Below are 55900 nucleotides of genomic sequence, written 5' to 3'. Positions count from 1 at the left end.
CCGTGAGCCGGCTCGCCCGGTTGACCGTCGTGCCGAAGACGTCCCCGAGCCGGCTGATGACCTTGCCGAACGCCATCCCCACGCGCACGTCGGGCAGCAGCGGGTCCTCACCCATGGCGTCGACGAGGTCGAGACCGATGGCGGCGGCGGCGTCGGCGTCCACGTGGACGAAGAGCACCTCGTCGCCCACCGTCTTGATGACGCGGCCTCCGTGAGTGGTGACGACGTCGCTCGCCAGCTCCTCGAACCGCTGCACGAGCGTCGCGAGCTGCCTCTCGGTCATGCGCCGCACGAGGGAGGTGAAGTTCACGAGGTCGGCGAACCCGACGACCCGCAGCGGCGCGCTGGGGTCGTGGTCGGTGTCGCGGGCGTCGGCGAGCATGCGGGTGATCGCGGCCGTGAGGTGGCGTCGCCACACATAGACCATGAGGGGCTCGAGCTGGTCGACGATCTCGACGAGCACGGTCGCCGCCGCCTCGGCCACCCCGCGGTCGGGCACCGACCGCGCGTCCTTCTCGCCGATCTCGGCCTCCTGCTCGGGCGGCGTGAGGTACTCGGCCACGAGCTGCGTCTGCCACACGGCGAGCCGGTCGGAGGTGCGGGCGAAGGCCCGCGTCATCGACAGGGCGAGGTCCTCCTCGAGGTCGTTGTCGCGGATGAGGTCGGCGACCCGGCGCAGCGCGTCGAGGTCGGCCTCGGTGAACATCAGCTCTTCGTCGTCGACGATCTGGAAGCCCAGGGCGTGCCAGAGCTTGCGTGCCGACATCACCGACACCGCCGCCTCGCGGCTGATCTCGCGGCGACCCATCGTCGCGGGACGACCGAGCAGCCGTTCCTCGACCTCGGCCTCGAGGTCGCGCGGGATGTCGGTCACCTGAGCCCTCCCCTCATCGGACGTGGACGACGTCACCCGCCGCCACGGCATACGGACCGTTGTCCGTCCTCAGGCACAGTCTGCCGTCTGCGTCGACCTCGGTCGCGACTCCCTGCACCTCACCGTTCGGCAGGTGCGCGACGACGGTGCGTCCGAGCGTGCCGCAGGCGGCGGCGTAGGCGGAGCGGACGGCATACGGATCGTCGTCCAGTCTGCGCAGCAGCGTTGCGAGAGAGACGAGGTATGCCGTGAGCACCCGTTCGCGGCTCACTCCCGGTGCGCCGGCGAGACGCAACGACGTGGCGGTGTCGACGGGCAGGTCGACGCGCTCCTGGTCGATGTTGATCCCGGTGCCGACGACGACGCCGACCGGGGTGACCTCGGCGAGGATGCCCGCGAGCTTGCGGTCTCCGTCGGCGGGGACGAGCAGGTCGTTGGGCCACTTGAGGCTGACCGTGACGCCACCGACCTCCGTGAGTGCGTCACGCAGCGCGAGGCCGACGACGAGCGGGACCCAGCCGAGCGGAACGCTGTCCGGGCGGGGCACGAGGACGCTCGCGGCGATGCTCGTGCCGGGTGTCGTGGTCCACGCGCGATCGAGGCGGCCGCGACCGGCGCGCTGCTCCTCGGCGGTGACGACACGCCACGGTCGGGGGTCGCGGGCGAGCTCGGCGTTGGTGGAGTCGACGGACGCGTGCACCTCGACCGGGAGCCACGGTGGACCGGGTGTGATGAGGGACGCATCCATCGGGCGGGAGGCAGCAGGAAGGGTCACGTGACCAAGGCTAGAGTCGCCACCATGGCTCAGACGGACACCCAGCCCACGGGCGGAACCGACCTCCCCCCTGCGGATGCGGGCATCGACATCCACACCACTGCCGGCAAGCTCGCCGACCTCAAGCGAAGGGTCGGGGAGGTCGCCCACGCGGGGTCCGAGCGGGCCGTCGAGAAGCAGCACGCCCGCGGCAAGAAGACCGCCCGCGAGCGCCTCGCGATGCTGCTGGACGAGGGGTCGTTCGTCGAGATGGACAAGTACGCCCGACACCGTTCCGTCGCCTTCGGCCAGGATGCGAACCGGCCCTACGGCGACGGCGTCGTCACGGGCTACGGCACGGTCGATGGCCGGACCGTCGCCGTCTTCGCCCAGGACTTCACGGTCTTCGGCGGGTCACTGGGTGAGGTCTTCGGCGAGAAGATCACCAAGGTCATGGACTTCGCGATGAAGGTCGGGTGCCCGGTGGTGGGTCTGAACGACTCCGGGGGTGCGCGCATTCAGGAGGGTGTGGCCTCGCTCGGTCTCTACGGCGAGATCTTCCGCCGCAACGTCCACGCGTCCGGCGTGATCCCGCAGATCTCGCTCATCATGGGCCCGTGTGCCGGTGGCGCCGTCTACTCGCCGGCCGTCACAGACTTCACCGTCATGGTCGACCAGACCTCGCACATGTTCATCACCGGACCCGACGTCATCAAGACCGTCACCGGTGAGGACGTCGGCTTCGAGGAGCTGGGTGGCGCGAGGACGCACAGCTCCAGGTCCGGTGTCGCGCACTACATGGGCACCGACGAGGAGGACGCCGTCGAGTACGTCAAGGCCCTCCTGTCCTACCTGCCGTCCAACAACATGGAGGAGCCGCCGTCGTTCGAGGACGGCGAGCTCTCCCTCGAGGTGACCGACGGGGACCGCTTCCTCGACACGATCATCCCGGACAGCCCCAACCAGCCCTATGACATGCACCAGGTCATCGAGTCCGTGGTCGATGACGGCGACTTCCTCGAGGTGTCGCCGCTCTTCGCGCCCAACATCGTCATCGGGTTCGCCCGCATCGAGGGTCGTTCCGTCGGCGTCGTCGCCAACAACCCGATGCAGTTCGCCGGAACCCTCGACATCGACGCGTCCGAGAAGGCTGCCCGGTTCGTCAGGACGTGCGACGCGTTCAACGTGCCGATCCTGACGCTGGTCGACGTGCCGGGCTTCCTGCCGGGGACGGACCAGGAGTGGGACGGCATCATCCGGCGCGGTGCCAAGCTCATCTATGCCTATGCCGAGGCGACGGTGCCGCTCGTCACGGTCATCACGCGCAAGGCCTACGGCGGTGCCTATGACGTCATGGGGTCCAAGCACCTCGGCGCCGACATCAACCTCGCCTGGCCGACGGCGCAGATCGCGGTCATGGGCGCCCAGGGCGCCGTCAACATCCTCTACCGCAAGCAGCTCGCCGCGGCCGCCGAGCGGGGCGAGGACGTGGACGCGGCTCGGCAGAAGTTCATCGCCGAGTACGAGGACACGCTCGCCAACCCCTACGTCGCGGCCGAGCGGGGCTACATCGACACGGTCATCACGCCGTCGAACACCCGGATGAACGTCACCAAGGCGCTGCGGGCGCTGCGGACCAAGCGCGAGACCCTCCCGCCCAAGAAGCACGGAAACATTCCCCTATGACCTCTTCGCAGGCTCAGAGCCCAGGGGGACCCGGCCCTGTGACCTCCGAACCGGATCCGGTTGCCGCACAGGCGATCGAGGTTATCGGCGACGCGACGCCAGAGCAGGTCGCGGCCCTCGTGGCGGTCCTGTCGGCAGCGTCAGGTGGGGCGGGCGATGAGGTGCCCGTGCGGCATACGTCGCGCTGGTCGGCACCAGCAGGACTCGTTCGTCGCCCCGTGACCCCGGGCAGCCGAGCCCAGGGCACCTGGCAGCACTCCCTCCGCTGAGGCCCGTCCCGAACCCACCCACATTGGACGGTTGGGGACGGACACCGAACACCAGCACGACCGCACGCCGGTATGCCGTCCGCTCGCCTACTGCTCCCAGCGCGCCAGCTTCCTGGCCAGTTTTGCGTGCTCCTTGTCCGGCATGACGCGCTCGGCCAGGACCTTGCGGGCGAGCTCGCGGTCACCCATGAAGGCCCGGAACACCTCGGGTGGGGTGAGGCCGTGGGCCGGGCGGGACAGCACCTCGATGCCGTCTCCCGGCCGGATCGTCCCGGACTGCGTCACGGCCAGGTAGGCACCGGTCCGGCCCCGCGCCGCGAACGCCTTCACCCAGCCACGCACACCCATGTGCGCCGCAAAGGTCGCGCACGGCTCGCGAGGTCCGGTCACCGTCAGGACGACCGACGATCCGACCCGCCACTGCTCCCCGACGACTGCGGCGTCGACGTCGAGCCCCTCGGTGGTGAGGTTCTCGCCGAAGGTGCCCGGCGCGAGCTCCCGACCGAGATCAGCGGACCACCAGTCCAGCTCCTCCCGCGCGACGGCATACACGGCTTGGTCCGTGCCCCCGTGGTGCCTGAGGTTGACGACGGTGTCGTCCTGCACCCCGCTCGCACCGACACCCTTGGGTCCGGGGTCGAAGACGGCGATCTCGTCGGTGGGGTGCTTGTCGATCCCCGTGAGCCTGTTGATGATCCCGGCGACGGGGCGGCCGGTGTTGACGGAGAGCACGCGGGCGGTCATGGCCGCAGCCTAGGTGTCACTGTGGATGACTCAGAACCGGATTTTCGTCGGAGCCGCCAGAGTGTGGCGATGTCTCATCGTCATCCGGGCGGAGCACCTCTACGACGAGCCGGACGTGAGCTCGGGACGGAAATGGTGCGGAACCAGCGAGCGCCTGTGGGTAGCGTCGCCCTCGTGACTGACTCCTCTGCCTCTGCCCCGGCCCCCTCGGCGCCCACCACCCGCACCCCCACCGCTGTCGACGCCATCGCCGAGCAGCACTTCGACGCCGTCCTGCGGAACAGCCCGATCGACGCGACCTATCTCGGCGTCGAGGTGCGCCAGGACGAGCTCGACGACTTCTCACCCGGGGGCTACCGCGCTCGCGCCGACCTCGCCAGCGCCACCCTCGCGCAGCTCGCCACCGCCGAGCCGGTCGACGACATCGACCGCGTCACCATCGCAGCGATGCGTGAGCGGCTCCAGCTCGAGGTCGACCTCCACGAGGCCGGTCTCGACCAGTGCGACCTCAACGTCATCGCCTCCCCCATGCAGTCGGTGCGCGACGTCTTCGACCTCATGCCGACCGACACACAGGAGCAGTGGGCGACGATCACGCGCCGACTGGGCAACCTCCCCCGAGCGCTGGACCAGTGGCGCGAGTCGCTCCTGGCATCCGTCGACGCCGACCCCAGGCGCATCTCGGCCCGGCGCCAGGTGCAGTCCTGCATGAAGCAGTGCGACGACCTCGTCGGCGACGACGGCTTCTTCGCGACCTTCGCCGCCGACGCCCGCACCGACGGTGACACGCCGCTCCCCGAACCGCAGCAGGCCGAGCTGGCCGCGGCAGCCCGACGGTGCGCCGACGCCTACGCCGACCTCAAGGCCTTCCTCGGGGAGCAGCTCCTCCCCCGCGCCCGCGAGGAGGACGCCGTGGGGCGCGAGCACTACCAGCTCGCCAGCCGCCACTTCCTCGGCGCGACCGTCGACCTCGAGGAGACCTACGCGTGGGGCCAGGAGGAGACGGCCCGCCTCGACGCCGAGATGCGCAGGACCGCGGACCGCATCGTCCCCGGCGGCACGATCCAGGACGCCATCGCCGCGCTCGGTGACGACCCGGCATACCAGCTCGACGGCACCGACGCTCTCCGCCAGTGGATGCAGACCAAGGCCGACGAGGTCATGGACCTGCTCGACGGCACGCACTTCGACATCCCCGGCCCCGTGCGCAGCATCGAGTGCATGATCGCGCCGACCCACACCGGCGGCATCTACTACACCGGCCCGAGCGAGGACTTCACCCGCCCCGGCCGCATGTGGTGGTCGGTGCCCAAGGGGGTCGAGACGTTCGGGACGTGGGCCGAGCTGAGCACCGTCTACCACGAGGGCGTCCCGGGCCATCACCTCCAGATCGCCCAGACGACCTACCGCGCGGAGCTCCTCAACCGGTGGCGCCGCATGCTCTGCTGGGTGAGCGGGCACGGCGAGGGCTGGGCGCTCTACGCCGAGCGGCTCATGGTCGAGCTCGGTCACATGGAGGACCCGGGCAACTACCTGGGCTTCCTCAACGCGCAGTCCTTGCGCGCTGCCCGGGTCGTCCTCGACATCGGCATCCACTGCGGCTTCGAGGCGCCCGCCGAGGTCGGCGGTGGCGACTGGACCTATGACAAGGCCTGGGCCTACCTCACCGCGCACAACACCGACGCGGAGGCATCCCTGCGCTTCGAGCTCGACCGCTACCTCGGCTGGCCGGGCCAGGCTCCGAGCTACAAGATCGGCGAGCGCATCTGGATGCAGCTGCGTGACGAGACCGCTGCGCGAGAGGGTGACTCGTTCGACCCGAAGGCCTTCCACCGTCGTGCCCTCGACGTCGGTTCGGTCGGTCTCGACGTCCTCGTGGAGGCCATCCGTCCCTGACCGTCCAGTGGGGTGGCTTCGGGACAGGCCGAGAACGCAAAGGTATGCCGTCCGCTCTCGTGAGCGGACGGCATACCTTGCGTCGTGGTTCAGTCCGTCCGGGTCACCGGATCGCCCAGCAGCCGTTGGCCTGCGGGAGTGCCGCGAAGCGCGCCTCGAAGAACGCGTAGCTCTCGGCCGAGGAGGGCAGAGCGCCACCGAGGTGGGTGGGCCCCACGTTGCTCGACAGCCGCACGTTGGCGCCGCGCGCACACCAGTCCTTGCCGAGCTGCCTGCCCACGGCGTAGGGGATCACGTCGTCGAGCAGCGAGTGTGAGAGCAGCACAGGGGCCGACGGCTTGCGGTTGCCGATGCGGTTCTCGGCGACGACCGAGGCGAACGGCTCCTCGGCGAGGTAGGCCGTGAGCGGCCGCCCGTCCCGGGTCAGGGTCGCCGAGTCCTGGAAGGCCGACTGCGCGAGGTCGAAGACGCAGCTGCCCTCGGTGCGCTGCGCTACCGCTCTGCCCCTGTCGTTGAGGTAGCTGGTGACGTCGACCCCGTGGCCGGCGGACAGTCCGAGCAGGGCGTAGTTGAGGAACTCCGCATAGAGGCTCTTGTCGAGGTTGGCGGCGACCTTGACGAGGTCGGCCGGGACGGCTCCGGCGACGGTGCCCCTGACCTTGAGCTCGGGGGCATAGGTCCCCGCCAGCTCGGCCGCCGAGGCGGCGGCACCGCCACCTTGTGAGTAGCCGTAGAAGCCGACGGGTGTGGTGCTCCGCAGCGTCGTCCCGGGGCGGGTGAGGGCGGCACGCGCCATGTCGAGGACGGCCTGACCCTGTGCGACCCGGTTGACGTAGGTGTGGGTGCCCGGTGTGCCGAGCCCCTGGTAGTCCGTGAGCGCGACGGCATACCCACGGGCGAGCAGGCCCTGGAGGAAGTAGTGCTCATACATGGTGAGGCTCTCGGCCAGCTGACGGGACGGGGCGCACCGGTCGCCGAGACCCATCGTCCCCACCGCATAGCTGATGAGCGGCCGCGAGCTCAGCCCGAGCCAGGGCTTCCTGGGCTCGAAGATCGTTCCCGTCACGGCGATCGGTCGTGCGAGGCGGTCCTTGGACGCGTACATCACCCGGGTGGCGGAGACGTTGAGGTCGGACAGCCCGAGCGGGTCGATGAACTGCGTCGCCGGCTCGGTGCGCAGGATTGCTCCCGGCGTGGCGGGGATCGATGCCGGGGGCTCGTAGAAGGCCGGTCGCGGCGGCTCGGGGGTGTCGGTGACCGTCGTCGCGCCGGCCGTGCCGGGGACGGAGTCGGGGCCGGCCGAGGCGGGCGCCGCCACCGCGGCGAGCAGCCCCAGGGCAGCGAGCGGGACGAGGGCCCGGCGAATCGTGCGTGACGTCATTGTCAGCCTTTGGTTCGAGTGGAGGCGAGGGCGAGCACTGCGCGGTGCGCCGAACCTACCGTCGGGTAACCGGGGCCGCAAGACGGACGGTCACGTCGGTTGCATCACACCTTCGGCCATCCACGACAATGAGCCGGTGACTCTCGCTCTCACGCTCGCCGCCATCGCCGTGACCGTCATCCTCGTCGCTCGCCTCAGCGCTCCTCTCGGTCTGCCCGCCCCGATCGCCCTGCTGGTCGTCGGTCTCATCGCGTCCGTCCTGCCGTTCATCCCCGACGTCTCGCTCGACCCGGACGTCGTCCTCCTCGGCCTGCTCCCCCCGTTGCTGTATGCCGCCGCCCTCAACACCTCGCTCGTCGACATCCGTGCCAACCGCCTCCCGATCCTTGGGCTGTCGGTCGGCCTGGTGCTCTTCACGACGTTCGGCGTCGCGCTGCTCGCCTGGTGGCTGCTGCCGAGCGTCCCGTTCACCGTGGCGGTGGCCCTCGGCGCGATCGTCGCCCCGCCGGACGCCGTGGCCGCGACGGCGGTGGCTCGTGGGATCGGGCTGCCGCGCCGGATCACGACCATCCTCGAGGGTGAGTCCCTCCTCAACGACGCGACCGCTCTCGTGACCCTGCGGACGGCCATCGCCGCCGCGGGGCTCGCCCCGTCGCACCACGGATTCGCCTCGCACGGGGCGGTCTCGGTGGGTTCTGTCGCGCGCGACTTCGGTCTCGCCGTCGTCGGTGGCGTCGGTGTGGGCTGGGTCGTGTTCATGCTCATCGGCCTCATCCGCAAGAACCTCACCGAGGCCAGCTCCGACACGGCGCTCTCCTTCGCGGCGCCGTTCCTGTCCTACCTGCCGGCCGAGCAGCTCGGCGCCAGCGGCGTCCTCGCCGTCGTCACCACTGGCCTCCTCCTGGCCCACAAGTCCCTCGTCCTCCAGTCCGCGGCCTCGCGTCTCAGCGAGCGGGTCAACTGGGCCAGCATCACCTTCCTCCTCGAGAACACGGTCTTCCTCCTCATCGGGCTGCAGCTGGCGAGCACCGTCGGCGACGTCCAGGCGAGCGAGATCTCGCTCGGCAGGGCCGTCGTGGTCGGGTTGGCCGTCCTGCTCGCCGTCCTGCTGCTGCGGCCGGTGTGGATGTTCCCGTTCAGCTACCTCTCGGGCGTTCTGGGGAAGGCGGAGCGTATGCCGGGCAAGGCCGCCAGCGTCGCCGTCACCTCGTGGGCCGGGATGCGCGGGGTGGTCACCCTCGCCGCCGCCCTCACCCTCCCGCCGGAGACTCCGGAGCGCCCGACGCTCATCCTCATCGCCCTCATCGTCACCGTCGGGACGCTTGCCCTCCAGTCGTCGACGCTGCCGTGGCTCGCGCGCGCCCTCGACGTGCGTGGCCCGGACCCGCGTGAGGACGCCCTGCAGGAGGCGACCGTCGTGCAGGCCGCAACCGGTGCCGGGCTGCGTTCGCTCGACGACGAGCCCGGAGTCGACCCCGTCGTGGCACAGGAGCTGAGGGACAACGCCGAGATCCGGGTCAACCGCATCTGGGAGCGGCTCGGCACGCTGGGGCCCGGCGACGCCGAGCCACCCACCGAGACCCGCAGGCGGCTGCGCATGGTCATGCTCGACGCCGAGCGCCGTGAGCTCGTCCGCATCCGCGACGAGGACGACGTCGACCACGAGATCCTCTCCAGCGTCATGAACCAGCTCGACGCCGAGGAGGCCGCGCTGACGTGGAGCATGGCCCGGGCCGCCCGGCTGCGGGATGCCCCGCTCCTCGCTCCCGACCAGGTCTCACCGGGCTGCGAGCACCTCACGTCCCTGCCCGACTGTGCGGTCCCCTCGAACGTCGAGGGCTGTGAGGAGTGCCTGCGTGAGGGTCTGACGTGGGTGCACCTGCGGATCTGTGTGTCGTGCGGCCACGTCGGCTGTTGCGACTCGTCGCAGGGGCAGCACGCCGGGAAGCACTTCGCCGCAGAACGTCACGCCGTGATGCGATCGCTCGAGCCCGGCGAGGCGTGGCGCTGGTGCTTCGTCGACGAGGTGCTCGGATGACGGCGCCGACCATCGCGCTGGTCCTGGCATCTGCCTCGCCAGCACGACTCGCGACCCTGCGCGCAGCCGGTGTCGAGCCGCTCGTCCAGGTGAGCCGGGTCGACGAGCACGCGACCCTCGCCGCCGCCGAGGCGGTCCACGGAAGCCTGCCGCCCGCCGACGTCGCGCTGCTCCTCGCCCGCGCGAAGGCCGAGGACGTCGTTCACGCCCGCACCGACGCCGACGAGCCCGGTTCCCTCGTCCTGGGCTGCGACTCGGTCCTCGAGCTCGACGGCGAGGTCCACGGCAAGCCCGCCGACGCGGCTGAGGCGACATCGCGGTGGCAGCAGATGCGCGGACGTTCTGGGGTGCTCCACACCGGACACTGGCTCGTCGACGACCGGGACACCGACGACGGTGGCACGCAGGGCGTCGTCGGCGTCACCGCGTCGACGACGGTGCACTTCGCCGACCTCGACGACGCCGAGATCGAGGCGTATGTCGCCACCGGCGAGCCGCTGCACGTCGCAGGTGCCTTCACCCTCGACGGGCTTGGTGCGCCCTACGTCCGCGCCATCGAGGGCGACCCGTCCAACGTCGTCGGAGTGTCCCTGCCCGTCCTGCGCGAGCTGCTGGCCGAGCTGCACCTCCCCTGGCGCGCCCTCCGAGCGTCCGCCCATCCCGCGAAGACAGACTGACGTCGTGGAAAGTGTTCAGACCGCCGGGAGCTGACCCCACCGAGCCAGACGCAGGTATGCCGTGACGCGGGACTCGCGTCACGGCATACCTGTGTTCGTGGTTCAGCGAGCGGACGCGACCGCTGCCTGTGCGTCGACGATGCCGTAGCCGTAGAGCGGGGTGAACGCGCCCCTGAGGCCGAGCACGGGGGTGCGTGCGGTGGTGAGCAGCGCCTTCTCGGTCTGGTCGACCGAGCGACCCTGCGCGAGGAGCAGCGCGGCGACACCCGCGACGTGCGGCGTCGCCATGGAGGTGCCGGCGAACGAGTCGTAGCCCGCGACACCGCAGGCACTCGTAGCCTCGGTCGGCACGGTCGACCACACGTCGTCGTCGCACGCACCGAAGGCGAAGCCACCCGGCGCCGAGACGACCTTGAGGTCCGGCTTGATCGGCAGCTCGGAGAACGCCGAGTGCAGCTCGTCCTTGTCGGTCGAGCCGACGCAGATGCCGTTGCTGGAGAAGCCGGGGCTGGTGCAGGCGATGGTGGAGGTGTTGCCCGCAGCGATCACCGAGACGGCGCCCTTGGTGCGTGCGTAGGCGATGGCCTGCTCGACGGCCGTGTCGAGGCCGATGATCGACAGCACCTGCGTGCCCGGCAGTGAGCCGAGCGAGAGGTTGATGACGTCGGCGCCGTGGTCGGCGGCCCAACGGACGCCGCGGGCGATGTCGTCGGTCGAGCCGGAGCCGTCCTCGAGGACCTTGATCGGCATGATGCTCGCGTCCGGAGCGACGCCTGCCACCCCGGTGCCGTTGCCGGTGATGGCCGCGGCGATGCCGGCCACGTGGGTGCCGTGCGAGTCGACGTCCTGGCCGACCCCGTCCACGCCCTTCCAGTTCCCGTCGCTGCAGACCGTGGCTCCGCCGGCACAGCCGACGAAGGTCGCTCCCGGCACGAGCTGGGCAGCGAGGTCGGGGTGGGTGAGGTCGACGCCCGTGTCGACGACGGCGATCGTCGCGCCGGCGCCGCGCGAGGTCGGCCAGGCCTGCTCGGCGCGGACCTGGGTCAGGCCCCACTGCTTGTTGCGCAGCGGGTCGTTGGTGGCGGCGCTGGCAGGCGACGCAGTGGCCACGAGGGCGGTGAGTCCGAGCACGCCGGCGAGGGCGGCGGTGCGGCGTAGTGCACGCATCAGGAGCAACCTTTCGGTGGGATCAGCCTCGACGGTGAGGCCTGACTCCATCGAGGCTACCCAGAGAAACCATCGGATGGCGACCCGAGTGAGGCGCCCGTCACGTCTCAGACCGGAGGTATGCCGCGCCGCTTGGTCGCGAACGCACGGTCCCGATGGGCCGCGTAGCGCAGCCTGCGGAGCAGCTCGTCGCGCAGGTCCTCGGGCTCGGTGACCTGGTCGATCACGAGGTCGGCGGCGAGGCGTTCCAGGTCGACATCCTCCTCGTACTCGCGACGCTTCTCCGCGACGAACGCGTCCCGCGCCTGCGCGCCCTCGGCGGCCTCGACCTCGGCGATCTTGTTGGCGTAGACGGCGTTCACGGCGGCCTCGGGTCCCATGACGGCGATGCGTGCCGTGGGCAGCGCGATCGTCGCGTCGGGGCCGAAGCCCGGGCCGCCCATGGCGTAGAGCCCGGCGCCGTATGCCTTGCGCACGACGACGCAGAACTGCGGCACGGTGGCGCTCGACACGGCGGAGACCATCTTGGCGCCGTGCCGGATGATGCCACCACGCTCCACCTCGGAGCCGATCATGAAGCCGGGGACGTCGGCGAGGTAGATGAGCGGGATCGAGTAGGCGTCACAGAGCCAGATGAAGCGGGCGGCCTTGTCGGCGCTGTCGGTGAAGAGCACCCCGCCCTTGACCATCGAGTTGTTGGCGACGATGCCGACGGTCTCGCCGCCCATGCGACCGAGTCCGATGACGAGCTCGGGGGCGAAGAGCGCCTTGACCTCGAAGAAGCTGTCGTCGTCGACGAGCCCGTCGATGACGTCGTGGACGTCGAACGGCTGGCTCTCGCGCTCGGGCACGGAGTCGCGGGTGAGCGGGGTCTCGGGCGCTTCGGTCTCGTAGGACGGTGTCGGCGACCGCCAGTTCTGCGGCACGTAGGAGAAGTAGAGCTTGGCCATCTCGATGGCCTCGGCGTCGTCCTGGACGAGGAGGTCGCCGACTCCGGACACGGTGCAGTGCATGCGCGCCCCGCCCATGTCCTCGAGGGAGACCTTCTCCCCCACGACCATCTCGGCCATGCGCGGACTGCCGAGATACATGGACGCGTTGCCCTCGACCATGATGAGCAGGTCGGTGAAGCTGGGGATGTAGGCACCACCCGCGGCCGACGGGCCGAAGAGGCAGCAGATCTGTGGGACCTTGCCCGAGAGCGCCACCTGGTTGTGGAAGATGCGACCCGCACCCCGTCGCCCGGGGAACATCTCGACCTGGTCGGTGATGCGAGCGCCGGCCGAGTCGACGAACCAGAAGATGGGCAGCTCCTCGCGCAGCGCCATCTCGGTGGCGCGCACGATCTTCTCGACGGTGCGCGCGCCCCACGACCCGGCCTTCACGGTGGGGTCGTTGGCGATGACGATGACGGGGCGGTCATCGACCGTGCCGCGCCCGGTGACGACACCGTCGGCGGGCAGCCCCTGGGCCAGGGCGTTGGCATAGCGGCCGTCCTCGACGAAGCTGCCCTCGTCGACGAGCAGGGCGATGCGGTCACGGACATAGAGCTTGCCCTGCGCGGCGAGCTTGGCCGCCGCCTTCTCCGGCGCGCTCGCGGAGGCCGCGTGCGCGGCCTCGAGCCGGCGACGGACGTCGGCGACCCGGGGGTCACGGGAGGTGGACGCGGAGTCGCTCACCGGCATACCTTCCATCTTCTCGTCGGTCGGGAGTCGTGGGTCAGCCGAGGCCGAGGTGGCGGGCGATGAGCATGCGCTGGACCTCGCTCGTGCCCTCGCCGATCTCGAGGATCTTGCCGTCGCGATAGAAGCGGGCGACGGGGTACTCCTCCATGAAGCCGTTGCCGCCGAAGATCTGGACGGCGATGCGGGTGGCCGTGACGGCGGCCTCGCTCGAGTAGAGCTTGGCGATCGAGGCGGCCTGCTTGACCTCCTTGACGGACCGGCGACCAGCCTCCAGCTCGTCCTTGAGCCACGCCGCCTTGTAGGTCAGGAGGCGGGCGGCCTCCACCGACACGGCGAGGTCGGCGACCTGGAAGGAGACGCCCTGGTTGGAGCCGATCGGGCGACCGAAGGCGGTGCGGGTCTTCGCGTAGTCGGTGGACAGGTCGAGCATCGCCTGGGCCATCCCGAGGGCGAGCGCCGAGATCGCGATGCGTCCGTCGTCGAGGGTCTTGAGGAACTGCCTGAACCCCTGGCCCTCCTCGCCTAGCAGGTTCGCCTCCGGCACCCGGCAGCCCTGGAAGGTGAGCCCGTGCGTGTCCGAGATGTGCCAGCCGAGCTTGTCGTAGGCCGGCTCGACGGTGAATCCCGGTGTGCCGGAGGGGATCATGATCGCGCTGATCCGGGCCTTGCCGTCCGGGTCAGTGCCGGTGCGGGCGGTCACGGTGACGAGCGAGGTGATGTCGGTGCCGGAGTTGGTGATGAACGCCTTGGCGCCGTCGACGACCCACTCGTCGCCGTCACGCACAGCCTTGGTGCGGGTGGCGCCGGCGTCGGACCCGGCATCGGGCTCGGTGAGTCCGAAGCCGGCGAGGGCGCGGCCGGCGACGAGGTCGGGCAGCCAACGCTGCTTCTGCTCGTCCGTGCCGTAGGTGAGGATCGGGTTGATGCCGAGGCCGACGCCGGCCGACAAGGTGATGCCGATGGACTGGTCGACGCGTCCGAGCTCCTCGATGGCGACGCAGAGGCTCGTGAACGCCCCGTCCTCCTCGGTGTCGAGGCTGCCGCCGAACTCCTCGGGCACGACGAGGCCGAACAGCCCGAGGTCGCCCATCTTGGGGACGAGGTCAGCCGGGAAGTGGTGGTCCCGGTCCCACTGCGCGACGTGAGGAGCGACCTCGCGCTCGGCGAAGTCACGCACGACCCTGCGGAAGTCCTCATGGTCCTGGCTGAGCTCGAACATCGATGTCCTCTCGCACTTCTTCTTGACGTTGACGTTAACGTAAAGCAATACTGGCGCGCGTGGCAAGCCGATCCGAGGACAAGCAGACCTGGACGATCCGCGAGATCGCCGACGAGTTCGACGTGACCCATCGGACCGTGCGGCACTACGAGGAGCTGGGCCTCATCACCCCCGAGCGCCTCGGCACGACCCGCGTCTACCACCGCCGCGACCGGACCCGCCTCGGACTCATCCTGCGGGGCAAGCGCCTCGGCTTCCCGCTCGAGGAGATCCGCACGATCATCGACCTCTACGACGCGCCTCGCGGTCGCAGGAGCCAGCTCGAGTATGTCCTGGCCCAGATCGACGAGCGTCGTGCCGACCTGGAGCAGCGCCGTCGCGACCTCGACGCCGCGATCGACGAGCTGGGACGGTTCGAGGAGTCCTGCCGCGCCGACCTCGAGCGGCGGGCCTGACCGAACGGCTGTATGCCGGTCCAGCCCTGCGGCGACCGTGTCGCTTAGCGTGGGTGGAAGCATCCGCCCGCAAAGCAAGGAGCCCTGTCATGGACCGCTCGGACGAACGATCGGCGCTGGCCTGGATCATGTCGGGGACGGTCGGAGCCGTCGTCGCCGCAGGCCTGGGCAAGGTCCTCCTGGACCGGCACCGCGCCCGTGCGCTGGAGCAGGCGCGCGAGGCGGTCGAGGACGTGGAGCAGGCCGAGGCAGAGGGACACCCGAGCTGACAAGGGCGGCTGGTGACCGCGTGGTGGCGACACCGGCGCGAGGTGTCAGGTGTGCTCGTCGAGGAACGTGTCGATCTCGGCAGCGGTCGGAGCCGTCGCGGGACCGCGACGGGTCACCTTGATCGCCCCACCGGCGTTGGCGCGACGGGCAGCCTCGACCCAGCTGGCGCCGGCTGCGCGGCAGGCGACGAGGACACCCGTGTGGGTGTCGCCGGCGCCGTTGGTGTCGACCGGCTGCTGCGGATAGCCGTCGAGGTCGGTGGTCTCGCCGTCGGCGTGGACCGCGCACCCCTCCGGTCCGTCACGGACGACGGCCACGGCTCCCTCCGGCAGGTGGTCGAGGCACTTCCCGGCGGCCACGACGATGTCAGCCTCGCCGGTGAGGGCCTCGCTCTCCTCGGCGTTGCCGGTCCACACCGTCGTCATCTCGAGCATCCGGGTGCGGATCTCGTCATCCAGCTCGGCGAAGATCGCGCCCGGGTCGAGCACGACCTCGACTTCGCCCGGCAGCCCAGCAAGCCACTGCAACAACGGATCTCGTGTGGTGCCCGTGAGGCTGTAGCCACTGACGCAGACGAGATCGCCCGCCTGCGGGTCGGAGGTCTGGAGCGACTCGACGGTGATGACGCGCTCAGCGGCCTGAGTGGTGACGAACGTGCGCTCCGCCGTGGGTTCGAGCATGACGACGCAGATCCCCGTGTCCAGATCGGGCACGACAGGGCTGGAGACGCTCACGCCCTCGGCCGCGAGCGCCTCACGGACGAGGTCGCCGTGAGGGCCCGTGCCCGTCGCGCCCGCGTGGACGCACTGCGCGCCCTGCCGCGCGGCGGCGAGGAGGATGTTGACCGCTCCCCCGGCATACTCCTTCGGCGGCGGTGCCATGACGTTGCCACCTCGACGCGGCAGCGCCGGCACCTCGACCACGACGTCGACGAGCGCCTGTGCGGTGTGGATCACCCGGGGAGCCATGGACGGCAGCGTATGCCGTGCCTCACCGGCTGCGAGGATGTCACGGTGAGCACCTCGGCAGCCTCCCCGTCAGTCGCGCCCCGGTTCGACTCGATCGACGAGGTGCGAGAGCGCCTGTCCGAGACCGGCTACCTCGCCTCAGACGCGATCGCCACGACGACGTTCCTCGCCGACCACCTCGGCAAGCCACTGCTCGTCGAGGGGCCGGCCGGTGTCGGCAAGACCGAGCTGGCCAAGGCCGTGGCCGAGGCGACGGGGGCCAGACTCATCCGGCTCCAGTGCTACGAAGGCGTCGACGAGGCCCGCGCCCTCTATGAGTGGAACCACGCCAAACAGCTCCTGCGCATCACTGCCGAGCGCGACTCCGCCGACGGCTGGGATGCGCTGCGGGACAACATCTTCAGTGACGAGTTCCTTCTTCCCCGGCCGCTGCTTGCCGCCATCCGCAGCGACGAGCCGGTCGTGCTGCTCATCGACGAGCTCGACAAGGCGGATGTCGAGATCGAGGGGCTGCTCCTCGAGATCCTCGGCGACTTCCAGGTGACCGTGCCGGAGCTCGGCACCATCACGGCGACCCACCGCCCGTTCGTCGTGCTGACCTCCAACGCGACTCGTGAGCTGTCCGAGGCCCTGCGTCGACGCTGCCTCTTCCTCCACATCGACTACCCGGACGCCGAGCTCGAGCAGCGGATCGTCACCCTCCGGGCGCCCGGGCTCGACGACGCCCTCGTCGCCTCCGTCGTGCGGCTCGTCCAGCGGCTGCGCGAGCTCCGCCTGCGCAAGGCGCCGTCCGTCTCGGAGACCGTCGACTGGGCTCGCACCCTCATCGCCCTCGGCGCCACCCGAGACGCCGACCTCACGGCCGAGCTCGTCCGCGACAACCTCGGCGTCCTGCTCAAGCACCAGGACGACATCGAGCGCGCCGCCGTCGCCCTCGACCTGCCCGCCCCCGCCTGACCGTCCGCACCATGTCCACCGCACTCGACTCCCGGCTCGTCGGCTTCGCGCGTGCCCTGCGTGGCCACGGGGTCATCCTCGGAACGAGCGAGATCGTCGATGCCGGGGCCGCCGTCCGGGTCCTGGGGCTGGATGACCGCGGGCGCCTCCGCGAGGGCCTCGCTGCCGCGCTGCTCCGTCGCTCCGGCCAGCGTCAGGTCTTCGACGACCTCTACGACGTGTGGTTCCCCGCTGCCCTCGGCGAACGCTCCGGGGTGAGCGCGGATGCACCGCCCGGCACCCTGGAGGACCGCCGCTCGCGAGCCGCCGAGCTGCGTGACGACCTCGCTCGCGCGCTGGCCGCCGGTGACGAGCAGGCCCTCGACGAGCTCGCAGCCCGGGTCGTCGCCGAGCTCGGGGCCCTGGCCAACGCCGCAACCACAGGGTCGTTCTCGGCGCAGCAGGCCCTCGACACCCTTGCCCCACAGACCGCCATCGTCGGAGCCCTCCAACGCCTGCAGGACGCAGCCGAGGACGCGCCCGGTGGTTCCGGCGACGGCAGCGGTGGCTCGGGCGGCTCCGGATCGGGGGTGGGCGGCCCGGCCTCCGGCAACACCTTCGCCTCTCGGTTCACCCGGGACGAGGTCCGCGCGGGTGTCGCCGCCTTCCGTCGTCGCGTCGAGGCCGAGACGCGTCGTCGCAACGCCGAGGTCCGCGGCCCCGAACGGATCAGCCGGTATGCCGTCCGCCCACCTGCCGAGCAGACGCCCTTCCTCCTCGCCGGACCGGCCGAGCTCGAGGAGCTGAGGGGCGCGATCCAGCCCCTCGCACGCAAGCTCGCGACGCGGCTCGCAGCCCGCCAGCGGCGCGCGTCGCGGGGTCGGATCGACGTGCGACGCACGCTTCGACGGTCACTGTCCACGGGCGGCATACCAATCCGTCCTGCACTGGAGCACGCGAGCCCGCACCGTCCCGACCTCGTCATCCTCTGCGACCTGTCGACCTCGGTCGCGGGCTTCTCGCGCTTCACGATCCTGCTCGTGCAGGCCCTGGCGACGCAGTTCCGCCGGGTGCGCATCCTCGGCTTCGTCAACCGCGTCGACGACCTCACCGAGCAGGTCATCGGCGCCCCACCCGGCAGCGACCTGGGTGACGCCTTCGACGACCTCTCCCGGATGACCCGGTGGCACCGCAACAGCGACTACGGCGCGGTCCTCACCGACGTCGTCGAGCACCACCTCGACGTGATCGGCCACCGCACGGCGGTCCTCATCCTCGGCGACGCCCGCTCCAACCACACGGACCCGCAGTTCGACGCCCTCCGTGAGATCGCCGCCCATGCCCGACACGTCTCCTGGCTCAACCCCGAACCCGTCCGCATGTGGGGCAGCAGCGACTCGGTCGCCCTGCGCTACAGCGAGATCGTCGACATGCACGAGTGCCGCAACGTCGCCCAGCTGAGAGAGTTCGTCAGCCGCCTCCTCCCCGTCTGAGGCCGGTCGCCCGATCGAGTGTCGGCCATCGGGGCCCTCCTCGTCCTCGATGACCCCGGATCCCCGACTCTGGGCGGTCGTCCACAGGCGCACGAGAGCCACTCTGCGGTCCACAGATCCTGGTCCGGAGGGAGGCGTCTCGCTCCGACCCGGCGAGGCTCATCGCATGTCCCGCCCTCCCGCACCGCTGCCATCCGGCCTAGGCCGGGTCTTCTCCACGTCACGGGCGATGAGCGCCGGGGCCACTGCCGACCGCCTCAGGGCGAGCGACCTGCACGCGCCCACCTCGGGGGTGCGTTCGACGAGGTCGGACAGCCAGAGCGTCGAGGCGATGGCTCGGGCCTACGCCCTGGTCCTGCCCCAGCCCTTCGTCTTCTCACATCACACGGCTGCGCGGATCCACGGCCTGCCCGTGCCTCACCCGTGGGACCCGAGCGAGCGTCTGCACGTCACGCGCCCCTCCGGCACACCGCTCGTGGTGCGTGCCGGGGTCAGGAGCCACCGCGGCCTCGAGCGGCGTGACACCGAGCTCGTCGACAGTCTGGCGGTGACCGACCCTCTCGAGACGTGGGCCGATCTCGGACCCGAGCTCGCCGAGGACGATCTCCTCGCCATCGCCGACGCCCTGCTCGCTCGCGACCTGGCACGGCCCAAGGACCTGGAGCGAGCGGCGGCGGATCGGCGGACCCGCGGCGCTGTGGCACTGCGTCGGTGCGCCATGTTGGCCCGACCAGGTTCGGCGTCGCCGTGGGAGAGCAAGGCGCGCTACGCGTTCCTCACGTGGGGGCTCCCTGAACCTGAGCTCAACATGGACGTGCTTGGGCCGGACGGCCGCTGGCTCGCCAGGCCCGACTTCTTGTGGCGCGAGCGCAGGGTCGTGGGCGAGTACGACGGCGACCAGCACCGCACCGACCGCAGCCAGTGGCAGTACGAACGGGAGCGGCGGGCGCGGCTCGAGGACGCCGGCTACACCTACGTCGAGATGACCTCGCTCAGCCTGGTCTCACAACGGCACCGCCACGCCTTGCGCGCGCGACTGGTCCGCCTGCTGCGTGAGTGAGTGCCTGGGCCAGTGTCGGGGATCTGGGCCATCACGTCCGTGTGAGCCCCCGAATCCCCGACACTCCAATCGTCGTCAGCCGTTGAACGTGTCCGGGTCGGGGCCGGTTCGGAAGCCGCGGTCGAGGGTCGCGATCTGCGCCATGTCGTCCTCGGTCAGCGAGACCGAGGTGGACTCGAAGTTCTCGGCGATGCGGCTCGGGGTGACGGACTTCGGCAGGACGACGAAACCGCGGGCGAGGTGCCACGCGATGATCACCTGGGCGGGGGTGGCGTCGAGGCGCTCCGCGATGGCGCCGATCACCGGGTCGTCGAGGACCTCCTTGCCCGAAGCGAGCGGGCTCCACGACTCGGTGACGATCCCGTGCTCGGCATTGAACTCGGCGACCTCGCTCTGCTGCAGATAGGGGTGGAGCTCGATCTGGTTGATGGCGGGCCACTCACCGGTCTCGTCGAAGAGGCGCTGCAGGTGGTCGACGTGGAAGTTGCAGACACCGATGGCCCGCACGCGGCCGGAGTCGCGCAGGGCCTGCAGCGCCTTCCAGGCGTCGACGTAGCGGTCCTGCTCGGGGAAGGGCCAGTGCAGGAGCAGCAGGTCGAGGGTCTCGAGGCCGAGGCGGTCCATCGAGCCGGTGAACGACTCCACCGTCTCCTGCGCGCCGAACTCGCTCGGCCACACCTTGGTCGTCACGAAGATGTCGTCGCGCGGGACGTCGGTCGCGGCCAGGGCGCGGCCGACACCGGCCTCGTTGTTGTAGAGCTTGGCGGTGTCGATGTGGCGGTAGCCGGTCTCGAGCGCCGACAGGACGGCAGCGTCGACCTCGGCGTCAGGAACCTGCCACACGCCGAAGCCGAGCTGGGGGATGTCGACCTGCGTCGATCCGGACTTCAGGACGATGTCGTTGATGGGCATGCATCCACCGTATGCCGGGTGCCCACCCAGCGCTGACCGGTCCACCCTCGAAGGCTCGAGCGAAGCTGTGGCTGAGCCAGCAGCACGCTGCCGAGGACGAGCCCCATGCCGAGGAGGTGGACCGTCCCGAAGGGTTCACCGAGGAGGACGACGCCGAGCAGGGTGCCTGCCACGGGGTTGAGCAGCCCTATGACGGCGACGGCACCGGCGCTCATCGACGCGAGCCCGCGGAACCAGGCGACGTAGGCGACACCAGAGCCGATGAGGCCGAGGTAGGCCAGGGCCAGCCAGCCAGTGACCGGCAGCTGCGGGGGCGCGCCCTCGACGACGAGCGCCACGGGCGTGAGCAGCAGCCCACCGGCGACGAGCTGCCACGAGGTCACGACGATGACGTCCTCCTGCGCACTCCAGCGTTTCGTGAGGACGAAGCCGGCGCTGGCCGACGTCACGGCACCCAGCGAGGCGAGGACTCCGATGACGTCGACGGTGCCCTGACGGTCGTTCTGGAGGATGAGCAGGAGGACCCCGAGGGCCCCGACGACCGATGCGGTCAGCGTGGCCCTGGCTGCTCGCTCACGCAGGAAGAGCCAGGCGAGCGCCATGGTGACCATCGGGCTGATGGCGGTAAGGGTGGCGCCGAGCCCGCTGGGCAGGCGCACGGCCGCGACGTAGAGGAGCCCGAAGAACAGACCCATCGTCAGCGTTCCCAGGACGAGAGAGCGCCACCACCACGACCCGCGGGGCAGTCGCCTGTGCCACGCGAGCATGAGCAGCCCGACGGGCAGCACGCGCATGGCTCCGGCGAACAGCGGTCGGTCGGCCGGGAGGAACAGGTGCGTCACGGCATACGTCGATCCCCAGACGACCGGAGCGATCGCGGTGACGGCGACGAGTGCCAAACCACCACGCTTCCTGTCCAAAATAGTTTCCACGGAAGGTACAATACCTTCCAAGGAAGGTATATTCCACTTCATGCCCCAGAAGCACGACAGGACGCCCTCCGACGACAGGGACATGGCCGACCACGTCGTGGAGCAGTGGCGTGCCGAGCGACCAGACCTCGACCCGAGCCCGTTCCTCGTCATCGGGCGGATGCACCGGGTGGCCAACGCGCTCACCGCCGAGCTGGTGAGCATCTATGCCGAGTTCGGTCTGGGTGAGGGGGAGTTCGACGTCCTTGCCACCCTGCGCCGGCAAGGGAGCGACTTCGCCCTCACCCCCTCCGACCTCTCGGAGCAGACCGTGGTGACGTCGGGCGCCGTGACCAAACGGGTCGACCGCCTCGTGGCCAGGGGCTACGTCGAGCGGCGCCCGAGCGGCACCGACGGCCGCTCTCGGCTCGTCGCCCTGACACCCGCCGGCAGGAAGCTCATCGACCGAGCCTTCACCGCCCACATGGCCAACGAAGCCCGGCTGCTGGAGGCCCTCTCCCCCACGGAGCGCGCCGGTCTCGAGCGCGGGCTGCGGGTCCTCGCCCAGTCCCTTGGTGTGTGACCCAACCCGCTCCACCACACCCCGCACGCGCTGGAGCGACCTACTACAGTCCGGGTCATGGCCATCAGCAAAGTCCTCATCGCCAACCGTGGCGAGATCGCCGTCCGCATCGCTCGCGCCTGCAAGGACGCCGGCATCGGCTCCGTCGCCGTCTATGCCGAGCCCGACCGTGACGCCCTGCACGTCAAGGTCGCGGACGAGGCGTTCGCGCTCGGTGGCACCACTCCGGCGGACTCCTACCTCCTCCAGGACAAGCTGATCGAGGTCGCCAAGGAGGCCGGCGCCGACGCTGTGCACCCCGGCTACGGCTTCCTCGCCGAGAACGCCGAGTTCGCGCAGAGGGTCATCGACGCAGGCCTCGTCTGGATCGGACCGGGCCCCGCCGCGATCGACTCGCTCGGCGACAAGGCCAAGGCCAAGCACATCGCCGTCAAGGCGGACGCGCCCCTGGCCCCGGGCACCAAGGACCCGGTCAAGGACGCTGACGAGGTCGTCGCCCTGGCGAAGGAGTTCGGGCTCCCCATCGCGATCAAGGCGGTCTACGGCGGCGGCGGTCGCGGCCTCAAGGTCGCCCGCACCCTCGAGGAGATCCCCGAGCTGTTCGAGTCCGCCGTGCGCGAGGCGGTCACCGCCTTCGGTCGCGGCGAGTGCCTCGTCGAGAAGTTCCTCGGCAAGCCGCGCCACGTCGAGACGCAGTGCCTCGCCGACCAGCACGGCAACGTCGTCGTCGTCTCCACCCGCGACTGCTCCCTCCAGCGCCGCAACCAGAAGCTCGTCGAGGAGGCACCCGCGCCCTTCCTCACCGACGAGCAGAACGCCGAGCTCGTGCGCGCCTCCAAGGCGATCCTGCGCGAGGCCGGCTACGTCGGCGCCGGCACGTGCGAGTACCTCGTGGCGCAGGACGGCACCATCAGCTTCCTCGAGGTCAACACCCGCCTCCAGGTCGAGCACCCCGTGACCGAGGAGGTCACCGGCATCGACCTGGTCCGCGAGCAGTTCCGCATCGCCGACGGCGAGGAGCTCGGCTACGACGACCCGACACCGGTCGCGCACTCCTTCGAGTTCCGGATCAACGGCGAGGACGCCGGCCGCAACTTCATGCCCGCGCCGGGCACCGTCTCGCGCATGGTCGTCCCGCAGGGCCCGGGGGTGCGCTGGGACGCCGGCATCGTCGAAGGCGACACGGTCGCAGGCGCGTTCGACTCGATGATCGCCAAGCTCATCGTCACCGGCCGAACCCGCGAGCAGGCCCTGGAGCGCTCACGCCGGGCCCTGGCCGAGCTCGAGGTGGACGGTATGCCGACCGTCCTGCCGTTCCACCGCGCCATCGTGTCCGATCCGGCGTTCGCGCCGGAGGGTGACGCCGCGTTCACGATCCACACGCGCTGGATCGAGACCGAGTTCGACAACCAGATCGCACCGTTCGCGGGTGAGGCCGCCTCCGCCGACGGCGCGCAGGAGCAGGGCGAACGTCAGCGCGTCACCGTCGAGGTCGGCGGACGGCGGCTCGAGGTCGTGCTCCCCGCCGGGCTCTCTCTCGGCGGCGGTGGTGGTGGCGCCGCGAAGAAGAAGGCGCCCAAGCGCTCCGGCGGCAGCAAGGCCGGGGCCGCGGCATCCGGTGACTCCCTCACCGCGCCCATGCAGGGCACCATCGTCAAGGTCGGCGTCGAGGACGGCCAGGAGGTCGCAGCCGGTGACCTTGTCGTCGTGCTCGAGGCCATGAAGATGGAGCAGCCGATCACCGCCCACAAGGCGGGCACCATCAGCGGCCTCACAGCCGAGGTGGGCGCCACGGTGACCAACGGCGCAGTCCTCTGCGAGATCAAGGACGCCTGAGAACCCCTGTCGACCGGTCGTCCCGGCCCTGCCCCCTCCAAGACGACCAGCGCGGCCCACCGCTCCCTGTGAGGTGAGCCGCGCTGTGGGTCCTCGTCGAGCCCAACCACACGCTAGGACCGTTGTCGGCACCCTCGCAAGCAGATGGGCCGAGGCCGACATGAACGTTCGTGAAGGCGATGAAGAAGGACGAATGCTCAGCGGGTGCGGGTGTCGTCCTGACCGAGGTCGATGGTCTCGCCACCGTCCGCGGGCTGGCTGCCGCCGGGAGTGTGTGCCGAGCCCGGGTCGCCCTGCTGGGTGGTGCCGCCCTGGGGCAGCCCACCGGCCTCCCCCTGACTCGGGGAGCCCGGGGTCTGCGGCTCGCTGCCCGGAGGCGGGAAGGAGGGGTCGCCGGGCGCGTCGGCACCCTCGCCCGGGATGGTCGAGGGTGCGCCGGGGTCCAGGGGAGCGTTCGGGTCCTCCTGCGGCTGCGGGTCACCGGTGCCCGGCGACGGGTTCGGGACGGGCACCTCGCCCGGCTGCTCCGGGGTCGACGGCGAAGTGGGGGTGGCGCCCGGGTCGGCCGGGACCGGGGTCGTCGGCTCGGACTCGGCCGTTCCGCCGTGGTTCGAGGGCAGGCCGAGCTTGTCCTCGATGAAGTCGCCACCCTTGTCGATGGCCGCCGAGAACTTGCCGCCCGTCCTCTGGTCGAGCACGTCCTCGACCCTGTCGATGGCGCTGCGCGCGGAGTCGGGGTTGTCCTGGGCGTAGTCCTTGGCCCGGTTGAAGGCCTCGTCGCCACTGATCGGCTGCTTCTGGTCACTCATCGTCGATCTCTCCCACGGTGTCGGGGTTCGGATGAGTCCCAAACTAGCCACGTGCAGGACCGGTGTGTGGTTTGGCCCCGGCCGAGCACCCGACCCCCAGCGCCCCCGGACGCCTCGGTCAGCTCGTGGTCGTGTGGAGCCGTCGCGCGGCCTCGGCGATCGAGCCGGACAGGGACGGATAGACCGTGAAGGTGCTGGCCACCTGGTCGACGTTGAGCCGGTGATGCACCGCCAGGGTGACCGGGAAGATCAGCTCAGAGGCGCGCGGCGCCACGACGACACCACCGATCACGGCGCCAGAACCCTTCTGCGCAAACAGCTTCACGAAGCCGTCGGTGATGCCCGACATCTTCGCGCGCGGGTTGCGGGCCAGAGGGAGCGTGACGACGTCGGCGTCGGCGCTGCCGTCGTCGATCGCCTTCTGCGAGATGCCGACGGTCGCGATCTCGGGGTCGGTGAAGATGTTGGCCGAGACGACACCGAGGTTGAGGGGGGCCACGGCGTCACCGAGGGCGTGCGACATCGCGATGCGGCCCTGCATGGCGGCCACCGACGCGAGCGGAAGGACCCCTGTGCAGTCGCCCGCGGCATACACACCTCTGACCGACGTCCGCGAGACGCGGTCGACCACGATGTGGCCCGACTCCGAGAGGTCGACCCCGACCTCCTCGAGACCCATGCCGGAGGTCTGGGGGACGGAGCCGACGGCCAGCAGTGCGTGCGACCCCTCGACCTCACGCCCGTCCTCGAGCCTGACGACCACTCCGTCGCCACGGGTCTCGACGGCGGCCATGCGGGAGCGCCCCAGGACCTCCATGCCGCGACGCCTGAAGACGTCCTCGATGACGGTGGCCGCGTCCGGGTCCTCACCGGGAAGGACCCGGTCACGCGAGGACACGAGGACGACGTCCGAACCCAGGCCGAGGTAGGCCTGTGCCAGCTCGGCGCCGGTGACGCCAGAACCCACGACGATGAGTCGCTCGGGCAGGGCGTCGAGCTCGTAGATCTGCTGCCAGGTGAGGATCCGCTCGCCGTCGGGCTGGGCCGTGGGCACGGTGCGGGGGGTGGCACCCGTCGCAAGGAGGACGACGTCGGCCTCGACCAGCTCGGTGCCTCCGTCAAGGAGGGTCGCCTCGACCTGGGTGGCCGACCGCAACCGGCCGGTGCCACGGAGCACGCGCACCCCGACCTCTGCCACTCGCTCGGCGATGTCACGGCTCTGCGCGGCGGCGAGGTCCTTGACGCGCGAGTTGACCTCGGCGAGCTCGGCCTTGGCGTCGCTGACCGCGTCGCCCTCTCCGTCCTCGAGGTGGACCCCGAGGTGGGCCGCCGTCTCGAACTCGGACATGTAGTCGGCCGTCGAGATGAGGGTCTTGGACGGCACGCAGTCGGTAAGGACGGCCGCACCGCCGAGGCCGTCACGGTCGACGATGGTGACCTCTCCCCCGAGGTGTGCCGCGACGAGCGCCGCCTCGTAGCCTCCCGGCCCGCCACCGACAATGACGACCCGAGTCGTTCGCGCATTCACGCGGTCCATCCAACCACGCGGCGGCTACCCTGCTCGCGTGACCGACAACGCCCCGATCTCGCCGTCCCTCCTCGACCTCGCCGACCCCGCGACCGACCCCTTCGCCGTCGCCGACGCGGCCGCCGCGATGATCCGCGAGCGCACCGGCGTCGAGAGGCACGACGTCGCGCTCGTCCTCGGCTCCGGCTGGGGACAGACCGGGGACCTCATCGGCGAGACGCTCACCGAGATCGACAACACCGACGTGCCGGGCTTCGGCAAGGCAGCCGTCGCCGGTCACTCGGGCACGATGCGCTCCGTGGCCATCGGCGACACGGGTCGCCGCGCCCTCGTCTTCGGCACTCGCACCCACTTCTACGAGGGCCGGGGAGTGCGCGCCGTCGTCCACGGCGTCCGCACCGCTGCCGCCCTCGGGTGCGGCACCATCGTCCTCACCAACGGGTGCGGCGGCCTGCGCGAGGAGTGGCCTCCCGGAACACCAGTCCTCATCCGCGACCACATCAACCTCACGGCGCACTCCCCCATCGAGGGTGCGAACTTCGTCGATCTCACCGACGTCTACACCCCGCGGCTGCGTGACCTGGCTCGCGAGGTCGACGGCGGGCTCGACGAGGGCGTCTACGTCCAGTTCAGAGGACCCCACTACGAGACCCCGGCCGAGGTGCAGATGGCCAAGGTCCTCGGTGGTGACCTCGTCGGCATGTCCACCTCGCTCGAGGCCATCGCTGCCCGCCAGAGCGGCATGGACGTCCTCGGCATCTCCCTCGTGACCAACCCGGCGGCCGGCATCTCCAAGACGCCGCTCAACCACGAGGAGGTCCTCGAGGCCGGCGCGGCAGCGGCCGGGCGTTGCGGCCAGCTCCTCGCCGCCGTCGTCTCGAAGATCTGAGGAACCGATGTCGTATGCCGCCCGCCACGAGTCCGCGCCCACCGTCCCGTCCGAGGCCGGGACGGAGAACGACGAGCTGATCGCGGCCGCGCGCGCCTGGGCTGCGGACGACCCGGACCCGCAGACGAGGGCGGAGCTCGAGGCCGTCATCGACGAGGCCGAGTCCGGTGACGCCGCTGCCGCCGCCGACCTCCTCGACCGCATGTCCGGCCTGCTCCAGTTCGGCACGGCCGGCCTGCGCGGCGCCCTCGGCGCCGGCCCGAACCGGATGAACCGCTCGGTGGTCATCCGAGCGGCAGCCGGCCTCACGGCATACCTGAAGAAGCAGAGCCGGGCCGAGCCCTTCGTCGTCATCGGCTTCGACGCGCGGTTCAACTCCGACGTCTTCGCCCGCGACACCGCTGCCGTGGTCGTCGGCGCGGGCGGACGCGCGTCCGTGATGCCTCGTCCGCTGCCCACACCCGTTCTCGCATATGCGATCCGACACCTCGGCGCCGACGCCGGCGTCATGGTCACCGCCAGCCACAACCCGCCGCAGGACAACGGCTACAAGGTCTACCTCGGCGACGGCTCGCAGATCGTGTCACCCTCCGACGTCGACATCGCTGCCGAGATCGCGCGCATCGACCGGACCCTGGACGTGCCGCTGGCCGACGACGACTGGGAGACGCTGGACGAGCAGGTGCTCGAGAGCTATCTGACCCACGTCGTCGACGTCGTGTCGGCGGAGTCCTCGCGTGACCTGGTCGTCGTCCACACAGCCCTGCACGGCGTGGGGTCGGAGACCGTCGCGCGTGCGTTCGTCGCCGCGGGGTATGCCGCTCCGCTGCCTGTTCCCAGCCAGGCACAGCCGGATCCGCTCTTCCCGACGGTGCCGTTCCCCAACCCCGAGGAGCCCGGCGCGATGGATGCGGCCCTGGAGCTGGCCGAGCAGACCGACCCCGACGTCGTCATCGCCAACGACCCGGATGCCGACCGGTGCGCCGTCGCCGTTCCGGGTCCGGGTGGGTGGCGGATGCTGCGCGGTGACGAGGTCGGGGTGCTGCTCGGCGCGCACCTGCTCGATCGGGGCGTGCCCGCGGATGCGGTGTTCGCCAACTCGATCGTGTCGACGCGGATGCTGGCCACCGTGTGCCGGTCGGTCGGCATCGCGCACGAGGAGACCCTGACGGGGTTCAAGTGGATCTCGCGGGTGCCGGGGCTGCGTTATGGCTACGAGGAGGCGCTCGGCTACTGCGTCGACCCGGGTCAGGTGCGTGACAAGGACGGCGTGTCGGCTGCTCTGGTGGTCGCGGAGATCGCTGCGTCGCTCAAGGCTGCCGGAGGGTCCATCTCGGAGCGGCTCGACGAGCTCGCGGTGGAGCACGGGGTGCACGCGACGGACGCCTTCTCGGTGCGCATCGAGGACCTCGCACTTCTCGACCAGATCATGGCGCGGCTGCGCGCGGAGCCACTGAGCAGCGTTGCGGGAGTGGAGGTCTCACGGGTCGACGACCTGGCCGCTGGTGACGGTGGGCTGCCTCCGACCGAGGGTCTGCGCTACTTCCTGGCAGACGACTCGCGGGTCATCGTGCGCCCGTCCGGGACCGAGCCGAAGCTCAAGGTCTATCTCGAGGTGATCGAGCCGGTTGTTGACGGCGACCTCGCCGGTGCCCGTTCCGTGGCGACCCAGCGACTGGCCGGAATCAGGGCCGACCTCGAGGCCGCCACCGCACTCTGACGCCGAGGGTGCACCAAGCGGGTCCACCGAGAGATGGAGGCGCGGGCGACTCTTCGTCGGCAGGATGGGGTCATTGCCGGGGGGAAGACTTCCCACGCGCCGAAGGAGAACCTGATGGAACGCCGCTACCTCAACATCGCCTGGCTGCTCACGGCGATTCTCGCCATCTGTGCGATCATCGCCGAGAACGTCGACAGCATCCCGAGCTGGACCATCGCCATCCCCGCCGTCCTCACCGGCTTTTGGTGGGCCTTCGGTCGCGGGGCCCTCGGGGACGGCTCCCCCAAGGACGAGGGCCCCAGCGTCTGACCGTCCACGCGGGCACACTGGTGTCATGGCTTTCCATGAGTCGTGGGTCGAGAAGCAGATCCGTGAGGCGCAGGAGCGCGGCGAGTTCGACAACCTCCCGGGTGCGGGCAAGCCGCTGACCGGTCTCGACGATCCCGACCCCGACTGGTGGGTCAAGAAGATGATGGCTCGCGAGGGTCTGAGCATGGCCGATGCCCTGCCGCCGGTGCTCCAGCTGCGGCGTGAGTACGCGACCTTCCCCGAGTCGCTCCTCGACGTCCGGACCGAGGACGGGGTCCGCGAGGTGCTGCGCGACTACAACCTGCGCGTCATCGACGACCGGCGACGGCCGGTGCTCGGCACCCAGTCGCCGGTGTGGGCCCCGACCGTCGACGTCGAGGCCATGGTCGCGCGCTGGCGCGAGCTCCGCGACCAGCAGGCCGCAGCGGCAGCCGTCGAGGCCGTAGTGAGCGTCAGCGAACCCGACCCACCTCGGAAGCGGTGGTGGCAGCGGCGACGGCCCTGACGGCATACACGATGGCTGCCAAACCGACGACGGTCAGGGTGCCGGCGGCGACGAGGCTGGAGGCGCGAACGGCCAGGCTGTCGACGTCCGGCGACAGCCACCACCCGGCGAACCACGGTTCGATGACCGCTCCGAGCGGCACGACAAGCCGCGCCGCGATCCCCCACCGGGTCCGGGACCGCGCGACCGCACCGACGAGGCCCAGTGGGGCTCCGCTCATCGCTGCTGCCAGGAACCACATGGCATTTGATGAGAAGGACCCGACCGGCATGAGCCCGGTGATCACGCCGACGCCGTAGTGGACGACCAGCGCCCCGGAGCCAGCGAGAAGTCCGGCGACGGCGGCTGGACGGAGATGACGCATGACGGCGCCGGCGAGGACGGAGATCCCCGCCCAGACGGTGCCCGCATTGAGCAGCAGGCTGAAGGTCCTGCGGATGCCGAAGAGGACCTGCTGGTCGCCCGACAGCTGCGCATCGGACGTGATGTTGACGACGAGGGACCCGACGCCCAGAGCCACCACGGCCAGCGCCACCCAGGACGCGCGTCGCCCATGCTCCCCCATCACCCGGCAAACCCTAGTCCGGGTGGCGGGGTCGGTCGTCGTGGTGTCGGGAGGACGGAGCTGGGCCCTTGTTCCGTCACCTGCACGGGGGCGCAAATGCGCTGTGCAACAGCGGGATTCGCTGTGGACAACTCCCATGAGTGTCGTCGAACAGGTGTATGATTTGGGGTATGGAGGGGACAGCAGCACCCGGAGGGCCTGAGGTTCAGGTCCGGTCCTTCGTGTCCTCCCTCATGGGTGTGGACCCGGAGGGTTTGACTCAGGCGGAGCGGGTCGCGGCGGTGTCCGCGTTGGAGGCTTTGAAGGGTGCGGCGGCTGCTGCGCAGGTGCGACTGACGGCGGCTGCGGTGGTGGATCGTGAGGCGTTGGGTGAGGACTCGCGCAGTGTGCGGGCGGACCTGGCGTTGGCTCGTCGCTGCTCGCCCACGGTGGCGGACCAGCACGTGGGGGTGGCCAAAGCCCTGGTGGGTGAGATGCCCGAGACCATGGCCGCGTTGACGCGCGGGGAGATCAGCGAGCGTCGGGCGATGATCGTCGTCCGGGAGACCGCCTGCCTCTCGCGCGAGCACCGCGCTGAGGTCGACAGGCGGCTGGCTCCGACGATCGGGTCGTTGGGGGACAAGGCGTTGGCGGGTGCGGCCCGGCGTGCCGGTGCCGCGTTGGACGCGGAGTCTCTTGCGGAGCGGAACCGCCGCGCTGTCGCGAGTCGTCGTGTGAGTGTCCGCCCGGCCGCGGATGGGATGGCCTGGTTGTCGATCCTGGGGCCGCTGAAGGACGTCATCGGCGCCTACGTCGCCCTGGCCGCCGAAGAGTCCAGGCGCCACCAGATCGATCCCGACCTGCCCGCGGAGAAGTGGGAGGCAGCCGCAGCAGCCGCCCGCGCCGACACCAGGGGCAAGGGCGCCTGGCTCGCCGACCGTGCCCTCGAGCTCCTCAGTGGCCGGGCGAAGGGCCAGCCGCAACCGGTCGAGGTCAACCTCGTCATGACCGACAACGTCCTGCTCCCGGCAGCGTTCGGCGGGCAGGCACCCGCCGACGACGTGGCCACGATCCCCGGGTGGGGTCCGATCCCCGGAGCCGAGGCGCGTGCGCACATCGCTGCACTGCTCGATCATGCGGACGCAGCCGACGTCGCACGCGGCGCCGGTGGCAAGAGCTGCGCGACTACCGTGTGGTTGCGGCGGCTGTTCACCGACCCGTCCGGGCGCGACCTCGTCGCGATGGACTCGAGGCGTCGCCGGTTCCTCGGCGGCCTCCGCTGCTTCCTGGAGCTGCGCGACCCCACCTGCCGCGTCCCTTGGTGTGATGCGCCCGCGGTCGAGTCCGACCACGTCCGCGCGGTCCATGCCGACGGCGCCACGGCGGGAGCCAATGGCGCTGGGCTCTGCAAACGCCACAACCTCGTCAAGGAAGAACCCGGGTGGCACGTCAGAGTCCAGTCCACCGGCCTCGACGGGACTGGGGCACACGGCATACGCATCACCACGCCGACCGGCGGAGTCCACGACGCCACCGCCCCACCGATCCTCGGCGAGGGCTGGGCCGCAGCCGAACCCGTGCCCGACGACCGGGTGAGCGACGTCCACCTCCAGGACCTGCCCCTGCCCAACGACCCGTGGGAGGGCTGGATCCCCGACCCACCCGACGACTGGTTCACCCAGGACGTCGAGATGCGGGTCGCCTGATCGTCGTGTGGTTCTCACGCGGGCGTCGGCTCGTGTTCGCATGGTCTGCCTAACGTCGACGGACGTGACCCGACGCCTTCGACTGACCCTCCTTCTCCTGACCGCCGCCGCGCTGACCGTGCTTCCAGGGATCGCCACAGCGAGTCCTCAGCCGGGTCAAGGACGGGGTGCGGAAGCGTCCGCCGCGCAGCTCCGGGTGATCCAGCACAACACCGACCACGTTCCTGCCGCATGGGACTTCGTCGTCGACCAGGTGGACGCATTCGAACCCCAGCTCGTGGCCGTGCAGGAGGTCTGCCGGCCATGGTTCGAGGCACTGCAGGCACAGCACCCGAGCTGGACCTTCGCCTACCACCCGCGCAAGCTGCACTTCGGCAACAGCAAGAACCCCGGGTGCGGTGGCGACTGGATCGGCGAGCTCGTCATCTACACCGGAGCCGCCAACCGGCCCACGATGACGCCGGACTACCCCAACAACAACGCCGACGGCGTGGAGAAGTTCGGCATGGCCTGCGTCGAGTTCCATCGCGAGGGCATCCCGACCCTGGGTTGCTCGACCCACTTGTCGGCCTTCCCGACATCGGGGGGACGCGGCACCCAGCCCGAGCGCGGTCCGCAGGTCCAGGCGATCATCGACCACACCCGGCCCTACCGCGCAGCAGGGTGGGCCGTCGTCGTGGCTGGCGACCTGAACATGACCTCAGCCGGCGACAACCCCAACAACACACCCATCATGAGCCAGATCCTCGGGCCCGAGGTCGGGGGCACCGGGGAGTTCTACGACGGCTCCCAGCACGACTGCGCCTGCCGCCTCACCACCCCGACCACCGACAAGAACCAGCGCATCGACTACGTCCTCTGGTCGGGCAACCGCACACCCTGGGTCGGTGCAGCCACCACGGAACGGTTCGACAGCCCCGCGGGCCACCACCTCCTACGCTCCGTCGGCACGCTCTCCCGGCGGATAGACTCCCGGAGTGAGTACCACCAAAGCGGCCGTTGAGACGACGCTCGACCCGACGGCCCGAGCCCGAGACCTGCTCGACGTCTCGCGGCTGACCAACCAGTCCCTGACGCGCTGGCTCCATGGCCTCCCGGGCGTCGACCAGGTCGGCTGCGAGGCCCGCGCGGCCGACCTCGGCACCCGTTCGATCAAGACGACGAGCAAGGCGTGGGCCGTCGACCTGGCCATCTCGATGATCGACCTCACGACGCTCGAGGGCGCCGACACCAAGGGTCGCGTCCGCGGACTCGCGGCCAAGGCGCTCCTCCCCGACCCGAGCGACCTCAGCACCCCCCGCCCGGCCGCCGTCTGCGTCTACGGCGACATGGTCACCACCGCCAAGGAGGTCCTGGGCGACAGCGGGGTCAAGGTCGCAGCCGTCGCCACGGCCTTCCCCAGCGGCCGCGCGAGCCTGGCCGTCAAGCTCGCCGACACCAAGGACGCGGTCAGGGCCGGCGCCGACGAGATCGACATGGTCATCGACCGCGGCGCGTTCCTCTCCGGCGACTACCTCACGGTCTTCAACCAGATCGCCGCGGTCAAGGAGGTCTGCGGCGACGCCCGCCTCAAGGTCATCATGGAGACCGGCGAGCTCAACACCTATGACAACGTCCGCCGCGCCAGCTGGCTCTCGATGCTCGCCGGTGGCGACTTCATCAAGACGAGCACCGGCAAGATCCAGCCCGCTGCCACCCTGCCCGTCACGCTCATCATGCTCGAGGCGGTGCGCGACTGGCGCGACCTCACCGGCACCCAGGTGGGCGTCAAGCCCGCCGGTGGCATCAAGACGAGCAAGGACGCGATCAAGTTCCTCGTCACCGTGAGCGAGATCGCGGGTGAGGACTGGCTCGACAACCACTGGTTCCGTTTCGGCGCGAGCAGCCTGCTGGGCGACCTTCTCCTCCAGCGCCAGCGGATGACGACGGGCGCCTACTCGGGCGCCAACTACATCGCCGACGACTCCCCCTCCACGGCCTACTGAGCCCGTGACAACGAAAGACGAAGCCTGATGCCCACGTTCGAGTACGCACCGGCTCCCGAGTCCCGCGCCGTCGTCGACCTCAAGAGCTCCTACGGACTCTTCATCAACGGCGAATTCAGCGATGGGCAGGGCGGCGACTCGTTCAAGTCGATCAGCCCCGCCACCGAGGAGGTCCTCGCCGAGGTCTCCGTGGCGAGCGAGGCGGACATCGACAACGCAGTCGCGGCCGCGCGGACGGCATACACCCGTGTCTGGTCCAAGATGTCCGGCGCCGACCGCGGCAAGTACCTCTATCGCATCGCCCGCATCCTCCAGGAGCGCGCCCGCGAGTTCGCGGTCCTCGAGAGCCTCGACAACGGCAAGCCGATCAAGGAGAGCCGCGACGTCGACATCCCGCTCGCCGCGGCGCACTTCTTCTACAACGCCGGCTGGGCCGACAAGCTCGGGTATGCCGCGTTGCCCGGTGGTGAGAACCCGCAGCCCCACGGTGTGGTCGGGCAGATCATCCCGTGGAACTTCCCCATGCTCATGCTCGCCTGGAAGATCGCCCCGGCCCTCGCGACCGGCAACACCGTCGTCCTCAAGCCCGCCGAGACGACGCCGCTGACAGCGCTGCTCTTCGCCGAGGTGTGCCAGCAGGCCGACCTCCCCCCGGGCGTCGTCAACATCGTCACCGGCGCGGGCCCGACCGGCCAGGCGATCGTGGACCACCCCGGCATCGACAAGCTCGCCTTCACCGGCAGCACCGGGGTCGGCAAGATGATCGCCCGCGCGATCGCCGGCACCCGCAAGAAGGCCACGCTCGAGCTCGGCGGCAAGGCCGCCAACATCGTCTTCGACGACGCCCCGATCGACCAGGCCGTCGAGGGCATCGTCCGGGGCATCTTCTTCAACCAGGGCCACGTCTGTTGCGCCGGCTCACGCCTCCTCGTGCAGGAGTCCATCGCCGAGGAGGTCGAGAGCCGCCTCAAGCGTCGCCTCGGCACCCTGCGTGTCGGTGACCCGCTCGACAAGAACACCGACGTCGGCGCCATCAACAGCCGTGCCCAGCTCGACCGCATCGTCGCGCTCACCGACGTCGGCGAGGCCGAGGGTGCCGTCCGCTGGGACAACGGCTGCGAGCTCCCGAGCAAGGGATTCTGGTTCAGGCCAACGGTCTTCACCGGGGTGACACAGACGCACCGCATCGCGCAGGAAGAGGTCTTCGGCCCGGTCCTGTCGGTGCTGACCTTCCGCACCCCGCAGGAAGCCGTGGCCAAGGCCAACAACACGCCCTACGGCCTGTCCGCAGGCATCTGGACCGAGAAGGGGTCGCGCATCCTGTGGATGGCCGACCAGCTCAAGGCCGGTGTCGTCTGGGCCAACACGTTCAACCAGTTCGACCCGACGAGCCCGTTCGGCGGCTACAAGGAGTCGGGCTATGGGCGTGAGGGCGGCCGACACGGCCTCGAGCCCTACGTGAAGGGAACGCAGTCATGACCCGCGTTGATGTGAAGAAGACCTACAAGCTCTACATCGGCGGCAAGTTCCCCCGCAGCGAGAGCGGCCGCTCCTACGAGGTGTATGCCGCGAAGAAGGGGCAGTTCCTCGCCAACGCCGCGCAGGGTTCGCGCAAGGACGCGCGCGACGCCGTCACGGCAGCGCGAGCTGCGCAGCCCGGCTGGGCCGGCGCCACGGCATACAACCGCGGTCAGGTCCTCTACCGCGTCGCCGAGGTCATGGAGGCCCGTCGGCCGCAGCTCGTCCAGGAGGTGCGCGACGCCGAGGGGCTGACTGCCGCAGCGGCGGAAGCCGTGGTGTCACAGGCGATCGACCGATGGGTCTGGTATGCCGGGTGGTCCGACAAGTACGTCCAGATCCTCGGCGGCATGAACCCGGTCGCCGGCCCGTTCTTCAACATCTCGGCCTCCGAGCCGACCGGTGTCGTCGCGGTGCTCGCGCCCCAGCAGTCGAGCCTGCTCGGCCTCGTGTCCGTCATCGCGCCGGTCATCGTGTCCGGCAACGCTGTCGTCGTCGTCACCAGTGCTGACCGGCCGTTGCCGGCGATCACCCTCGCCGAGTGCCTCGCCACGTCGGACGTGCCCGGCGGCGTCGTCAACATCATCACCGGCAGGGCGGCCGAGATCGCTCCGTGGCTCGCGAGCCACCGCGACGTCAACGCCATCGACCTCGCCGGTGCCGCTGGCGCCGAGGGGGTGGACTGGGGTGCCCTCGAGGAGGCCAGCGCCGAGAACCTCAAGCGCGTCCTGCGGCCTGCGGGCACCGGCCCGGCTGCGGTCGAGCCCGACTGGACCGCGACTCCCGACCTGTCCCGACTCACCGCCTTCCTCGAGACCAAGACGGTCTGGCACCCCAAGGGCCGGTGAGCATCCCGGACCACCGCGCGCGGGTCGTCGTCCTCGCCGGGCCGAGCGGGGCCGGCAAGTCGCGGTTGGCCGAGCGACTCCATGCCACCCACGGGTGGCCGATCGTCCGGCTGGATGACTTCTATCGCGACGAGGACGACCCCTCGATGCCCCGCAGCGACGAGCTCGGGATCATCGACTGGGACCACCCGGACTCCTGGAGCGCGTCGACGGCGGTGGACTCGCTCGTCCAGCTCGTCGACACCGGCTCGACGTGGACCCCGGTCTATGACATCTCGCTGAGCCGGGCCGTCGACACGACCACGGTGCAGGCTGCACCGGACGACCTCGTCCTCGCCGAGGGGATCTTCGCCGCGGAGATCGTCGCCGCCCTGCGCGAGGCCGGGGTCCTGCACAGCGCGTGGTGCATCCACCACCGGCCGTTCGTGACGTTCGTGCGACGCCTCGCGCGTGACCTCAAGGAGCGACGCAAGAGCCCGATGGTGCTCGTGCGGCGCGGGCTCGCGCTCATGCGGGCGGAACCCGAGGTCGTGCGTCGACAGGTCGCGCTGGGGGCGGAGTCTGCCCGCGCCAAGGACGTCGAGGCCCGCCTGGCCCAGTCCGCGCTCCAGTCCTGAGGGCGGGGGTTTGCGGCGCGGGACGAGATCAGTCTCCGCGAAGGAGCCGGACCAGCCGGGCGCCCAGTGCCGGGCGCTCCCTGCCAGCGGTGACAGGCGGCGGCTGCGAGGTCACGGGCGCGTCCGTGGGTGCGCCCGCGCCGGTGGCCTGACGGACCACCTCGTCCAGGAAGGCGTCGACCTCGCCATACTCATAACCTCGTCGCATCGACGTCGTCGGGAGCTTCGCGTTGCTCGCGATGGCCGCCACGTCCGTGCCCGACGCGCCACCCTGCACCGCGCGCACCAGCTCGTCGAGGAGCTGGTCGGTCGCGACCTCGTCGTATCCCCCTCGCAGCTGGGTCGTCCCGAACGCAGCACTGCGGATGGTCTCGGCGAGCGTGGCAGGGTCCATCGGACAAGCCTAGATCCGTGGCACGGCGACGTCGTCGCTCGGTTAGGGTCAAGACCAGTCACTGCCACGGGGAGAAGCGCATGAGCGAGCAGGGTTGGACCGCACCCGGCGGGGATGCCGGCCGACAGGATCCGCCGTCTCCGCCGCCGAGTCCGCCAGCCCCATCGGCCCCACCGGCGAGGTACGTCCCGACCCCACCGGCCTGGGCCCAGCCGGCACCGGGCGCCTGGCAGCAGCCCCAGAACCCACAGCACCCACAGCATGCGCAACCCCAGCACGTCCCGCCGTACCAGCAGCGCCCGCCGATGGACTTCCGGCCGGGCATCATCCCGCTGCGACCGTTGACGATGAACGACCTCTTCGGTGGCGTCTTCCGTGCCGTCCGCGGCAACGTCGCCGCCACGGTGGGCCTCGCCGCGCTGACCTCGCTGATCTTCCTTGTGCCGTTCACCGCACTCGGCGCCTGGGTGTCGAGCAACGAGGAGTCGGTCTCGCTCGAGGAGTCGGTCACGAGCGACACCGCCGGGCTCGTGGGCTCTCTCGGCTCGCTCGTCCCGTCGATCGGCTCGTGGTTCTCGACCATCCTGCTGGCGGGGTTCCTCGCCTACGTCATCGGCCAGGCCGTCCTCGGACGCAAGGTGAGCGCAGCAGAGACATGGCGCGGGACGAGCCGCCGCATCGGCGCCCTCATCGGTGCGACCCTGCTCACCTCGGCGATCTTCATCGGCACCATGGCGGCCATCGTCGCCATACCGATCATCCTCCTCGTCGCGGGAGGGACGGCCGGCAACGACGGCACCGTCGTGGCCGGGGTCGGCCTGCTCGTCCTCGCCGTCCTGCTCGCCATCGTCGCGACGCTCTTCCTGTGGACCCGGCTCGCGTTCGTCACACCCGCCGTCGTCCTCGAGAACCTCGGGATCACCCAGGCGTTCGCCCGCTCGTGGAGGCTGAGCGGCGGCAGCGTGTTCTGGCGCCTGCTCGGCATCCGGGTCCTGGCAGCCATCGCCATCGGCGTCGTCGGCTCGCTCATCACCGCCCCGCTCGCCATCCTCGGCGCGGCCCTGGCCTTCACCGGCATCCCCCTCGACCAGATGTACGTCTGGCAGGCCGTCATCACCGGCCTCAGTGGCGTCGTCGCCGGCGCCATCACGACCCCCGTCACCGCCGGGATCGACGCCCTCCTCTATGTCGACCACCGCATCCGGCGCGAAGGGCTCGACGTCCACCTCATCCAGACCGCGCAGGGCACGGCCGCAGCACCGTGGTCACGTGCCGAGGCATGACGCCTCGACTCGCGCACCTCGACACGCCTCCCCTCGACCCGTCACGGAGCGAGGGCCGTCGGCTTCTCGAGGACGAGCTCGCCAAACCTCGGTATGCCGTGGAGCCGAGTCTCTGGGACCGCTTCCGCGACTGGTTGCTCGGTCTCTTCGACAGCACCGGCCCCGGGCTGCCCTCTTGGGTCTTCGGCTTCGTCGTCGTCCTGGCCCTGGTCGTCCTCGTCCTCGTCGTCGTCCTGTTCCTCCGACCGGAGGCTCGGGCCCGCCGCTCGGGAACCGACCGCGGAGTCCTCGATGAGCGCGGAGTCGACGCAACGGCATACCGGGCCCGTGCGCAGAGCGCTGTGCTGGAACGGGACTGGGACACGGTCGTCCTCGACGGTTATCGCGCCATCGTCGCCTCCGGGGTGGAGCGCACCATCCTCGACGAGCTGCCGGGACGCACCGCGCGAGAGGCGTCGCTCGAGCTGTCGAGGGCGTTCGCCGGCGAGGGCGAGGCCCTCAGTGCGAGTGCGCACTGCTTCGACGCGGTGCGCTACGGCCACGACTCCGCCACCGAGGACGAGGCCCGTGCGGTGCTCGCTCTCGATGAGCGGCTGGGTCGTGCCCGCCCCGGGCTGGCGCCCGCTGGAGCCAGGCCGTGAACGCCGTGGACGCGGTGCCCCGGTGGCGTCGCGCGGGACTGTGGGCGCTCGTCGTCGCCGTGGGCGTGGGCGCACTCGCCGCCATCGCCATCGCGACCACGCCCCCGGGTGACGCGATGGAGCCCGAGGGAGTCGGCCCGGCAGGCGGGGCAGCGCTCGTCGCCGTCCTCGAGCAGAACGGTGTCGACGTCGAGACGGCGACCTCCGTCGAGGACGTCACGACAGCGCTCCGCGAGCGCGATGACGACACGAGCGTCGTCATCGCCAACACGTCCAACCTGGGCACCGCGGCAGCCGCGACCCTGCGACGGGAGTCGCGCGAGGTCGACCGGATCGTCGTGCTCTCCCCGTCGACCGCCCAGCTGCGAGCGCTGGGAGCCGACGCGACCGCCCTGCCCGTCGGGGCGGCCATCCAGGTCGAGAGCCGCTGTGACATCGGCACCGTCGACGAGGGCGACTCCCTCGTCGGCATCGACACCCGCTACGAGCCCGGCAGCGTCCTCACCGGGGCCGAGGTCTGCTTCCCGCTCACGCTCCAGGCGCAGGACGGGGACGAGAGCGGTGAGGGCGAGCACGGCGCCGGTCTCCTCCAGCTGCCGCCGACCGCGGAACACCCGCCGATGACCATCGTGGGGAGCACCACGGGGTTCGCCAACGGGGCGATCACCGATGAGGACAACGCCGCCATCGCGTTGCGGCTCATGGGTGCCTCGTCCCGGCTCGTCTGGTACCAACCCGACGTCGCGGACCTCGTCGACGGCGCCGGCGCCGACGACGGCTCCCTCCTGCCACGGTGGCTCATGCCGACGCTCGCGCTCGGCTCGGTGGCCCTCATCCTGCTGTCCGTGGTGCGGGGCCGTCGGCTGGGGCGACTCGTGCGCGAGCCGTTGCCCGTCGTCGTGCGCGCCGTCGAGACCACCGAGAGCCGCGGCCGGCTCTATCGCCGGGCCCAGGACCGGCCGCGGGCCGCCATCGTCCTGCGAATCGCCACCCTGGACCGGCTCCGCGCGCGGCTCGGCCTGCGTCGCGGCGACTCCGTCGAGACCGTCGCCCGCGCCATCTCCGCCGCCACCGGCCGCCCCGTGCGCGAGGTGCTCGACCTCGTCGCCGGCCCCCACCCCACCGATGACGCCGCGCTCGTGCGGCTCGCCCAGGACCTGTCCGACCTCGAGGAGAAGGCTCACCGCCCATGACCGAGAACACCACCGCCCGCCAGCCCGCCGCGCGTCAGGCCGCCGCTCCGGAGGCACGTGACGCCCTGCTGCGGGTGCGCACCGAGGTCGCCAAGGCCGTCGTCGGGCAGGACGCCGCCGTCACCGGCCTGCTCGTCGCCCTGCTGTGCCGTGGCCACATCCTGCTCGAGGGCGTGCCGGGCGTGGCCAAGACCCTCCTCGTCCGCTCGCTGTCGCAGGCGCTGGACGTGCAGACCAAGCGGGTGCAGTTCACGCCCGACCTCATGCCGGGCGACCTCACCGGCTCGCTCGTCTTCGACTCGCGCACGAGCGACTTCACCTTCCGTCAGGGGCCGGTCTTCACCAACATCCTGTTGGCGGACGAGATCAACCGCACGCCTCCCAAGACGCAGTCGGCCCTCCTCGAGGCGATGGAGGAGCGGCAGGTCAGTGTCGACGGCCACCCGCACCCGCTGGCGCCGCCGTTCATGGTGGCCGCGACCCAGAACCCGGTCGAGTACGAAGGCACCTATCCCCTGCCCGAGGCGCAGCTCGACCGCTTCCTCCTCAAGGTGACGCTGCCGCTGCCGCCCCGCGCCGACGAGGTCGCGGTGCTCCGCCGCCACGCCGACGGGTTCGACCCGCGTGACCTCGGTGCAGCCGGCCTCGGCGCCGTCGCCTCCGCCGCCGATCTCGAAGCCGGGGCCGACGCGGTGCGGCAGGTGGAGGTCAGTGACGACATCGCGGCATACGTCGTCGACATCGCCCGCGCGACGCGCACCTCCCCGTCGCTCTCCCTCGGCGTGAGCCCTCGTGGGGCCACCGCCCTCATGTCCACGGCGCGGGCCTGGGCCTGGCTCAACGGTCGGGGTTACGTCACGCCCGACGACGTCAAGGCGTTGGCGCACGCGACCCTGGCCCACCGGCTCTCGCTGCGACCCGAGGCCGAGCTCGAGGGCGTCGACGTGTCCGCCGTCCTCGACAGCGCCCTTGGCTCCGTCCCCGTCCCTCGCTGACCCTCGCCGACCCCCATGGCTCTCACCTCCCGGGCTCTCTGGCTCGTCCTCCTCGGCATCGTCCCGGTGGTGCTGCGGCCCACCGCGTCGACGGTGTGGCTGTGGCTGCTGCTGTGCGCCGTGGTCATCGCCGTGGACGTGATCCTCGCGCCGTCACCGCGCTCGATGAAGCTCGACCGATCGGCGCCGACCACCGTGCGGCTCGGGGAGTCGGTGAGCACGTCACTGCTCGTCACGAACCCCGGGTCGCGCACGGCCCGCGGCCTGCTGCGTGACGCCTGGCCGCCCTCGGCTGGGGCCGAGCTGACGCGCCACCCCCTCCGCCTGCCCGGGGGTGAACGCGCACGCTTCACCACCACCCTCACACCGACGCGACGTGGCGACCGCGACGCGGACCGGGTCACCCTGCGCCTGCGGGGACCGCTCGGGCTGGGCGCTCGTCAGTCCTCGGTCGACGTGCCCGGAAGGCTCCGGGTGCTCCATCCGTTCCCGTCACGCAGGCACATCCCCAGTCGACTCGCAGTGCTCCGACAGCTCGACGGCCGCGCGGCGATGCGGACCCGTGGCCAGGGGACGGAGTTCGACTCCCTGCGCGACTACGTCGAGGGCGACGACGTGCGCTCCATCGACTGGCGGGCGACAGCCCGACGCCGCGACCTGGTCGTGCGCACCTGGCAGCCCGAACAGCACCGCCGCATCATCATCGTGATCGACACGTCCCGCACGAGCGCCGGACGCATCGGCGACGCCCCGCGGCTCGACTCGGGCATGGACGCCGCGCTCTTCCTCACGGCCATCGCCGGTCACGCACGCGACCGAGTCCACGTGATCGCCGGCGACCGGGTCGTGCGCGCCCACGTCTCGGGACACGACCGGGTCGGCGTCCTCCACGACGCGATCTCAGAGCTCGCGCCCGTGGACGCCCAGCTCATCGAGGCCGACTGGCGGCTGCTCGCGACCGAGGTGACCCGGGTCGGCACCCAGCGGGCGCTGGTCGTGCTCATCACACCCCTGGAGTCGTCCGCGCTGGAGGAGGGACTCCTCCCGGTGCTGCCCGCCCTGGCCTCACGGCACCGCGTCGTCATCGCCTCGGTCGCCGACCCCGCCGTCGAGGCGTTGCGTCGTGGGCGGGACACCGCGACGGACGTGTATGCCGCCGCGGCGGCCGAGCGCACCGTGGGCCTGCGTGCCCGGACGGCCGGGGCCTTCCGGTCCCTCGGGGTGGAGGTGCTCGACGAGACCCCCGACAGGCTGCCGCTGGCCCTGGTGGACCACTACCTCGCGCTCAAGCGTCAGGGGCTCCTCTGACCTCAGCCGAGCGGGTCGGGCGGGAGCAGTCGCTGGGCCCTCGCGCCGTCGGCGAGCATGCGGTCGAGGTCCCGGCGACGCCGCTCCGCGAGGACCGCTCGCAGGATCCACTCCGGATGCACGCCGGGGGGTGGTGGGGGTGACACGTGGCGCAGCACCTGGGCGCAGAGGTCGTCGCCGAGGTGCTGACGCGATGCAGGCGTGAGGGCCCCGGTGCGGGTGAGGAACTGGCGCACAGCGATCGAGAGCGACGCCGACATCGGGCCGATGTCGGTCGCGCGGACCCAGTGCTCCAGCGCAGGCGGTGCCTCGGGAGGTGCGGTCAGCTCCAGCTTGTGGCGCAACGACATGACGTAGGTGCCGGCTGCCATGTCGCCCAGGCGCTTGGCCCGCGGGTGGACCACGGCGGCGATGATCGCGGGGGCGCCCTGCAGGAGATAGAACTCGACAAAGCCGACGAGGTGACGAATCACGCTGTGACGCAGCGTGATCGGTCCACCATCGTCACGCACGGTGCACAGGCCTAGGGCATACTTGCCGGGACTGCGACCGCGCGTCAGGGTCTCGAAGACGGCCGGCAGGATCACGGTCAGACCCACCATGAGGACGATCGCTGCAGCCGTGCCCACGGCGTCCGACATCAGTCCGACGAGCGAGCCGGCGACGAAGAACGCGCCGACCGCCAGCACGAACGTGATGACGAGGTCGATGAGGCGAGCAGCCACCCGGCTGAGCACGCCCGCCACGGGGACCTCGACCGAGACGCCCTCGCCGGTGACGAGGTCCTCACCCGCGTAGGTGCGATATCCCCCGTCCACGCTCATGCCGTCGAGAGTACTTGTGCCGAGTCCGGTGCGTGCCGGTGACGCATAGAGTGGCGACGTGGACCTCGACGCCTACATCGCCACCCACGTGGGTCAGTGGCGCCGCCTGGAGGAGCTGGTCGGTCGGCGGCGACTCTCGGGGGCCGAGTCCGACGAGCTCCTCGATCTCTACCAGCGGGTGTCGACGCACCTGTCGGTCGTGCGCTCGGCCAGCCCGGACCCCTCGCTCGTGAGCTATCTGTCCACGCTCCTGGCGCGCGCCCGGCACACCGCGACCGGGTCCCGGACCACGTCGTGGGGGGACGCGGGCCGCTTCTTCACCCAGACCTTCCCGGCCGCGCTCTACCGGACGCGACGCTGGTGGCTCGCCACGACGATCGCCAGCGTGCTGCTGGCCGTGGTCGTCGGCGCGTGGGCCGTGCGACACCCGGAGGTCTTCACCCAGCAGATGACACCCGCCGAGATCGAGGCCTATGTCGGGACGGACTTCGAGAACTACTACTCCGAGTACCCCCACCACGAGTTCGCGACCCTGGTGTGGACCAACAACGCCTGGGTGGCGGCGCAGTGCATCGCCCTCGGCGTGCTCGGCCTGCCCGTCCTCTACATCCTCGCGCAGAACGTCATCGGCGTCGGGATCGCCGGCGCACTCATGGTGAGCCACGACCGGGGATCGCTCTTCTTCGGGCTGATCCTCCCCCACGGCCTGCTCGAGCTGACGGCCGTCTTCGTCGCTGCGGCGGTGGGTCTGCGGCTCTTCTGGTCGTGGATCGAGCCGGGCTCCCGCAGCCGGCTCGACTCCTTCGCCGCCGAGGGCCGAACCGCCGCGGCCATCGCCCTCGGCCTCGTCGTCGTGCTCTTCGTCAGTGGCGGCATCGAGGGGTTCGTGACGCCGTCAGGTCTGCCGACCTGGGCTCGCATCCTCATCGGCGTGGTGGCAGAGGCGCTCTTCTTCGCCTACGTGTTCGTCGTGGGTGGGCGAGCCGCGCGGGCCGGGGTCACCGGCGACGTCGCCGAGAGCGACCAGCCGGCCGCGGCTCCCGTCGCAGCCTGAGCGGCCTCAGGTCGCCGCGGACAACGCGGCATACCCCGGCTTGACGACCCGCTCGATGATCGCCAGCCGCTCGTCGAACGGGATGAACGCCGACTTCATGGCGTTGATCGTGGCCCAGCGCAGGTCGTCGAGCGTCCAGCCGGCCTCGTCGACGAGCTGCTGCATCTCGCGGGACATCGACGTGCCCGACATGAGCCGGTTGTCGGTGTTGATCGTGACCCGGAACCGCAGGTCCTTGAGCATCGTGATCGGGTGGGCGGCAATGGATTCGGCTGCACCCGTCTGCAGGTTGGACGTCGGCGCCATCTCGAGCGGGATCCGGGTGTCCCGCACGTATGCCGAGAGGAGCCCGAGCGTGTGCGTGTCGCCTTCGGTGGTGATGTCGTCGACGATGCGCACCCCGTGACCGAGACGGTCGGCGCCGCACCACTGGATCGCCTCCCAGATGCTCGGCAGCCCGAAGGCCTCGCCCGCGTGGATCGTGAAGTGGGCGTTCTCACGGCGGAGGTACTCGAAGGCCGACAGGTGGCGGCTCGGAGGGAACCCGGCCTCGGCGCCCGCGATGTCGAAGCCCCCGACGCCCTCGTCGCGGTAGCGCACCGCCAGCTCGGCGATCTCGTCGCTCATGGCGGCGTGCCGCATGGCGGTGAGCAGGGAGACCATGCGGATGGGCGTGCCGGCGGCTGCCGCCTCGGCCTCACCTTCGCGCAAGCCCTCGAGGACGGCCTCGACGACCTCGGTGAGGGCCAGACCCTTCTCGACGTGCAGCTCGGGGGCGAAGCGTGACTCGGCATAGACCACCCCGTCCGCGGCGAGGTCCACGGCGCACTCGCGCGCCACCCGACGCAGCTGGTCAGGGGTCTGCATCACGGCAACGGTGTGGCTGAAGGTCTCGAGGTAGCGCACGAGCGACCCAGAGTCGGCACTGTCGCGGAACCAGCGTCCCAGCGCGTCCGCCTCGGTGGCGGGCAGCGCGTCGTAGCCGGACTCGGCTGCGAGGTCGATGATGGTCTGCGGCCGCAGGCCACCGTCGAGGTGGTCGTGCAGCAACGCCTTGGGTGCGCGCTTGACGATGTCGGCGGAGACGACCGGGGCGGAGGTGCTCATCAGGAGATCCTGTCGATGACGAGTGGGAGCAGGTCGGGACGGGACCCCTCGGGCGCGATGGTGAAGCCGCCCTCGAGGGCCTCCTTGGCCCGCTCGAACTTCTCGGGGGTGTCGGTGTGGAGGGTCATGAGCCTCTCGCCGCCACGCACCGACCCGCCCGGCTTGTGGTGCAGCTCGATGCCTGCGCCGGCCTGCACCGGATCCTCCTTGCGTGCGCGACCCGCGCCGAGTCGCCACGCGGCGACCCCCACGGCATACGCGTCGAGCTGCGTGAGCACACCGTCGGCCGGCACGAGGATGTCCTCGGAGTGCGTGGCGACCGGCAGCTCGGCGTCCGGGTCGCCGCCCTGGGCGGAGATCATCCGGCGCCAGACGTCCATGGCGCGACCGTCCTTGAGCGCAGCGCCCACGTCGTCACCGTCGCGACCGGCGGCCTGCAGCATCTCCTGAGCCAGTGCCACCGTCAGCTCGACGACATCCTCGGGCCCGCCACCGGCGAGCACCTCGACCGACTCGCGGACCTCAAGCGCGTTGCCGGCGGTCAGCCCCAGTGGCGTCTGCATGTTGGTGAGCAGCGCGACCGTCCTGACGCCTGCGTCGGTGCCGAGCTCGACCATGGTGCGGGCGAGCTCGGTCGCGTCCTCGCGGTTCTTCATGAACGCGCCGGAGCCGACCTTGACGTCGAGCACGAGCGCGCCGGTGCCCTCGGCGATCTTCTTGCTCATGATCGAGCTGGCGATGAGCGGGATGGCCTCGACCGTGCCGGTGACGTCGCGCAGGGCATAGAGCTTCTTGTCGGCGGGTGCCAGGCCGGAGCCGGCAGCGCAGATGACGGCGCCGACCTCGTCGAGCTGCCTGAGCATCGCCTCGTTGGAGAGGTCGGGCTTCCAGCCGGCGATCGACTCGAGCTTGTCGAGCGTGCCGCCGGTGTGGCCGAGACCGCGACCGGAGAGCTGGGGAACGGCCACGCCGAAGACGGCGACGAGGGGCGCCAGGGGCAGGGTGATCTTGTCGCCGACGCCACCGGTGGAGTGCTTGTCGGCGGTCGGGCGGGACAGCGACGAGAAGTCCATCCGCTCGCCGCTCGCGATCATCGCGGCGGTCCAGGTGGCGATCTCACGGCGGTTCATCCCGTTGAGCAGCACCGCCATCGCAAGGGCGCTCATCTGCTCGTCGGCCACCACACCGCGGGTGTAGGCGTCGATGACCCAGCTGATCTGTCCGTCGGTCAGCTCACGGTGCTCGCGCTTCGTGGTGATGACGTCGACGGCGTCGAAACTCTCGCTCATGGCGTCATCATGTCACCCGCCACGAGCCCCTCAGATCTGGCTGAGGTTCTCCGGACCGAAGGCCTGCGGCAGGATCTGCTCCATGGTGCGGACGCCCTCGGGCGTCATGACGAGGCACCCGGCGCCGCCGTTCTCCCACAGCAGCTGGCGGCAGCGACCGCAGGCCATGAGTGCCTCTCCCCGCCCGTCCACGCAGTAGACGGCGACGAGCAGACCGCCGCCGGTGGCGTGCAGCTCGGAGACCATGCCGCACTCGGCGCAGAGGGCCACGCCGTAGGCGGCGTTCTCGACGTTGCAGCCGGCCACGATGCGGCCGTCGTCGGTGAGCCCGGCGACGCCGACGCGGTAGTTCGAGTAGGGCGCGTACGAGTGGGTCGTCATCTCGATCGCCCTGTCGCGCAATGCATCCCAGTCGACGTCGCTCATGCGCCTGCCTGCTCCTCGAGGTGACCGAGGGCGAGCGTGTCGCCACCGGCCTTGACGGTGTGGGCCACGACGACCGTGGCGAGCAGCCGCGCGCCGCAACCGATGGCGTCCTCGTCGATGACGACGTCACCCTGGTGCAGGTCGTAGGTGCGCCCACCCGGGGTGCGCGTGCCCAGGCGCGCCATGGCGCCGGGGGCGTGCGAGAGGTACCACGAGTAGTCCTCACCGCCGAGCGACTGGACGGTCGGTGCCATCTGGAGCCCCGAGCCGAGGCAGGCGAACCGCAGCGCGTCGATCGCGTCCGCCTGGTTGACGACCGGCGGCACACCCTTGATCCGCTCGAGGGTGGCCGTGACGCCATAGGGGGCGACGACCGCCTGCACGATCTCGTCGAGCAGGGGTCCCACGGTGAGCCACGCGTTCGCGTCGAGCATGCGCAGGGTCCCGCTGCACTCGCCCGTGCTCGGGATGACGTTGCTCGCCGTCCCCGAACGCACCACTCCCCAGACCAGTGCCGCCCCCGCGCGGGGGTCGAGCCGACGGGACAGTGCGGCCGGGACGTCGGTGACGACCTTGGCGAGCGCATAGGTGAGGTCCTCGGTCAGCTGCGGACGCGACGTGTGACCGCCCCGACCGGTGAGGCTGACCCGGATGTGGTCGCACGCGGCGGTGATCGGTCCCTCGCGCAGCCCGACCTGCCCGACGTCGAGCGAAGGGTCGCAGTGGATGGCGAAGATCGCGTCGACCCCCTCCATGACGCCCTCGGCGATGGCCTCGTGGGCGCCGCCGGGGATGACCTCCTCGGCCGCCTGGAAGATCGCGCGCACGCCGGTGCCCCGCTCGAGCAGCACCTCCTCGTGCTCCTTGAGCGCCAGCACCGCACCGAGGAGAGCACTGACGTGGACGTCATGGCCACACGCGTGCGCCACCCCGTCGGTCGTCGAGGCGAAGGGGAGGTCGGTCTGCTCCTGCACCGGCAGCGCATCCATGTCCGCACGCAGGGCGACCCGGTATGCCGCCTGCTCGGCTCCGAGGTCGGCAACCAGTCCCGTGCCGCCCAAGCGGCGGACGCGCACGCCGGCCTGCTGCAGCCGTCTGGCGACGATGTCGGTCGTCCGCGTCTCGCGTCGCGCCAGCTCGGGGTGGGCGTGGAGGTCACGGCGGATCGCGATGAGCTCTGGGATTGCCGACGCGACGCTGGCGCCGAGCGTGGTGAGGGTGTCAGTCATGAGGACCCCCATGCTACTTGGGGGTGGCGCGTGCGCCCGACCTCATCTCGTGCGCCTGTGGGCGTCCCATCGCTCGAGGATGCCGCCCATCTCCGCTGAGACGAACTCGAGGAACTCCCGCGACAGCTGGAGCCGCCCCCCGGCACTGCTCTCGGCACCGAGGTGGTCGACGCCCTCGGCGAGCGCAGCCACGATGGGCGCATGGACCTGGTCGGTGCTCACGAGCGCGCCGTGCCAGGCGTCGTCCAGGACGACGAAGACGTCTTTCCGGCCCCCGCGCTCGCGCTCACGACGGAGCAGCCCGACGTGGCCGAGGTGGCGCACCGCTCCCGACACCGCCGCCGCGCTCACGGAGAGCTCCCGGGCCAGCTCGGCCGCCGTCATCCGCCCGTCGTCGTCGACGAGGAGCGCGGCGAAGACCCGTGACGGCATGGGTGGGAACCCGGCGCCCGAGAGGGCTGCACCGAGCCGCTCGACGACCGCGTGCGACTCCTCACGGCTCACCCCCGGACCTCCGTCGCCAGCCCTGCGGGCGGCGGCACGTCCACGGTCACGGGAGGCGGACACGGACGGCGAGCGGGACGGCATACCCGAGTTTAGAGGTATTCACGCTTTTGTGAACGTTGTGTGCTCTCGCTACGTGAGGTCGGTGCGGCCCAGCGCCCTGAGCTGCTCGACGACCTGCTTGACGTCCTGGGCCCGGCCCCGGGTCGTCACGAGCACCGCGTCGCCGGAGTCGATGACGACGACGTCCTCGAGCCCCACGACGACGATCGGGCGGCCGCCACGCGGTGACACCAGCCCGGTGGAGTCGACGGAGTGGACCAGCGCAGGGTCACCGAGGACGCGCGGACCCAGCTCGGGCTCGGGCAGGAGTGACGCGAGGCTCGAGAAGTCACCGATGTCGTCCCACGCGAAGTCGCCCGGGACGACGGCGACCACGCCGATGTCGGCCGCAGGCTCCGCGACGGCGTGGTCGATGGCGATCTTCTCGAGCGTCGGCCAGATCTCCTCGAGCCGCCCCGGGTCGGCGGCGATGGCTCGCACACCGTCGGCCAGCTGGGGGTGCCAACGGTGCAGCAGGTCGAGCAGGCTCGCTGCGCGGACGACGAACATCCCTGCGTTCCAACGGAACTCACCCGTGGACAAGTAGGCCGCGGCGCGGCCGGAGTCCGGTTTCTCGACGAACTGGCGCACTCGCCGGGCCGTCGCCACCCCCGGGATCGGGGCCCCCATCTGGATGTAGCCGAAGCCCGTCGAGGGATGCGTGGGCTCGATGCCGATGGTGACGACCAAACCCGTGCGGGCGACCTCCACGGCCTCGGCGACACAGGCGTGGAAGGCCGCACTGTCGGGGATGACGTGGTCCGCGGCGAAGGAGCCGATGACCGCCTCCGGGTCCATGGCCTCGACCACGGCGGCGGCCAGACCGATCGCCGCCATCGAGTCGCGCGGTGCCGGCTCGGCCAGCACCTGCTCGGCCCGGAGGTCGGGCAGCTGGTCGCGCACCACCCTCGCGTGGGCGGCCCCGGTGACGACGACGACCCGGTCGGCTGCCAGCGGGCTGACGCGGTCGACCGTCTCCTGGAGCAGGCTGCGGCCCGAGCCGGTGAGGTCATGGAGGAACTTGGGATGACCGGCCCGCGAGAGGGGCCACAGGCGCGTCCCCGCCCCGCCGGCAGGGATGACGGCCCAGAATCCCGCAATGTCTGACATATCGGTCAGGCTAGCCATCCCGACACCTACGATGGCCCGATGGATCTGCTGGAGCCGGTGCTCTTCACCGACGCCTGGGGCTCGCACGTGTCCATCGCGAGCCTTCAGGGACGCAGCATCCCGAGCGCCGAGCCCGAGTCCGAGCTGTGGATGGGCGCCCACGAGAGCGGGCCCTGCGGCATCACCCGGGACGGTGTCGCCACCACCCTTGCCGACGTCATCCGCGCCGACCCGGCCGGTGAGCTGGGGGCCCGGTGCGCCACCGACTTCGAGGGGCGCCTCCCCTTCCTCCTCAAGGTCCTCGCTCCCGGACGTGCGATCTCCATCCAGGCACACCCCACCGCCGAGCAGGCCGGACTCGTCCGCGACCAGGACCGCGCGGCCGGCCGCGCCGACGCCACCTACGTCGACGACTGGGCCAAACCCGAGATGCTCGTCGCGATCGCCCCCTTCACCGTCTTCGTCGGCATGCGCCCTCCCGAGGAGGTCGCCTCCCTGGCCAAGCGCCTCGCCATGCCCCGGCTCACGGCCCTCGTCGAGGCGGCGAGTACCCGACCCGAGCCCTGCCACGCCCTCCTCGCCGCCATCCTCGCCACCCCCGCGAGCGAGCACACCGGCTTCGCCCGCGAGCTCGTCGCCGCCTGCGTGCGCGTCTCGGCCAGCCCCGACGACGAGGGGCACCAGTGCGCGGCGATCGCCACGGTCGCCGAGGACCACCCGGACGACATCGGCCTGGCCGTGCTGCTGCTCATGTACCACCGGGTCCTCGAACCGGGCGACTACATCGACGTGCCGGCGGGGGTCCTGCACTCCTACGTCAGTGGACTCGGCATCGAGGTGCTGGCCAACTCCGACAACGTCGTGCGGGCCGGACTGACCGCCAAGGAGCTCAACGTCCCCGAGCTCCTGCGCATCGTCGACCCGGGCGCCGACGGCAGGGTCGGTCACGCCGAGCCCGACCCGGAACTGCCGGCGACCGAGCGCTTCCCCAGCGAGTCCGACCGCTTCGCCCTGCGCCGCCTGCACTCCCCCGACCAGGTCGCGATCCCGGGTGACGGCACTCCCCGCATCGTCTTCTGCCTCCACGGCGACGTCACCCTCACCAGCTCGGAGGCGACGCTCGCGCTGGGACCGGTGCGGGCGGCATACCTGTCAGCGAGGGACCACGACGTCACGGTGACGGGGAGCGGCGAGGTCTTCCTCGTCACGTTGCCGGGCGTCTGACGTTCACGTCGTGCTCACCTGACACACCTCCAGAGGCTGCTCACGCACCACCCGCCCCCGGGACCGTGGACGCATGCGGGTTGCCATGGTGACGGAGTCCTTCCTCCCCACGCTCAACGGGGTGACGACGAGCGTGTGCCGCGTGGCCCATTCGCTGCGCGCGCTCGGTCATGAGGCACTCATCATCGCGCCGGGTCCGGCTCCGACGTCGTTCGAGGGATTCCGCGTCCGCGGGCTGCCGTCGATCAACGTGCGCCAGTTCCCCACAGGAGTGCCGACGCCGGCCCTGCGCCGAGCTCTCGAGGACTTCGCCCCGGACGTCATCCACGCCGCCTCGCCGTTCATCCTCGGCGCCCGCGCCCTCCAGCTCGCCGACCTCACTGGCACGCCCGCCGTCGCGATCTACCAGACCGACATGCCCAGCTATCTCAGCCAGCACGGTCCCGGCCGCCTCGGCGCGGGCGCTGCGAACGCCGCCTGGCGATGGATCCGCCGCATGCACGCCCACGCCGACCTCACGCTCGCACCGTCGAGGTCGACCCTGGCCGAGCTCCGCTCGCACGGGGTGCCACGCACCGACCTCTGGGCGCGCGGCGTCGACACAAGCCTGTTCTCACCGCGGTGGCGCACCGACGCGGGAACGCTCGAGCTGCGCCGGGCGCTCGCACCGAGCGGTGAGGTGCTCCTCGGCTACGTCGGTCGGCTCGCCCCCGAGAAGGAGCTGTGGCGTCTCACTGAGGTCGCACAGGTCCCCGGCACCCGGCTCGTCATCGTCGGGGACGGCCCGAACCGGGCCCAGGTCGGAGCCCAGCTCACCGAAGCGGTGGCATCCATGCCGGGCCGTCCGAACCGCTCACCGATCTTCCTCGGACGCCAGTCCGGTGACGACCTTGCCCGCTCGTATGCCGCCCTGGACGTCTTCGTGCACACGGGCACCCGCGAGACCTTCGGCCAGACGCTCCAGGAGGCGGCGGCGTTCGGTCTGCCCGTCGTCGCACCGGCTCGAGGGGGTCCGCTCGACCTCGTCGACCACGGCCGGACGGGCCTGCTCTTCGACCCCGACCTGCCCGGCTCGCTGCACGACCACGTCGACGCCCTTGTCGGGGACCCGCAGTGGCGCTCGAGCCTGGGCGCGGCGGCTGAGCAGGCCGTGCGCGGCCGCTCGTGGAAGAGCCTCACCGAGCAGCTCGTGGGTCACTACGGGTCCGCCCGCCTCGCCAGGTCGCTTCGCGCCGCCTGAACCGACCCGTCGCATAGGGTCGGTCGGTGGCCCCTTCCCGTGCGCTCGCGGTCACCACGACGGCCCTCGTCGCGGTGGCGCTGACGGCAGCCCCGGTCACGGCATCGGCCCTGGGTGCGCCCACCTTCGGCTCGAGCTCCAGCGCCGGAGGCAGTGCGAGCCCTAGTCCCAGTGCGAGCCCGAGCCCCAGTCCCAGTCCCACCCTGCCGCGGGTCACCGACACGCTCGACCCGGCACTCAGCATCGGCGGTCCCCGCCTCGCGCAGATGAACAGCGTCATCGTCGACACCCCTGCCGGTGTCCCCGCACCTCCAGCGGTGAGTGACGTCGCCTGGGTCATCGCCGACGCCGACACCGGTGAGATCCTCGCGGCGAAGAACCCCCACGCCCACCTGCTGCCAGCCAGCACCCTCAAGACGCTCACCGCGATCCACCTCCTCCCCCGGATCCGGCCCACCGCCGTCCTCACGGCCACCAGGGCGGAGGCCGACGCCGACGGCACCCGCGTCGGCATGGTCGCCGGGGCCACCTACACGGCCCAGCAGCTCTTCCAGGCGCTCGTCATGTCGTCCGGCAACGACGCGGCGTACGGTCTCGCCGCCCTCAACGGCGGCCTCCCCAAGACCGTGACCGAGCTGGGCGACCTCGCCGACGAGCTGGGGGCGCACGACACGGTCGTCGTCGACCCGAGTGGCCTCGACGCTCCCGGCCAGCGCAGCAGCGCCTACGACCTCGCGCTCTTCGGTCGGGCCGCGATCAGCCTGCCGGCCTACGCCAGGCTCGCGACGACCAAGACCGCGACCTTCCCCTCCGTGCCGGCGCGCACCTCTCGCGCCCGGGGCACGTTCGTCATCGGCAACCACAACCGGCTGCTCTGGAACTACCCCGGCACCATCGGTGTCAAGAACGGCTTCACCAAGGCCGCCCATCGCACCTTCATCGGCGCGGCGCGCAGGGGTGAACGGATCTACATCGTCACGGAGATGTACGGCACGGGCAGCAGCTGGCGGCCCGCCGCGTCACTCCTGGACTGGGCCTTCACCCACGGTGACGTGGCCCGCCCGGTCGGGCGCCTCGTCGAACGCGGCGAGGTTCCCGAACCGCCCGTCGCCCGCGACGACAAGCCGGCCGCTGAGGCAACACCCGAGGCGGGACCCAGCGCTGCCCGCGGGCCCGGCGCCGACGCTGCCACCAACCCGGGCACGAGCCCGGCCGCCAGCGCGGCCCCCGGCCCGGCTGCCCTCCGCCCATCCGACGCTGACGTGACCCGATCACCGGTGGCGTTGGTCGGGAGCACCGCACTGCTCGCCGTCGCCCTCGTCCTGGCGGCGGGTGCCCGTCGTGTCTCCCGGCGTCGGCGCCGAGCCTTGACGGGTCGCCACCGCTGAGGAGAGGTGACGGGGTCGGCGCACCCGGCCTACGTCCGGCCGACGTGCTCCTGCCAGCCGGCGTAGGTCGGGAGGAGCCCCGCACCCCTCGCCTCAGCAAGGGTGGGGGCGGCCTCGTCCTTGGCCGACAGGGTGACGTCCAGGCCGGTGGGGATCGACAACCCGATCTCCGGGTCCAGCGGGTGGATGCCGTGCTCCCCCGTGGGGTTGTAGGCCGCCGTGCAGAGGTACATCGCCGTCGTCCCGTCCTCCAGCGCACAGAAGGCGTGGCCCAGCCCCTCGGTGAGATAGACAGCCCGGCGTGCACTGGTGTCGAGCAGCACCTCCTCGACCCGGCCGAACGTCGGGGAACCCTCCCGGAGGTCGACGACGTAGTCGATCAGTGAGCCGGTGAGGGCGGTGACGTACTTGCCCTGCCCCGGGGGGATGTCGGCGAAGTGGATGCCTCGCACGGTCCCCCGCGACGACACGGAGACGTTGGTCTGCACGATGTCGGGCCGATGCCCGAGGTGCTCGGCGAGCAGGTCGCCCCGGAAGGACTCGAGGAAGACTCCACGGTCATCGGGGAACTGTCGTGGCGTGATGACGTATGCGCCCTCGATCCCGAGCGGTTCGATCTGCATCAGGCCCTCCTCCTGGCCTCGGCCAGGCAGGCATGGAGGTAGGCGCCGTAGCCGCTCTTGGCCAGGTCGTCGCCCAGCTGGGCGAGCTGCGTGTCGTCGATCCAGCCCGCCCGCCAGGCGATCTCCTCGACGCAGCCGATCTTGGTCCCCTGCCGCGCCTCGATGAGGTGGACGAACTGGCTGGCGTCCATGAGTCCCTCGAACGTCCCCGTGTCGAACCACGCGGTGCCCCGGGGCAGGACGGTCACGGTGAGGTCGCCGCGGCGCAGGTAGGCGTCGTTGACGCCGGTGATCTCGAGCTCGCCGCGATCGCTGGGCTTGAGCTCCCGGGCGATCTCGATGACGTCGTTGTCGTAGAAGTACAGACCGGGCACGGCAAAGCTGGACTTGGGTTCGGCGGGCTTCTCCTCGATGGAGAGCACGCGTCCGTCGTCGTCGAACTCCACCACGCCGTATGCCGTGGGCTCGCTGACGTGGTGCGCGAAGACGTGTCCGCCGGTCACGTCGGACAGGCTGCGCAGCGAGGTCCCCAGACCTGCTCCGTAGAAGATGTTGTCACCGAGCACGAGGGCGACGGGGTCGGCGCCGATGAAGTCGGCGCCGATGATGAAGGCCTGGGCGAGTCCGTCCGGACTCGGCTGCTCGGCATACGAGATCTCGATGCCCCACTCGTGCCCGTCTCCGAGCAGGCGCACGAACTGGTCGCGGTCCTGGGGGGTGGTGATGACGAGGACCTCTCGGATCCCAGCCATCATCAGGGTGGCTAGGGGGTAGTAGACCATCGGCTTGTCATAGATGGGCATGAGCTGCTTGCTGATGCCGCGGGTGATGGGATGCAGGCGCGTGCCAGAGCCCCCGGCCAGAATGATGCCCTTCATGCGCGCCACCCTAGCTCCCGCCGCTAGGCTCCCCGGCGTGCGCATTCTCGTCACCGGTGGAGCCGGTTTCATCGGATCGAACTTCGTCCACCTCACCCTGGCCACGCGGCCGGACGTCACCGTCACGGTGCTGGACGCCCTGACGTATGCCGGCTCGCGGGCCTCGTTGGCCGGGATCGACGACCGCGTCGGTGTCGTCGAGGGCGACATCACCGATGCCGACCTGGTGCAGCGTCTCGTGGGTGAGCACGACCTCGTGGTGCACTTCGCGGCGGAGTCGCACAACGACAACTCGC

At 70.9% G+C, this 55900-nt stretch carries 55 protein-coding genes (2 of these 55 cut by a window edge); 32 read left to right on the top strand and 23 right to left on the bottom strand.

All coding sequences use genetic code 11. The annotated features are described in order from the left end of the window. Together ACFQW8_RS12880 and ACFQW8_RS12875 are read right to left on the bottom strand one after the other, a co-directional pair. Window positions 1-874, bottom strand: the 5' portion of a protein-coding gene (locus tag ACFQW8_RS12880) for an adenylate/guanylate cyclase domain-containing protein (RefSeq protein ID WP_380087931.1). The gene continues 185 nt to the left of window position 1, outside the view; 874 of the gene's 1059 nt are visible here — the first part of the coding sequence; its start codon is at window positions 872-874; the stop codon falls past the left edge of the window. 13 nt (window positions 875-887) lie between these two features. Further along, window positions 888-1649 (bottom strand): biotin--[acetyl-CoA-carboxylase] ligase, encoded by a 762-nt coding sequence (locus ACFQW8_RS12875; RefSeq protein WP_380087929.1) that lies wholly within the window; start codon window positions 1647-1649, stop codon window positions 888-890. A 24-nt stretch (window positions 1650-1673) separates the two neighbouring features. Here ACFQW8_RS12875 and ACFQW8_RS12870 point away from each other — a divergent pair, with 24 nt between their 5' ends. Next, entirely contained in the window at window positions 1674-3314 is a 1641-nt protein-coding gene (locus tag ACFQW8_RS12870; RefSeq protein WP_380087927.1) for an acyl-CoA carboxylase subunit beta, read from the top strand. Continuing rightward, window positions 3311-3583 (top strand): acyl-CoA carboxylase epsilon subunit, encoded by a 273-nt coding sequence (locus ACFQW8_RS12865; protein ID WP_380087925.1) that lies wholly within the window; start codon window positions 3311-3313, stop codon window positions 3581-3583. The genes ACFQW8_RS12870 and ACFQW8_RS12865 overlap by 4 nt, the downstream gene beginning before the upstream one ends. An 87-nt stretch (window positions 3584-3670) precedes the next feature. On the opposite strand, the gene ACFQW8_RS12860 is transcribed toward ACFQW8_RS12865, so the two are convergent. Then, on the bottom strand, window positions 3671-4327 hold the full coding sequence (locus ACFQW8_RS12860; RefSeq protein ID WP_380087923.1) for an MOSC domain-containing protein: 657 nt from the start codon (window positions 4325-4327) through the stop codon (window positions 3671-3673). A 174-nt stretch (window positions 4328-4501) separates the two neighbouring features. On the opposite strand from ACFQW8_RS12860, the gene ACFQW8_RS12855 reads away from it, so the two are divergent. Then, window positions 4502-6223, top strand: a complete 1722-nt coding sequence (locus ACFQW8_RS12855; RefSeq protein ID WP_380087922.1) for a DUF885 domain-containing protein — start codon at window positions 4502-4504, stop codon at window positions 6221-6223. Window positions 6224-6326: 103 nt separating this feature from the next. Here the strand turns inward: ACFQW8_RS12855 and ACFQW8_RS12850 are convergent, their stop codons facing one another. Continuing rightward, window positions 6327-7604 (bottom strand): lipase family protein, encoded by a 1278-nt coding sequence (locus tag ACFQW8_RS12850; protein ID WP_380087921.1) that lies wholly within the window; start codon window positions 7602-7604, stop codon window positions 6327-6329. 136 nt (window positions 7605-7740) lie between these two features. Here ACFQW8_RS12850 and ACFQW8_RS12845 point away from each other — a divergent pair, with 136 nt between their 5' ends. Together ACFQW8_RS12845 and ACFQW8_RS12840 are read left to right on the top strand one after the other, a co-directional pair. Then, a complete protein-coding gene (locus tag ACFQW8_RS12845; RefSeq protein WP_380087919.1) occupies window positions 7741-9642 on the top strand; it encodes a Na+/H+ antiporter in 1902 nt (633 codons plus the stop codon). Beyond that, a complete protein-coding gene (locus tag ACFQW8_RS12840; RefSeq protein WP_380087918.1) occupies window positions 9639-10319 on the top strand; it encodes a Maf family protein in 681 nt (226 codons plus the stop codon). Before ACFQW8_RS12845 ends, ACFQW8_RS12840 begins: the two co-directional genes overlap by 4 nt. A 102-nt stretch (window positions 10320-10421) precedes the next feature. Here the strand turns inward: ACFQW8_RS12840 and ACFQW8_RS12835 are convergent, their stop codons facing one another. The 3 genes from ACFQW8_RS12835 to ACFQW8_RS12825 all read right to left on the bottom strand — a co-directional run bounded on the left by ACFQW8_RS12835 (window position 10422) and on the right by ACFQW8_RS12825 (window position 14390). Next, window positions 10422-11486: a S8 family serine peptidase gene (locus tag ACFQW8_RS12835; RefSeq protein ID WP_380087917.1), complete on the bottom strand. Its 1065-nt coding sequence runs from the start codon at window positions 11484-11486 to the stop codon at window positions 10422-10424. Between the two features lie 107 nt (window positions 11487-11593). Further along, entirely contained in the window at window positions 11594-13171 is a 1578-nt protein-coding gene (locus tag ACFQW8_RS12830; protein WP_380087915.1) for an acyl-CoA carboxylase subunit beta, read from the bottom strand. Window positions 13172-13205: 34 nt separating this feature from the next. Continuing rightward, entirely contained in the window at window positions 13206-14390 is a 1185-nt protein-coding gene (locus tag ACFQW8_RS12825; RefSeq protein WP_380087913.1) for an acyl-CoA dehydrogenase family protein, read from the bottom strand. A gap of 59 nt (window positions 14391-14449) precedes the next feature. On the opposite strand from ACFQW8_RS12825, the gene ACFQW8_RS12820 reads away from it, so the two are divergent. Next, window positions 14450-14845, top strand: a complete 396-nt coding sequence (locus ACFQW8_RS12820) for a MerR family transcriptional regulator (protein ID WP_380087911.1) — start codon at window positions 14450-14452, stop codon at window positions 14843-14845. Between the two features lie 89 nt (window positions 14846-14934). Next, complete coding sequence (locus tag ACFQW8_RS12815; protein WP_380087909.1) at window positions 14935-15114, top strand: hypothetical protein; 180 nt, start codon at window positions 14935-14937, stop codon at window positions 15112-15114. 45 nt (window positions 15115-15159) lie between these two features. Here the strand turns inward: ACFQW8_RS12815 and ACFQW8_RS12810 are convergent, their stop codons facing one another. Further along, window positions 15160-16083, bottom strand: a complete 924-nt coding sequence (locus ACFQW8_RS12810; protein WP_380087907.1) for a PfkB family carbohydrate kinase — start codon at window positions 16081-16083, stop codon at window positions 15160-15162. Window positions 16084-16128: 45 nt separating this feature from the next. Between ACFQW8_RS12810 and ACFQW8_RS12805 the strand changes: the two genes are divergently transcribed. The 3 genes from ACFQW8_RS12805 to ACFQW8_RS12795 all read left to right on the top strand — a co-directional run bounded on the left by ACFQW8_RS12805 (window position 16129) and on the right by ACFQW8_RS12795 (window position 19572). Continuing rightward, window positions 16129-17040, top strand: a complete 912-nt coding sequence (locus ACFQW8_RS12805) for an AAA family ATPase (RefSeq protein ID WP_380087905.1) — start codon at window positions 16129-16131, stop codon at window positions 17038-17040. An 11-nt stretch (window positions 17041-17051) separates the two neighbouring features. Beyond that, window positions 17052-18512, top strand: a complete 1461-nt coding sequence (locus ACFQW8_RS12800) for a VWA domain-containing protein (protein ID WP_380087903.1) — start codon at window positions 17052-17054, stop codon at window positions 18510-18512. Between the two features lie 166 nt (window positions 18513-18678). After that, on the top strand, window positions 18679-19572 hold the full coding sequence (locus tag ACFQW8_RS12795; protein WP_380087901.1) for a hypothetical protein: 894 nt from the start codon (window positions 18679-18681) through the stop codon (window positions 19570-19572). 75 nt (window positions 19573-19647) lie between these two features. Here ACFQW8_RS12795 and ACFQW8_RS12790 read toward each other — a convergent pair whose 3' ends face one another. Further along, the gene (locus ACFQW8_RS12790) at window positions 19648-20484 is read right to left on the bottom strand and encodes an aldo/keto reductase (protein WP_380087899.1); all 837 of its coding nucleotides are present in this window, start codon (window positions 20482-20484) and stop codon (window positions 19648-19650) included. Beyond that, window positions 20460-21383: a DMT family transporter gene (locus tag ACFQW8_RS12785; RefSeq protein ID WP_380087898.1), complete on the bottom strand. Its 924-nt coding sequence runs from the start codon at window positions 21381-21383 to the stop codon at window positions 20460-20462. Before ACFQW8_RS12785 ends, ACFQW8_RS12790 begins: the two co-directional genes overlap by 25 nt. A 73-nt stretch (window positions 21384-21456) precedes the next feature. Between ACFQW8_RS12785 and ACFQW8_RS12780 the strand changes: the two genes are divergently transcribed. Both ACFQW8_RS12780 and ACFQW8_RS12775 read left to right on the top strand, forming a co-directional pair. Further along, entirely contained in the window at window positions 21457-21978 is a 522-nt protein-coding gene (locus ACFQW8_RS12780; RefSeq protein WP_380087897.1) for a MarR family winged helix-turn-helix transcriptional regulator, read from the top strand. A 57-nt stretch (window positions 21979-22035) separates the two neighbouring features. Beyond that, window positions 22036-23814 carry an acetyl/propionyl/methylcrotonyl-CoA carboxylase subunit alpha gene (locus ACFQW8_RS12775; RefSeq protein WP_380087895.1) on the top strand — a complete coding sequence of 593 codons (1779 nt, stop codon included), beginning with the start codon at window positions 22036-22038 and terminating at the stop codon, window positions 23812-23814. Between the two features lie 197 nt (window positions 23815-24011). On the opposite strand, the gene ACFQW8_RS12770 is transcribed toward ACFQW8_RS12775, so the two are convergent. Together ACFQW8_RS12770 and ACFQW8_RS12765 are read right to left on the bottom strand one after the other, a co-directional pair. Then, the gene (locus ACFQW8_RS12770; protein WP_380087893.1) at window positions 24012-24623 is read right to left on the bottom strand and encodes an antitoxin; all 612 of its coding nucleotides are present in this window, start codon (window positions 24621-24623) and stop codon (window positions 24012-24014) included. Between the two features lie 118 nt (window positions 24624-24741). After that, window positions 24742-26160, bottom strand: coding sequence for an NAD(P)H-quinone dehydrogenase (locus ACFQW8_RS12765; RefSeq protein ID WP_380087892.1), 1419 nt, complete (start codon window positions 26158-26160; stop codon window positions 24742-24744). A gap of 28 nt (window positions 26161-26188) precedes the next feature. On the opposite strand from ACFQW8_RS12765, the gene ACFQW8_RS12760 reads away from it, so the two are divergent. From ACFQW8_RS12760 to ACFQW8_RS12745, 4 genes are all read left to right on the top strand, one after another. Then, window positions 26189-27040, top strand: a complete 852-nt coding sequence (locus ACFQW8_RS12760) for a purine-nucleoside phosphorylase (protein WP_380087891.1) — start codon at window positions 26189-26191, stop codon at window positions 27038-27040. Window positions 27041-27047: 7 nt separating this feature from the next. Then, on the top strand, window positions 27048-28760 hold the full coding sequence (locus ACFQW8_RS12755) for a phospho-sugar mutase (protein WP_380087889.1): 1713 nt from the start codon (window positions 27048-27050) through the stop codon (window positions 28758-28760). Window positions 28761-28874: 114 nt separating this feature from the next. After that, window positions 28875-29069: a hypothetical protein gene (locus ACFQW8_RS12750; protein WP_380087887.1), complete on the top strand. Its 195-nt coding sequence runs from the start codon at window positions 28875-28877 to the stop codon at window positions 29067-29069. Between the two features lie 25 nt (window positions 29070-29094). Beyond that, window positions 29095-29574, top strand: a complete 480-nt coding sequence (locus ACFQW8_RS12745; RefSeq protein ID WP_380087885.1) for a DnaJ family domain-containing protein — start codon at window positions 29095-29097, stop codon at window positions 29572-29574. Here ACFQW8_RS12745 and ACFQW8_RS12740 read toward each other — a convergent pair. Continuing rightward, complete coding sequence (locus ACFQW8_RS12740; protein ID WP_380087883.1) at window positions 29522-30142, bottom strand: hypothetical protein; 621 nt, start codon at window positions 30140-30142, stop codon at window positions 29522-29524. The two genes, ACFQW8_RS12745 and ACFQW8_RS12740, sit on opposite strands and share 53 nt — an antisense overlap. 167 nt (window positions 30143-30309) lie before the next feature. Here ACFQW8_RS12740 and ACFQW8_RS12735 point away from each other — a divergent pair, with 167 nt between their 5' ends. The 6 genes from ACFQW8_RS12735 (at window position 30310) to ACFQW8_RS12710 (ending at window position 36792) form a co-directional block, all read left to right on the top strand. Beyond that, entirely contained in the window at window positions 30310-31824 is a 1515-nt protein-coding gene (locus ACFQW8_RS12735) for a DUF222 domain-containing protein (protein ID WP_380087882.1), read from the top strand. Window positions 31825-31888: 64 nt separating this feature from the next. After that, complete coding sequence (locus ACFQW8_RS12730) at window positions 31889-32827, top strand: endonuclease/exonuclease/phosphatase family protein (protein ID WP_380087881.1); 939 nt, start codon at window positions 31889-31891, stop codon at window positions 32825-32827. After that, a complete protein-coding gene (gene deoC / locus ACFQW8_RS12725; RefSeq protein ID WP_380087880.1) occupies window positions 32802-33809 on the top strand; it encodes a deoxyribose-phosphate aldolase in 1008 nt (335 codons plus the stop codon). Before ACFQW8_RS12730 ends, deoC begins: the two co-directional genes overlap by 26 nt. Before the next feature lie 27 nt (window positions 33810-33836). Next, a complete protein-coding gene (locus ACFQW8_RS12720; RefSeq protein WP_380087879.1) occupies window positions 33837-35288 on the top strand; it encodes an aldehyde dehydrogenase family protein in 1452 nt (483 codons plus the stop codon). Further along, complete coding sequence (locus ACFQW8_RS12715) at window positions 35285-36175, top strand: aldehyde dehydrogenase family protein (protein WP_380087878.1); 891 nt, start codon at window positions 35285-35287, stop codon at window positions 36173-36175. The genes ACFQW8_RS12720 and ACFQW8_RS12715 overlap by 4 nt, the downstream gene beginning before the upstream one ends. After that, window positions 36172-36792, top strand: coding sequence for a uridine kinase family protein (locus ACFQW8_RS12710; RefSeq protein WP_380087877.1), 621 nt, complete (start codon window positions 36172-36174; stop codon window positions 36790-36792). Before ACFQW8_RS12715 ends, ACFQW8_RS12710 begins: the two co-directional genes overlap by 4 nt. 28 nt (window positions 36793-36820) lie before the next feature. Here the strand turns inward: ACFQW8_RS12710 and ACFQW8_RS12705 are convergent, their stop codons facing one another. Then, entirely contained in the window at window positions 36821-37186 is a 366-nt protein-coding gene (locus ACFQW8_RS12705) for a DivIVA domain-containing protein (protein WP_380087876.1), read from the bottom strand. Window positions 37187-37491: 305 nt separating this feature from the next. Between ACFQW8_RS12705 and ACFQW8_RS12700 the strand changes: the two genes are divergently transcribed. The 5 genes from ACFQW8_RS12700 to ACFQW8_RS12680 are packed head-to-tail and all read left to right on the top strand — an operon-like array spanning window position 37492 to window position 42606. Continuing rightward, window positions 37492-38469 (top strand): hypothetical protein, encoded by a 978-nt coding sequence (locus tag ACFQW8_RS12700; protein WP_380087874.1) that lies wholly within the window; start codon window positions 37492-37494, stop codon window positions 38467-38469. Next, complete coding sequence (locus ACFQW8_RS12695; RefSeq protein ID WP_380087872.1) at window positions 38466-39110, top strand: DUF4129 domain-containing protein; 645 nt, start codon at window positions 38466-38468, stop codon at window positions 39108-39110. The genes ACFQW8_RS12700 and ACFQW8_RS12695 overlap by 4 nt, the downstream gene beginning before the upstream one ends. Beyond that, window positions 39107-40303, top strand: a complete 1197-nt coding sequence (locus ACFQW8_RS12690; protein ID WP_380087871.1) for a DUF4350 domain-containing protein — start codon at window positions 39107-39109, stop codon at window positions 40301-40303. The genes ACFQW8_RS12695 and ACFQW8_RS12690 overlap by 4 nt, the downstream gene beginning before the upstream one ends. After that, a complete protein-coding gene (locus ACFQW8_RS12685; RefSeq protein WP_380087869.1) occupies window positions 40300-41298 on the top strand; it encodes an AAA family ATPase in 999 nt (332 codons plus the stop codon). The genes ACFQW8_RS12690 and ACFQW8_RS12685 overlap by 4 nt, the downstream gene beginning before the upstream one ends. 15 nt (window positions 41299-41313) lie before the next feature. After that, a complete protein-coding gene (locus tag ACFQW8_RS12680) occupies window positions 41314-42606 on the top strand; it encodes a DUF58 domain-containing protein (protein WP_380087867.1) in 1293 nt (430 codons plus the stop codon). A gap of 2 nt (window positions 42607-42608) precedes the next feature. On the opposite strand, the gene ACFQW8_RS12675 is transcribed toward ACFQW8_RS12680, so the two are convergent. Next, on the bottom strand, window positions 42609-43430 hold the full coding sequence (locus ACFQW8_RS12675) for an RDD family protein (RefSeq protein WP_380087865.1): 822 nt from the start codon (window positions 43428-43430) through the stop codon (window positions 42609-42611). 58 nt (window positions 43431-43488) lie between these two features. Here ACFQW8_RS12675 and ACFQW8_RS12670 point away from each other — a divergent pair, with 58 nt between their 5' ends. Continuing rightward, on the top strand, window positions 43489-44484 hold the full coding sequence (locus ACFQW8_RS12670; RefSeq protein WP_380087863.1) for a stage II sporulation protein M: 996 nt from the start codon (window positions 43489-43491) through the stop codon (window positions 44482-44484). Window positions 44485-44490: 6 nt separating this feature from the next. Here ACFQW8_RS12670 and ACFQW8_RS12665 read toward each other — a convergent pair whose 3' ends face one another. From ACFQW8_RS12665 to ACFQW8_RS12640, 6 genes are read right to left on the bottom strand one after another with little or no spacing between them, the layout of a single operon-like run. Then, window positions 44491-45591 (bottom strand): adenosine deaminase, encoded by a 1101-nt coding sequence (locus ACFQW8_RS12665; protein WP_380087862.1) that lies wholly within the window; start codon window positions 45589-45591, stop codon window positions 44491-44493. After that, complete coding sequence (locus tag ACFQW8_RS12660; protein ID WP_380087860.1) at window positions 45591-46880, bottom strand: thymidine phosphorylase; 1290 nt, start codon at window positions 46878-46880, stop codon at window positions 45591-45593. Before ACFQW8_RS12660 ends, ACFQW8_RS12665 begins: the two co-directional genes overlap by 1 nt. 30 nt (window positions 46881-46910) lie before the next feature. Continuing rightward, window positions 46911-47306: a cytidine deaminase gene (locus ACFQW8_RS12655; protein ID WP_380087859.1), complete on the bottom strand. Its 396-nt coding sequence runs from the start codon at window positions 47304-47306 to the stop codon at window positions 46911-46913. Beyond that, entirely contained in the window at window positions 47303-48535 is a 1233-nt protein-coding gene (locus ACFQW8_RS12650; protein ID WP_380087857.1) for an amidohydrolase, read from the bottom strand. The genes ACFQW8_RS12655 and ACFQW8_RS12650 overlap by 4 nt, the downstream gene beginning before the upstream one ends. A gap of 42 nt (window positions 48536-48577) precedes the next feature. Further along, entirely contained in the window at window positions 48578-49123 is a 546-nt protein-coding gene (locus tag ACFQW8_RS12645; RefSeq protein ID WP_380087855.1) for a GbsR/MarR family transcriptional regulator, read from the bottom strand. Window positions 49124-49171: 48 nt separating this feature from the next. Then, window positions 49172-50251 carry a mannose-1-phosphate guanylyltransferase gene (locus ACFQW8_RS12640; protein ID WP_380087853.1) on the bottom strand — a complete coding sequence of 360 codons (1080 nt, stop codon included), beginning with the start codon at window positions 50249-50251 and terminating at the stop codon, window positions 49172-49174. Window positions 50252-50290: 39 nt separating this feature from the next. Here ACFQW8_RS12640 and manA point away from each other — a divergent pair, with 39 nt between their 5' ends. The 3 genes from manA to ACFQW8_RS12625 all read left to right on the top strand — a co-directional run bounded on the left by manA (window position 50291) and on the right by ACFQW8_RS12625 (window position 54103). After that, the gene (manA, locus tag ACFQW8_RS12635) at window positions 50291-51475 is read left to right on the top strand and encodes a mannose-6-phosphate isomerase, class I (protein ID WP_380087851.1); all 1185 of its coding nucleotides are present in this window, start codon (window positions 50291-50293) and stop codon (window positions 51473-51475) included. Window positions 51476-51548: 73 nt separating this feature from the next. Then, window positions 51549-52715: a glycosyltransferase family 4 protein gene (locus ACFQW8_RS12630; RefSeq protein WP_380087849.1), complete on the top strand. Its 1167-nt coding sequence runs from the start codon at window positions 51549-51551 to the stop codon at window positions 52713-52715. Between the two features lie 26 nt (window positions 52716-52741). Next, entirely contained in the window at window positions 52742-54103 is a 1362-nt protein-coding gene (locus tag ACFQW8_RS12625) for a D-alanyl-D-alanine carboxypeptidase family protein (protein WP_380087847.1), read from the top strand. A gap of 29 nt (window positions 54104-54132) precedes the next feature. Here the strand turns inward: ACFQW8_RS12625 and ACFQW8_RS12620 are convergent, their stop codons facing one another. Beyond that, window positions 54133-54726 (bottom strand): dTDP-4-dehydrorhamnose 3,5-epimerase family protein, encoded by a 594-nt coding sequence (locus ACFQW8_RS12620; RefSeq protein ID WP_380087845.1) that lies wholly within the window; start codon window positions 54724-54726, stop codon window positions 54133-54135. Continuing rightward, window positions 54726-55604, bottom strand: a complete 879-nt coding sequence (gene rfbA, locus ACFQW8_RS12615) for a glucose-1-phosphate thymidylyltransferase RfbA (RefSeq protein ID WP_380087844.1) — start codon at window positions 55602-55604, stop codon at window positions 54726-54728. Before rfbA ends, ACFQW8_RS12620 begins: the two co-directional genes overlap by 1 nt. A 37-nt stretch (window positions 55605-55641) precedes the next feature. On the opposite strand from rfbA, the gene rfbB reads away from it, so the two are divergent. Further along, a protein-coding gene (gene rfbB / locus ACFQW8_RS12610) for a dTDP-glucose 4,6-dehydratase (RefSeq protein WP_380087843.1) crosses the window boundary here: on the top strand, window positions 55642-55900 show its 5' end (the start). The gene runs 749 nt beyond the window's last position; only the first 259 of its 1008 coding nucleotides appear in the window; it begins with the start codon at window positions 55642-55644; its stop codon lies beyond the right edge, outside the window.

The organism is Knoellia altitudinis (assembly GCF_042666355.1).
In the GTDB taxonomy this organism is placed as follows: domain Bacteria; phylum Actinomycetota; class Actinomycetes; order Actinomycetales; family Dermatophilaceae; genus Knoellia; species Knoellia altitudinis.
The sequence above is the reverse complement of the archived record's forward strand: the minus strand, read 5'-3'. Positions and strand labels throughout refer to the sequence as shown.

Excerpts from the sequence above, each read along its gene's own strand:
- ACFQW8_RS12870 (WP_380087927.1), top strand. The coding sequence starts at position 1,674 with ATGGCTCAGACGGACACCCAGCCCACGGGCGGAACCGACCTCCCCCCT.
- ACFQW8_RS12865 (WP_380087925.1), top strand. The coding sequence starts at position 3,311 with ATGACCTCTTCGCAGGCTCAGAGCCCAGGGGGACCCGGCCCTGTGACC.
- ACFQW8_RS12860 (WP_380087923.1), bottom strand. The coding sequence starts at position 4,327 with ATGACCGCCCGCGTGCTCTCCGTCAACACCGGCCGCCCCGTCGCCGGG.
- ACFQW8_RS12850 (WP_380087921.1), bottom strand. The coding sequence starts at position 7,604 with ATGACGTCACGCACGATTCGCCGGGCCCTCGTCCCGCTCGCTGCCCTG.
- ACFQW8_RS12840 (WP_380087918.1), top strand. The coding sequence starts at position 9,639 with ATGACGGCGCCGACCATCGCGCTGGTCCTGGCATCTGCCTCGCCAGCA.
- ACFQW8_RS12835 (WP_380087917.1), bottom strand. The coding sequence starts at position 11,486 with ATGCGTGCACTACGCCGCACCGCCGCCCTCGCCGGCGTGCTCGGACTC.
- ACFQW8_RS12830 (WP_380087915.1), bottom strand. The coding sequence starts at position 13,171 with ATGCCGGTGAGCGACTCCGCGTCCACCTCCCGTGACCCCCGGGTCGCC.
- ACFQW8_RS12825 (WP_380087913.1), bottom strand. The coding sequence starts at position 14,390 with ATGTTCGAGCTCAGCCAGGACCATGAGGACTTCCGCAGGGTCGTGCGT.
- ACFQW8_RS12815 (WP_380087909.1), top strand. The coding sequence starts at position 14,935 with ATGGACCGCTCGGACGAACGATCGGCGCTGGCCTGGATCATGTCGGGG.
- ACFQW8_RS12810 (WP_380087907.1), bottom strand. The coding sequence starts at position 16,083 with ATGGCTCCCCGGGTGATCCACACCGCACAGGCGCTCGTCGACGTCGTG.
- ACFQW8_RS12800 (WP_380087903.1), top strand. The coding sequence starts at position 17,052 with ATGTCCACCGCACTCGACTCCCGGCTCGTCGGCTTCGCGCGTGCCCTG.
- ACFQW8_RS12795 (WP_380087901.1), top strand. The coding sequence starts at position 18,679 with ATGTCCCGCCCTCCCGCACCGCTGCCATCCGGCCTAGGCCGGGTCTTC.
- ACFQW8_RS12790 (WP_380087899.1), bottom strand. The coding sequence starts at position 20,484 with ATGCCCATCAACGACATCGTCCTGAAGTCCGGATCGACGCAGGTCGAC.
- ACFQW8_RS12780 (WP_380087897.1), top strand. The coding sequence starts at position 21,457 with ATGCCCCAGAAGCACGACAGGACGCCCTCCGACGACAGGGACATGGCC.
- ACFQW8_RS12775 (WP_380087895.1), top strand. The coding sequence starts at position 22,036 with ATGGCCATCAGCAAAGTCCTCATCGCCAACCGTGGCGAGATCGCCGTC.
- ACFQW8_RS12770 (WP_380087893.1), bottom strand. The coding sequence starts at position 24,623 with ATGAGTGACCAGAAGCAGCCGATCAGTGGCGACGAGGCCTTCAACCGG.
- ACFQW8_RS12765 (WP_380087892.1), bottom strand. The coding sequence starts at position 26,160 with ATGGACCGCGTGAATGCGCGAACGACTCGGGTCGTCATTGTCGGTGGC.
- ACFQW8_RS12755 (WP_380087889.1), top strand. The coding sequence starts at position 27,048 with ATGTCGTATGCCGCCCGCCACGAGTCCGCGCCCACCGTCCCGTCCGAG.
- ACFQW8_RS12750 (WP_380087887.1), top strand. The coding sequence starts at position 28,875 with ATGGAACGCCGCTACCTCAACATCGCCTGGCTGCTCACGGCGATTCTC.
- ACFQW8_RS12745 (WP_380087885.1), top strand. The coding sequence starts at position 29,095 with ATGGCTTTCCATGAGTCGTGGGTCGAGAAGCAGATCCGTGAGGCGCAG.
- ACFQW8_RS12735 (WP_380087882.1), top strand. The coding sequence starts at position 30,310 with ATGGAGGGGACAGCAGCACCCGGAGGGCCTGAGGTTCAGGTCCGGTCC.
- ACFQW8_RS12720 (WP_380087879.1), top strand. The coding sequence starts at position 33,837 with ATGCCCACGTTCGAGTACGCACCGGCTCCCGAGTCCCGCGCCGTCGTC.
- ACFQW8_RS12715 (WP_380087878.1), top strand. The coding sequence starts at position 35,285 with ATGACCCGCGTTGATGTGAAGAAGACCTACAAGCTCTACATCGGCGGC.
- ACFQW8_RS12705 (WP_380087876.1), bottom strand. The coding sequence starts at position 37,186 with ATGGACCCTGCCACGCTCGCCGAGACCATCCGCAGTGCTGCGTTCGGG.
- ACFQW8_RS12700 (WP_380087874.1), top strand. The coding sequence starts at position 37,492 with ATGGACTTCCGGCCGGGCATCATCCCGCTGCGACCGTTGACGATGAAC.
- ACFQW8_RS12695 (WP_380087872.1), top strand. The coding sequence starts at position 38,466 with ATGACGCCTCGACTCGCGCACCTCGACACGCCTCCCCTCGACCCGTCA.
- ACFQW8_RS12685 (WP_380087869.1), top strand. The coding sequence starts at position 40,300 with ATGACCGAGAACACCACCGCCCGCCAGCCCGCCGCGCGTCAGGCCGCC.
- ACFQW8_RS12680 (WP_380087867.1), top strand. The coding sequence starts at position 41,314 with ATGGCTCTCACCTCCCGGGCTCTCTGGCTCGTCCTCCTCGGCATCGTC.
- ACFQW8_RS12675 (WP_380087865.1), bottom strand. The coding sequence starts at position 43,430 with ATGAGCGTGGACGGGGGATATCGCACCTACGCGGGTGAGGACCTCGTC.
- ACFQW8_RS12665 (WP_380087862.1), bottom strand. The coding sequence starts at position 45,591 with ATGAGCACCTCCGCCCCGGTCGTCTCCGCCGACATCGTCAAGCGCGCA.
- ACFQW8_RS12660 (WP_380087860.1), bottom strand. The coding sequence starts at position 46,880 with ATGAGCGAGAGTTTCGACGCCGTCGACGTCATCACCACGAAGCGCGAG.
- ACFQW8_RS12655 (WP_380087859.1), bottom strand. The coding sequence starts at position 47,306 with ATGAGCGACGTCGACTGGGATGCATTGCGCGACAGGGCGATCGAGATG.
- ACFQW8_RS12650 (WP_380087857.1), bottom strand. The coding sequence starts at position 48,535 with ATGACTGACACCCTCACCACGCTCGGCGCCAGCGTCGCGTCGGCAATC.
- ACFQW8_RS12645 (WP_380087855.1), bottom strand. The coding sequence starts at position 49,123 with ATGCCGTCCCGCTCGCCGTCCGTGTCCGCCTCCCGTGACCGTGGACGT.
- ACFQW8_RS12640 (WP_380087853.1), bottom strand. The coding sequence starts at position 50,251 with ATGTCAGACATTGCGGGATTCTGGGCCGTCATCCCTGCCGGCGGGGCG.
- manA (WP_380087851.1), top strand. The coding sequence starts at position 50,291 with ATGGATCTGCTGGAGCCGGTGCTCTTCACCGACGCCTGGGGCTCGCAC.
- ACFQW8_RS12630 (WP_380087849.1), top strand. The coding sequence starts at position 51,549 with ATGCGGGTTGCCATGGTGACGGAGTCCTTCCTCCCCACGCTCAACGGG.
- ACFQW8_RS12620 (WP_380087845.1), bottom strand. The coding sequence starts at position 54,726 with ATGCAGATCGAACCGCTCGGGATCGAGGGCGCATACGTCATCACGCCA.
- rfbA (WP_380087844.1), bottom strand. The coding sequence starts at position 55,604 with ATGAAGGGCATCATTCTGGCCGGGGGCTCTGGCACGCGCCTGCATCCC.